This is a genomic window from Niallia sp. (assembly GCF_031978665.1).
Taxonomy (GTDB): Bacteria; Bacillota; Bacilli; order Bacillales; family Cytobacillaceae; genus Niallia.
The window spans coordinates 45,888-95,803 of the sequence record NZ_DALZDK010000021.1 but is presented as its reverse complement, the minus strand read 5'-3'; the positions used below and the strand labels follow the sequence as shown (position 1 = coordinate 95,803).

The window sequence follows — 49,916 nt, the reverse complement described above, 5'->3', positions numbered from 1 at the left end:
AGGATCGAGTAGAATATGTGAAAAATATCGGCGTTGTTTTTGGGCAACGATCCCAGCTATGGTGGGACGTACCGGTAATCGATTCTTTTGCCTTATTGAAGGATATTTATCATGTACCAGACAAGGAGTATAATGAAACACTTTCGTTATTAATCGAAACACTTGAGTTAAAGGACATTCTACATTCACCAGTTAGACAGCTCAGTTTAGGACAGCGGATGCGTTGTGAAATTGCAGCTTCCCTTATACATAATCCACAAATTCTATTCTTAGATGAACCTACGATTGGTCTCGATGCCGTCAGCAAGATTGCTGTAAGAAACTTTATAAAAAAAATCAATAAGCAAAAGAATGTAACGGTAATCCTTACGACACATGATATGTTCGATATTGAGGCTCTCTGCGATCGAGTAATTCTTATAGGGAAAGGGAGCCTATTATATGATGGGAATTTGCAGGAGCTAAGAAGCCGCTTTGGTTCCCATCGCACTATAACACTTGACTATAAATCAAGTAATCGTCCCATTCAAATTCCTGGAACTATTAATCTTTCCTGGACAGAGGAAAGAGCCATTCTAAGCGTGGATACTACGCAAATTTCTGTATCTGAAGTAATCATGAAATTATCTCATTCCCTCGACCTAGTCGATATTTCGGTAACATCTCAGCCAATTGAAGATATTATTGTACAGCTCTATAAGGAGTATGAGATATGAGAACGATGAAACCATATATGGCTGTATTAAGATTACGTTTATTAAATGGGATGCAGTATCGGGCAGCAGCATTGGCGGGAGTGGCTACACAGTTTTTCTGGGGCTTTATTTATATCATGATTTTTCAGGCTTTTTATTCCCAAACAGGTTCGAATCAACCAATTTCTTTAGAAGAATTGGTTACTTATTTATGGCTACAGCAAGCTTTTTTGGCATTCATTATGCTATGGTTTCGTGATAATGAACTATTTGATTTAATAACAACTGGAAATATTGCATATGAGCTATGTCGTCCAATTGGGATATATGAATATTGGTTTAGTAAGTTACTTGCGCAGCGATTGGCTAGCGCGTTATTAAGGTGTTTTCCGATAATATTGCTGGCTTTTTTGTTGCCGAAAGCTTATCGGCTGATGTTGCCTCCAGATGTAAGAACGTTCTTATTATTCTGTCTCTCCCTTTTATTGGGATTGTTGGTTTTAGTAGCTATTTCTATGTTTATTTATATTTCTGTATTTATTACTCTATCTCCAATGGGTTCACTTCTAGTATTTGGAGTAGTAGGGGAGTTTTTTGCTGGGATGGTTGTTCCCATTCCATTAATGCCAGAGTGGCTCCAACAAATTGTTTATCTTCTTCCGTTCCGATTAACAGCTGATTTTCCATTTCGTGTCTATTCTGGAAATATTCCGAATGGAGAAGCAATGGAGGGTATTATCATTCAGCTCGCTTGGTTGGTAGTACTCGTTTTTTTCGGCAAAATGGCGTTACAAAAAGCGTTGAAAAAAGTCATTGTGCAAGGAGGATAAATTTAGATGAAACTTTATTTTCAATACCTTCTCGTATTATTTAAATCACAAATGCAGTATCGAACGTCATTTTGGCTTTTGTCATTAGGGCAATTTCTTGTACCGTTTTCTGCTTTTGCTGGATTATACTTCTTATTTGAACGATTTGGACAAATAAAGGGCTGGGATTTTTATGAGGTTGCCCTTTGTTTTGCAATAATCCACATGGCATTTGCGTTAAGTGAATGCTTTGCAAGGGGATTTGATAATTTCTCCAGTCTAGTTGCAAGCGGTAATTTCGACAGATTACTTGTGCGACCAAGAACAACTTTTGTGCAAGTCCTAGGTTCTAAATTCGAGTTTACTAGAGTTGGCCGCCTATTACAGAGCGTGATTGTGCTAGGATGGGCTTTAAGTAATCTCGCAATCGATTGGAGCTTCATCAAAGGAATAACGTTAATTTTGATGATTATAAGTGGAGTCTTCATTTTCACGGGAATATTTATTTTAGCAGCGACTCTTAGCTTTTGGACGATACAAGGTTTAGAGATTGCGAATATTTTTACCGATGGCGGCAGAGAAATGGCTCAGTATCCATTAAATATTTATCAAAAATGGGTGACACGATTTTTTACTTTTGTCATCCCTTTTGGAAGTGTTAATTATTTGCCTTTATTATATATACTTGGTAAAGGTGAAAAGGCCGACTGGCTATATATGCTTGCTCCTCTAGCAGGAATACTATTTATTCTTCCATGTATTTTTGTCTGGATATTTGGTGTGCGACACTATCGGTCAACTGGTTCCTAAATGGAGGATGTTTCTCGTTCTAGTAAAGGTGGTATAAAACTAGTAGATAAGTTTATATCATCAGAATGGAGGCGTTTATAATTGAGTAAAGAAACAACAACAAGTCCTGCAGGTAAAACACATCAGCCTAATGAGAAGAAACAAAAGGATGAGGCGTCAAAAGGATTGAAAGAAACCCATGAGCAGGCAAATAGTAGTTTAACAGAAGGAACGATTGACAAGAAGAAGGAAAAGGACGATAAGTAACGTTTTGTTTCCTATAAATACGGATGGAGATGGGGAAGAATGATTGGTCATTCTTCTCCATTTTTTCTATTAATAGATGACTAGTTGATTAAAGACTTATATAATTTAATAGGTGAAAATTTGTGGGGCAGAAAGGCTGTTAAGGATGAAAAAAATATGGATTATCGTAATAGGGATACTGCTGCTATTTATTCTTTTATTTAGTACCTATAAACTAATGAACGCACGAACCTTCCAGTTATTTGGAGGATTATCCAATCATGTGGAGACAAAGGAGAAGGTAGTGGCGTTAACATTTGATGATGGGCCAACAAAAAATGTGGATGACATCTTAGCATTGTTAGATACCTATAATGCCAAGGCTACGTTTTTTCTGATTGGAAATGAAATAGAAAAGAATCCTGAATTAGCGGAGAAAATTGCAAAAAACGGGCATCAACTTGGAAATCATACATACTCTCACGAACGAATGATTTTTAAATCACAATCCTTTATAGAGAAAGAAATCGAAGATACAAATAAATTAATCGAACAAGCAGGTTATACAGGCGAAATAGATTTTAGACCGCCAAATGGGAAGAAGCTTTTTGGCCTTCCTTATTATTTAAAACAAGCAGATATGGATACGATTCTCTGGGACATTGAGCCTGATACTTATTATCAAGCAGCAGAGGATAAAGTGAACTATGTGAAAGAATCTGTGAAACCGGGATCAATAATTCTGATGCATCCAATGTATGACCAAACAGGTGAAGAATTGAAGGCAATAGAAGGTGTTTTAAAAACATTAACGGAAGAAGGATATACTTTCATTACTGTTAATGAACTTCAGGAATCAGCGGGAACCAAATGATAATATAAAAAAATAAAGCCTTGCTAGTGACATCAGTATAAAAAGGTGGTTGAATTAAAATAGATACCTTTTTATACTGATTGAAGTGTAAGGGATCATTTGATCATTTTACTAGCTTACCACGTTCGGCTGCAAATGGTGGATGCTCCATCCAACCATTTTCAATCATAATTTTTGCTGCATCTTCTGCAAATCCAGCTATTTGCATGAAACCTCGTGCATACATTATTCCTAAATCATGTCTTCCACTTAAAGCTACAGAGTTTCCAAATGATCTAATTCTCATGGAAAACATATCCATTTTATGGTATAACATTAACTTATCTGAAAAAGGAGAAATGGTCGAGGTTGTTACTAAATGGTCAAGAAACGATGGTGCTGGTAAATCCTCATGATGTAATTTTTCCATATAGTGCTCAATCTGTTTATGTGTAAAATCTTTTCCTCGTACAAATAATTTGCGAATTTCTTCTTGTTTGGTCACTTGGCTAAATGCAATGATTAATGCTTTACTAGTGACACCATTTTCAATATTGTCGTAAAGATGGGCAATATCCAATGCATGTAAAGGTCGTACATGCCCGAAATATCCATTTAAAAAATCTTTCTGAACAAAGTCTGCTTTTTTAGGTATTGGAATAATAGGTGGTTTATTAATAAGTCCTTTAATCATTAATAGTTCTTTGATTTGCTCTAATAAATCCATAGTTGATTCCATAGAATATCTGTAAAATTCTTCTATATCTTTTCTAAATACTATTGGAACTGCGACGTTATAAATACTCATACCTGCTTTGGCAACATATTTAAGATAATGAACATAGTATTCATCTTCAAATATTCGAGGCGCACCGGCATTTAGATCTTCTTCTAGAGAAAAACCCTTTGGGAGTGGGAAAGCATCTTTTCTAAATATTTCTTCTATTGTAGTTAGGAATTCTGTACTTAAACTTAATGCGTTTTCTAATAATTTCTTAATATCCTTATCTTCCACGTGTTGTAGATAATAGTGTAGAAAACATTTAGACATGCTGTTCCCCATAAAAGTTGCCCAAAGTTTCCCCATTTCTGCTGAGGTAAGCTTTTCACTGAGGTCTGTTTTTGTTGAACGTATATTCAGTGGATCGAGCGTGTCCATAATAAAACTCCTTTTATTTGTTTTGCTATAGTATTCTCAACCAATCTGCATTGTATGCTAAGCGTAATTACCTATTATTCACAACCTTATATCAATAGAATCACTTTCACTCTGTGCATCAATCGTTTAGAATAATACAGAAAAATAGAAAATAATAGGAGTAGATAATGAAAATACTACTAGTTGAAGACGACAAAACCATTGCCTCAGGGTTAGAATACAGTTTACAAAGTGAGAAGTATGAAACGATTACATGTTTTAACGCAAAAACTGCTAGAAGCGCTTTAGAAAAGCAGCTCATTGAGATTGATTTATGCTTATTTGACCTGTCTCTACCAGATGGTTCTGGCTATGAGTTATGTGAGTATGTGAAAAAGAAATCAGATAAGCCTGTCATCTTTTTAACGGCTTTAGATGATGAAGTGAATGTCGTAATGGGACTTGATATGGGAGCAGATGATTATATCACGAAACCATTCCGCTTAAGAGAGCTCCTTTCTAGAATTAAATCGGTCTTGCGCCGCTATAACAAGCAGCAACAAAATAATCCATTTATCGAAATAGAGGATATTCGTATTCATACCTTAGAAGGGAAGATATACAAAAGAGATGAGGAAGTGGTAGTAACCGCGCTTGAATATCGTTTATTTCTGATTTTCGCGAATCATTTAGGACAAGTCTTAACAAGAACGCAATTATTGGAGCGAATATGGGACGTAGCAGGAGATTTTGTTAATGATAATACCTTAACCGTATACATTAAAAGACTACGTGAAAAATTAGAAGATAATCCCCAAAAGCCCAAAATCATAAAAACAATTCGAGGGCTTGGCTATAAGGTGGGTGACTAACATGTTTCGCAATCGGGAAGTGAAGGTACTCTCCCTTGTTTTAGCATTCATTAGTATCTTGGCTACTATTTATGCAGTTATTGCCTATTCTATTTCTGCTGCAGTTTATTTGTTCGTAGTTATTCTTGCTATTTCGATTTGTTTTTATCAGTTTACAAGAATTCGATATAAGGAATTAGATAAGCTATCGAGCTATTTGCAAGCGAATTAGTAATGGAGATGAAAGCCTGGATATTCGAGATAATGTGGAAGGCGAATTGAGTATTTTAAAAAATAATATTTATAAGGTTACCTTAATGTTATCTGAGCACAGTGCTCTATTACGTGAGGAAAAATTAAAGTTAACAGATGCAATTTCAGATATCTCTCATCAGTTAAAAACACCACTTACTTCCATGGTTGTCATGACTGATTTGTTGCGTAATCCACAGCTTGAAGAAGAGAGAAGACGTGAATTTACGAATAATATATCGATTCAGCTGGAAAGAATGGAGTGGCTCGTTTCGTCTTTATTGAAGTTATCGAAAATGGATGCTGGTACTATACCTTTTAAAAAAGAGGAAGTAAATGTAAAAAAACTCATTTATAAGGCTGTAGAACCAGTATTAATTCCTATGGATATTAAGGAACAAGCTTATGAGATTGTCGGAGACGAAGATGTTACGTATAGAGGAGATTTTAATTGGACAGCAGAAGCACTTATTAATATGTTGAAAAATTGTGTGGAGCATACAAACGAAGGCGGGGAAATACATATTCATTTCTCTGAAAATGTCTTATTCACAGAAATCGTTATTCAGGATAATGGGAAGGGCATTGCCAAAAAAGATTTACCCTATATATTTAAACGATTTTACAAAGGCGAAAATGCAAGTGAAGATAGCATCGGCATCGGCTTAGCGATGGCATATAGTATTATCAAAAGTCAGCATGGTGATATTGAAGTTAGAAGTAAGGTGGGGGAAGGGACTACTTTTCATATTAAGTTTTATAAACAGGTGATTTAATGGGAGTAGGGAAATTTAGGAGAGCGGAAAGTAGGGGGATTGCAAGAGATTGCAAGAGATTGGTGTTCATAAAGGGAATGAAAGCTAGAATCCGCTAATCTCGAAGGAAAAGTGGCGTTCATAAAGGGAATGAAAGCCGAAATTCGCTAAGGTACAAGGAAAAGTGGTGTTCATAAAGGGGATGAAAGCCAAAATCTGCTAAGTTGGAAGGAAAAGTGGCGTTCATAAAGGGAATGAAAGCCGAAATTCGCTAAGTTGGAAGGAAAAGTGGCGTTCATAAGGGGATGAAAACCAAAATTCGCTAAGTTGGAAGGAAAAGTGGCGTTCATCAAAAGAATGAAAACCCAATTCCCCTCAGAAACAAGGAAATCATAAAGTACAACACAGAAGAACTTACCAACTATTTATCCCAAAGTGACGAAATTGTCACTTTAAAGTCACTGGAGAGTCACTTTAGACAGGTACACTAAGAGCATCAAGTAATTGGAGGACGATAAAATGGAAATTTTAAAAATAGAGAATCTGTCTAAAGTGTATGGTAAAGGGGAAACAGCTGTTAAAGCATTAGATAATGTATCCTTTTCTGTGAATAAGGGTGAGTTTGTTGCCATTATTGGACCATCGGGATCAGGAAAATCTACTTTGCTTCATATGCTAGGGGGAGTAGATCGTCCAACTAGTGGAAAAGTATTTGTCGATAATACAGATATCTATCAGTTAAATGAAACACAATTAGCTATTTTTAGAAGAAGACAAATTGGACTTATCTATCAATTTTATAACTTAATCCCAATTCTTTCAGTAGAAGAAAATATTACACTTCCTCTTCTATTAGATAATCATCAAGTAGATAAAGAGCAATTCAATAGAATTGTTTCCATATTAGGCTTACAACAAAGATTGGAACATCTTCCTAACCAGTTATCAGGGGGGCAGCAGCAGCGTGTTTCCATTGGACGGGCACTTATCAGTAATCCAGCTATTATGCTTGCAGACGAGCCTACAGGAAATTTAGATAGTAAAAATAGTGAAGAGATTATGGAACTATTAAAAATGTTTAATAAAACCTATAATCAAACATTGATTGTTATTACCCATGATGAACGGATTGCACTACAAGCGGATCGTGTTATATCTGTTGAAGATGGAAAAATCGCCAAAAATGAGGTGATTCGTCCATGAACATAATGAATAAACTCACATTAAGAAATTTAAAGGAGAATAAGCGAAGAACACTCGTAACCATCATTGGCGTTATTATTTCTGTTAGCATGCTGACAGCTGTTGCGACACTTGGTGTTTCTTTTATCGATTTATTAAAAAGAGATAGTATTGCAAGAGACGGAGAGTGGCATGCCCAATTCATAGGCGTTAACAGTGAGCAAGCCAAAGAGATAAAAGAGGATAGTAAAATAGAAAAGGTTATCTTATCCAATGATTTAGGCTACGCAGACTGGAAGGGTTCTAAAAGCGAATATAAACCATATTTATTTTTTAAACAATATGATGAACACGGCCATAAGCAGTTTCCCATTACATTAAAAGAAGGCACATATCCAAGAGCCTCTAATGAAATCATTATATCAGATGAAATGATGAAGAATGCGAAAAGTGAATATGCCATCGGTGATGAATTAAAAGTTAGTATTGGAGAAAGACATTTTAAATTAAATGAAGAAGATTCCATATTAACGCAAACAGATCCTTTACAAAGGAATGAAGAAGGGGAAAGTGTCGAGGAAATCCAGCAGGCAAAAACCTACACATTCAAAATTGTCGGAATCATGGAAACTCCATCTTGGGAACCTTCATGGTCACCAGGATATACCGTTGTTAGCTATTTGGACCAAAACGAATTAACAACTAGCAGCAGCGTTAATGCAAGTGTTGTGATGAAAAAGGTAAAGCAGTCTATATATGAGGACTCGGAATCATTGGCAAAGAAATTAGCCATTGCAAAAGTAAATTTTAATAATGAGTTATTGCGTTATTATGGCGTATCATCGAATGATAATTTGCTTCTTACAATGTATTCTTTAATAGGTATTGTCATCCTTGTTATCGTTATTGGTTCTGTGGCACTGATTTATAATGCGTTTGCTATTAGTGTTTCGGAACGGGCAAGACATTTAGGTATGCTTTCGAGTGTAGGAGCGACTAAGAAGCAAAAAAGAAATTCTGTATTCTTTGAGGGTGCAGTAATAGGTGGCATCAGTATACCAATAGGAATAATTGCTGGGCTTGTGGGAATTGGAATTACATTCTCTTTTATCAATAAGTATTTGCAAGATGCCCTAAACTCTACTCAAGAATTAAATGTAGTTGTAACGCCTTATTCAATCCTATTTTCGATTATGATTTCAATTGTAACAATCTTTATATCAACCTATTTGCCAGCTAGAAAAGCATCAAAGATTTCTGCAATAGATGCAATTCGACAAACACAAGATATTAAATTATCAGGAAAAAAAGTGAAAACTTCTAAGCTTGTGCGCAAGCTATTTGGCATAGAAGCGGAAATTGGTTTGAAAAACTTAAAACGGAATAAGCGAAGATATCAAACAACCGTTTTTTCTTTAGTTATTAGTATTTTGCTTTTCTTAGTCGTTTCTTATTTTACAGATAATATGAAAAAGTCGGTAGGACTGTCACAGGAAAATATCGATTATGATATTGCTGTGTCTGCTGATTCAACCATTGTAGAGGAAGAGCTGCAGATTCTAGCAAATGCACCCAGTATTACACAAAGTAATTTAATTAAGAACGCATATGTAAGTACCTATTTAGATAAAGATGTTTTAAGTGAAAATAATAAGAAATCGGTGGAGAAAGGCGATGCGTTCTTAGAGGACGGCAAACTTTCCTTTACTGTAAATTTACTTGTTCTATCTGATTCCACTTTTAAGCGTTATGCTAAAACAGTAGGCTTTAATATCAATGAATATACGGATCCTGCTGTACCAAAAGGGATTGTGATAGAGACAGCATCTTATTTTGATCCATACGGAGAGAAATTTGTTGAGGAAAAAGTACTGGATGCTAAACCTGGGGAATATATCGATCTCTATATGTACAGAGAAGAAAGCGAAAAGGAAGAAATTTTTAATAAGATTCAAATTGGCTTATTTTCGAATGAAACATTAATGGGGATTAATGCTAATAATTATAGAACGATTACAATGATTGTTTCAAATGAAGTGGCAGAGAAATTATTTGAAAATGAAAAAAATATTAATATGAACTACAATCTCTATTTAAACAGTGATAATCCGGAGAAAGCAGAAGAAGAATTAGACGATTTAAAAACAGGCTCTATCTATATTTACAATGTGGAAAAGAATCGTAAGCAATCGGAACAGATGATTATAATCATGTCTGTCTTTATGTATGGTTTTATTTCCCTTATTTCACTTATCAGTATTGCTAATATCTTTAATACCATTTCTACTAGTATATCTTTAAGAAAAAGGGAATTTGCGATGCTGCGTTCTGTTGGAATGACGCCAACTGGTTTTAATAAAATGATTTATTTTGAGAGTATTTTTTATGGGATAAAAGCATTGATGTATGGTATTCCCATTAGTATAGGTGTAATAGCTGCACTATACTGGTCCATAAGCAATACATTTGAATATGGCTTTGAGCTTCCATGGTTGAGTATTCTATTTGTAGTGATTGCAATATTTATCATTGTCGCTTCAGCTATGCTATATTCAGTCAGCAAAATTAAGAAAGAAAATATTATTGATGGATTAAAGCAAGAGAATGTTTAATAAGAACAAAGAAAATTAGATAAGAGTGACAAAAAACTCGTCCATTTTGGCGGGTTTTTTGTCATAAAAAAGCAAGCAGGTAACCGAAAGAATAATGTAGAATCAGTTAGTAAGACGAAGGAGGATAATATGACGATTGAAATTTTAAAACAAAATAAGAAAAGCTGGGGTAAAGTAGCTCATCATTTTAAGGGGATAGACGCATTACCTAGTTACGGCCCTTTTTGCCAAACGGAAGAGGAACTAAAACTGTTTGAAGAAATAACAAATAAAAAAGTCCTTGATATCGGTTGTGGCAGCGGACATTCTTTACTGTATATGGCTGAAAAAGAGGCGAGTGAGTTATGGGGAGTCGACTTATCCGAAACGCAAATTGAAACGGCAAAGGTAACACTAAAAAACATACCTTCCAATTTATACTGTGCCCCGATGGAGGAAGATATTGGTCTTCCTAAATTATACTTCGACACAGTTTATTCTATCTATGCAATTGGATGGACAACGGACTTAGCATCTACATTTAAACTCATTTATTCTTATTTAAAGCCAGGAGGAGATTTTATTTTTAGCTGGGACCATCCGTTATATGCACATATGCAAAGTCAAAATGGTCAAATCTATCTTCATGGTTCCTATCAGGACGAAGGTTTAACAATTAAAGGGGAGGAAGCACCTGTAGATACCAAAAAGAAAAATGAGTACCTATATAAATGAATTAATTAAAGCTGGATTTACGATAGACTCTGTTATAGAAAGTGAGGTTTCAAAAACCTTTAAAACTCATGACGTGTGGGGAGCCACATGTCATTTTTAATGCTGCAAGTTTTTGAAAAGAGATGAGCAAAAACAGATAGAAATCTTCACCCAGCATCAGGGATTTGTAACAAAAAGAAGTACATGGTTATTAATAGACATTCCTTTTAATGGAATCTATAATTTAATTATCTGCTAGTTTGTTAAAAAGTTCACATTGGATTTAAACTAGTAGTCTTTTTTTTATAGGTTTTGCAAGCGTATTCTTAACTGTCTGTTTTAATAACCAGGATAAAAATAAGGGGTAAAATCTATTCAACAAAAGCATTCAATTCCTTTTATTACCTTATTTTTAAATATATTAAAAAGGGGTTTTGAAAATGGTAACTGCTTTAGATGCAACAACAGTATTGGACAAGGAGTATGGCCTGTATATTAATGGCCAATGGGTGAAGGGGTCAGAACGAAAATTGATTAGTAGTTTCAATCCAAGTAATGGAGAAAAACTGGCTGATTTTGTAGATGCTACATATGCAGATGTTGATGCAGCGGTAGCAGCTGCCGCGCAGGCATTAAAAACATGGAAGAAAGTGAGTTTAATAGAAAGAAGTAATTTATTATTGAAAATTGCTGATTTGATCGACGAAAATATGGAAAAGTTAGCATTAGTAGAAACACTGGATAACGGAAAACCGCTGAGAGAAACAAGAAATATCGATGTTCCGTTGAGTTCTGATCATTTTCGCTATTTTGCAGGGGTAATCCGTTCAGAAGAAGGAACAGCACAAGCATTTGATGAAGATACTTTATCAATCTCAATAAAAGAGCCTATTGGTGTAGTTGGACAGATTATTCCTTGGAATTTTCCGTTATTAATGGCTGCATGGAAGATTGCCCCCGCTATTGCAGCCGGTAATACGGTAGTTATTCATCCGTCGTCTACAACTTCTTTAAGCTTATTAGAACTAGCTAAAATCTTTGATCAAGTACTGCCAAATGGAGTAGTCAATGTTATTACGGGTCGTGGGTCTCACTCTGGAGATTATATGTTAAATCATGAAGGCTTCGCAAAAATTGCCTTTACTGGATCAACGGAAATTGGTCAAGAGGTTGCGGTTGCGGCAGCGAAAAGACTTATTCCATCAACACTTGAGCTAGGTGGAAAGTCAGCGAATATCATCTTTAATGATGCACCAATGGAACGAGCACTAGAAGGGGTCCAATTAGGTATTCTTTTTAACCAAGGACAAGTTTGCTGTGCTGGTTCACGAATTTTCATTCAAGAAGGAATTTATGATGAGTTCCTTGCAAAAATGAAACTTGCATTTGAGGATGTAAAGGTTGGCTTGCCTTGGGAAGAAGATGTTGTGATGGGTGCGCAAATAAATGAGCGTCAATTAGAACAAATTCTAGAGTATGTAAAGATTGGTGAAGAAGAGGGAGCGAGAGTGGTAACAGGTGGGTGCAGACTCGAAAATAATGGATTGGAAAATGGAGCATTTATGGCACCGACAATTTTAGCAGATGCAAATAATGATATGCGCATCGCTCAAGAAGAAATTTTTGGTCCAGTTGCAACGGTCATTAAGTTTAAAACAGAAGAAGAGGTTATTGAGCTCGCTAACCAATCAGAATTTGGACTTGGTGGAGCGGTATTCTCACGCGATATTAATACAGCCCTTCGCGTAGCCAGAAGTGTTGAAACTGGTCGTATGTGGGTGAATACGTATAATCAGCTTCCAGCAGGAGCGCCATTTGGAGGCTACAAAAAATCCGGTATCGGCAGGGAAACATACAAGAGCATATTAGATGGCTATACACAGACGAAAAATATATATATTGTGACGAAGGAAGAAACAGAGGGTTTGTATTAGAGTGAAATAGGAAGCTGCTAGGACTTTGTCTTAGGAGCTTTTTTTATGCTTGAAATTTCATGTATAATTTGCTCTTAGATAAAAAGAAATTTATTTTATATATTCGTGAACTTTTTCCAAGGTATAAAGTCTAATGTATAGAAAAAAAGGGGGGTGATTAGTTGGAAGAGTTAGAGATTAGTAAGAAAGCCATTAAAGGAAATGATGATGCCTTTTTGGAAGTAATGCAATTACATAAAGAATCATTGTTAAGAACAGCTTTAGCATTTTTAAAAGATGAACACGCGGCAATAGAAGCATTACAGGAAGTGACATATCGAGCTTATAAAAAGATACATACTGTTAAAGAGGCAGCATATTTAAAAACATGGCTGACAAGGATTATGATTAATTACTGTCAAGATCAATTAAAGAGAAACAATAGAGTTATTTCTGATAACCAATTATATGATGTATTCGTTCACCAAGACCAATCATTGATCGAGCTGAAGGAAGCCCTTGGAATGTTATCCAATGAAGACCAGCAATTAATCTATTTAAAATACTTTCAAAATACGAAAATCAAAGAAATTGCCGTAATGGAAAAAATACCAGAAGGAACCGTAAAGTCTCGATTACATAAAGTATTGAAAACACTTCGACTATATTTTAAGGAGAAAGGAGAGAGTGATCATGTATGAACAAGAGGAAGAACAATTACTAAAATTAAAAGAAGAATTTGAAAAAATCGAATTGCCATTAGAACGAGGCGATGACGCAATTTTAAGCGGATTTATGAAAGCTAAGCGAGAAAAAAGTCTGGTTAAGAAAAAACAAAAAAGATTTGTTGGGTTTGCGATTACTGCAATTATCATCATTTCCTTTGTAACATCCATTCGAATATCTCCAACCTTCGCAAATGCTCTCTCATCAATCCCGGGAATGGAATGGATGATTAGTTTTATTGAAAAGGATAAAGGCTTTTCCGCAATTATAGAAAATGATTATTATCAAAAGGTAGATGTTTCTGAGACAAGAGGAGATTTGACGTTAACGATAGATGGAGTGATTATGGATGAATCAGGAATGAATGTATTTTATACGTTGAAATCGACAAAGCCACTAACTGGTGGAGAGATAAAGTATATTAATCTCCTTAATAAAGAAGAATTTCCTGAGCATTCACGTAGCTATAATGGTTATTTTCCTGATGATATCCAAAACGAATTTCAAGATATGGTGGAGTACCAATTTGTAAACTCTTTTTCTTTTGAGGAATTAAAGTTTAGTTTTGAATTAGTTACCGTAATGGACAACCAAGAAATAAAGTTTCTGATTCCTTTTGAGCTAAAGAAAAATGTAAAGAAGAATATTACTTGTCCAATAAAACAAGTTGTGGAAGTCGAGAAGCAAAAAATCACAATAGAAGAAATTATTGTGTATCCTTTAAGAATTGGAGTGAAGGTAGCATTTGATCCTACAAATACAAAAGAAATTTTGGGGTTTGAAGATATGAGGTTGGAAAATGAAAACGGAGAAGTATGGACTTCTATTGAAAATGGTACTGTAAATAGGACTTTGAGTAAGCATGAGAAAATGTATTATTTACAATCTAATTATTTTGAAAAGCCGAAAGAGCTTTATTTGCGGGTAAATAAATTAATGGCAATTGATAAGGACGATGCGATGGTTATTGTAGATACAGAAACAAATAAATTAATAAAAAGTCCGAAAGACGGTAAGCTTAAATTAGGAGAAACGTCTAAAGCACAAGCAGAATTTTATATGGTATCTAATTCAAAGAATAATTATTCTATCTTCAGTGGTGCATTAGATGCAAAAGGAAAAGAACTTAATATACCATCGACTGAATTTTATAATGATGGAGATAAGAAATTCTGGAAAATGTATTTTGAAACCACTGAATATAATAATCCTTTAAGTCTAGAATTGTTTGCTTATCCTAATTACATTGAAGGAGATGTAAAGATAGAAGTAAAATAAACTGTATGCGTTGTTAATGGGTGCTGATTCCTCATTAACAACGCATGCGTTTTTTTACTATATTTATTGTAAGCGTTACATTTATATGGTAAAGTAAAGATACGTAAACGTTTACGTAAAGGGTGAAACCAATGACGATAACAATAAAAGACATAGCAAAAGTCGCTAATGTGTCCACGGCAACTGTTTCAAGAGTTTTAAACGGAGCAGGTGGCTATAATGAAGAGACAAAGAAAAAAATCCTGAAAATTGCAGAAGAACTAGGCTATCGTAGAAATGAAATGGCGAGAAGCTTAGTAAAAAAATCTAGTAATCTCATTGGCATTATCATGCCAAACGTCTCGACCATTTTTTATGCAGACATAGTTAATGGCATTGAGCAGGTAGCGCAATATCATGGATTTAGCGTTATTCTTTCTCATGCAGGAGAGAAAGGTAATCGGTTAATTGATAATTTAAAAATGGTAGAAGAAAGAAAAGTAGATGGACTTATTATTGTTTCCATCCCACTTAATGAAGAACAAATCCAAGCAATTGAATCATTAAGTGTTCCATATGTGTTATTGTCAACAGATACTCAAAATAAACGAATACCTTTTATAAAAGTAGATGATTACGGTGCATCCTATACTGCTACAAAGTATCTTATTGATCAAGGTCATCGAGAAATTGGTTTGGCAGGAGTGGATTTCACAGATCGAGTAGCTGGAATGCCGCGAATAGAAGGTTATAAAAAGGCTTTAAGAGACCACGGACTAGGCTTTTCTACCAACTATATACAAGCAGGAGATTATAGTTTTTTTTCAGGAAAAGACGCTCTTCATGCTTTTCATTCAGAAAAGGTAGGAATAACAGCTGTATTCTGTGTAAGTGATGAGGTAGCACTTGGTGTAATTTCAGCAGCGTTTGACTTGGGGATAAAAATACCAGAGGAGCTCTCTGTCATAGGCTATGATAATACGAGAGTTGCAGAAATGGCCGTACCTCCCTTAACTACAATAGAGCAACCATTTCAGTTAATGGGTGAGAAGGGCTGTTTAAAAATAATAGAGTCTATTCAGCAAAAGGCTGTAGTTAAAACGGAAATGATGCCATTCCGTATAGTGGAGAGGGCATCTGTAAAAAATAGGATTCAATAAAATTTTTTAAACTTTACGTAAACGTTTACGTTCGGAATGATATTTTAATAGAAAGTAGGAATTATAATGGAAAAGAAATGGTGGCAAACGTCGGTCGTATATCAAATATATCCAAGAAGCTTTCAAGACAGCAATGGGGATGGAATTGGTGATTTAAAAGGAATCATCAATCGTCTAGATTATTTACAGAAGCTAGGAATCGACGTTATTTGGCTAAGCCCTGTATATAAATCCCCGAATGATGATAATGGCTATGACATTAGCGATTATGAAGAAATTATGGATGAATTTGGAACAATGGCAGATATGGATGAATTAATTGCAACTGCGAATGAAAAAGGGATAAAAATTGTCATGGATTTAGTTGTAAACCATACATCAGATGAGCATAAATGGTTTATTGAAGCAAAAAAAGGAAAAGACAATCCATACCGAGATTACTATATTTGGCGTGATCCAGTAAATGGCGAAGTGCCGAATGAGCTAAAATCTACTTTTAGTGGTTCTGCTTGGGAATTTGATGAAGATAGCGGTCAATATTTCTTGCACTTATTTAGTAAAAGACAGCCAGATTTAAACTGGGAAAATGAAAAAGTAAGAGAAGAAGTTTGGCAGATGATGAATTACTGGCTGGAAAAAGGAATAGGCGGCTTCCGGATGGATGTGATTGACTTAGTTGGAAAACTACCAGACCTTGGCATCACAGGAAATGGGCCAAAGCTTCATGATTATCTCAAAGAAATGAACCAAAAAACGTTTGGTAATTATGATGTATTAACTGTAGGAGAAACATGGGGAGCAACACCTCAAATCGCAAAATTATATTCCAATCCATCTAGAAAAGAGCTATCGATGATTTTTCAGTTTGAACATAGTGCTTTAGATGAGCAAGAAGGAAAACAAAAATGGGATCTAAAACCATTAGAAATCAATAAATTGAAAGAAATTCTAGCTAAATGGCAAACTTCTTTAGGACAGGAAGGATGGAATAGTTTATTTTGGAATAACCACGATATGCCGAGAATTGTGTCTCGTTGGGGGAATGATAAGGAGTATCGAGTGCAAAGTGCAAAAATGTTCGCGATCCTTTTGCATTTAATGAAAGGAACTCCTTATATTTATCAAGGAGAAGAAATTGGGATGACCAATTGCCCAATTTCAGATATTAGCGAAGTAAATGATATTGAAAGCATCAATATGTATCATGAACGATTGGCGCTAGGATATACGAAAGAGGAGATTCTCTATTCCATTAATGCGAAAGGAAGAGATAATGCAAGAACGCCTATCCAATGGGATGTTTCGGAAAATGGAGGATTTACAACGGGGACACCTTGGCTACATGTCAATCCGAATTATCCGGAAATAAACGTACAGAATAATTTAGAAGATCCTAATTCGGTCTTTTATTGCTATCAATCTTTAATCCAATTAAGAAAAGATAACCCAATCATAGTATGGGGAGATTTTGAATTAATCGAACATACGGAAGAAGAGATTTTTGCCTATACGCGGAGATTGGAAGGGGAAACTTGGGTAGTGGTGGCAAACTTTAGTGAGCAGGAAAGAATGCTAAATTTACCAATGTTTGGCGAGTGTGAGGATGTTATTATTAGTAACTACCCACGACAAAATGTGGACTTTTCGAACATTCCTTTAAAGCCTTATGAAGCTTTTGCTGTAAGAGTTTGATAGAGTAAATTCAGGAGCTGTCAACAACCAGAAAGGAGTGTTGGCAGCATTTTTATTTTCTTAAATTTAATGTGTCAAATTAAAAAAAGATATTATCAATTATGATAAAATAAAGTAAGATAGAAATAGAATAGTTAATATGTTAAACAAACTACTATGAACTGTTTCTGGGGTTTTTTTGAAAAGTAAAATGAAGGCGATTTCAATTTGTGGTTTAAGTAATTTGTAATAGAACAAACATTATAAGGAGTGGTTAAGATGAATCATAGTCAAAGATCAATGGGCGAACTAAATGGAGCAGAAGTAACGGAATATACCTTTACTAATAACAATGGAATGAGTTTTTCTAGTATGAATTATGGCTGCATTATCACAAAAATAATCGTTCCAGATAAGGAAGGGAATAAGGAAAATGTGGTGCTTGGCTTTGAAACATTAGAGGAGTACAGACAGAATCAAGGTCCATATTTAGGTGCGATTGTTGGGAGAGTAGCAGGAAGAATTAAGGAAGGTCAATTTGCACTTAATGGCAAAGAGTATCGTTTAAATGCAAATACTCCTCCTAATCACCTGCATGGCGGAAATGTTGGATGGAGCGAAGTAGTTTTTGATTCCTCTATAATAGAAGAGGAAGGGGCTATCGGAATTCGTTATACATATCATAGTCCAGATGGAGAAGAAGGATATCCGGGGAATTTTGATATTACAGTAGACTATTTACTAACAGATGAGAATGAAATTGTTCTGACGTACTATGGAAAAACAGATAAAGAAACGCCTGTAACTGTGACTAATCATTCCTATTTTAATCTAAGTGGAAACAATAAAAGAGATATAACAGAACATGAGCTGATTGCTGATGTTGATCGATTCTTAGAGCTTGGGGAAGGATTTATTCCAACAGGAAAAATGGTTGATGTAAAAAATACGCCATTTGATTTTGTGGCAGGGAAATTGTTGAAAGCAGGAATTGACAATAATGTGGAACAAAATATGATGGTAGGTAATGGATATGATCATCCACTTATTTTCTCAGAAGAAGGATCACATTCTGCTATTTTAAAAGATAAAGAGAGTGGCAGAGAAATGTCTTTAGTCACAAATCAGCCTGCACTCATTCTTTATACAGGTAACCAGTTACAAGATAAATATGATTTTAATGGCGTAACGGGAAGAAAATACTTAGGGGTATGCTTAGAAACGCAAGGATTTCCTGACGCAATCAACCATCCTGAATTTCCATCCGTCGTTTTAAAACCAGAAGAAACCTATCATGCTGAAACGAAATTGAAATTTCGGGTAACAGAATAAAAGAATAGACATAAATAGAAAAAAAGGAAAGAACCAACATAATGGTTTTTTCCTTTTTTTTTTTGCGGAAGGAAGCTCTTAATAATGGTGAACATTACTAGTTCCAACCTAATGGCTGCTGTCTAAAAAATCATATCCCTTAACCATATGAAATAAAAAGAAGTAAATATTGTCACTTTATATAGCAAAATAACGTTAATGTAAGTGCTATCATTTTTACTATAATAAAAGAAAATAAGATGATAGAGGTGAAAGGCAATGAGTGCTAGCACAGAAGTCAAGACTTCCGACATAGTAAAACCAGCGACTAAACAGCGACATAAAAAAAATGTGAAAAATGAAAATTGGGTAGGGGTTGGGTTCGTATCACCAATGTTAATCGGTGTTTCGATCCTAGTCTTACTGCCTATTTTTGCAACATTTATTTTAAGCTTTGCCGATTGGAGCTTTATTACAAATATCTCTCAATTAAAATGGGTGGGACTGCAAAACTTTGTAGATTTATTTCAAGACAAGATCTTTTTACGTTCCTTATTGAATAACGCTATTTTTATTTTAACAGTGCCAATTTGTATGATTATATCGTTGTTTCTTGCGATTGCAATCGATCGAAATGTATATTTTAAAAGTTACTTTAAAGTTGCCTTCTTTATGCCTTATATTTCAAGTGTCGTTGCGATTGCAGTAGTATGGCAAGTATTATTTCATCCTTCGTTAGGTCCAATCAATCAATTTCTAATGTCATTAGGTATTGAAAATCCTCCTAAATGGATTGCTGATCCTAATTTCGCATTAGTCTCTATTATGTTTATTCAAATTTGGATTTCTATTGGTTTTAACATGATTATCTATTTAGCTGCATTACAGTCCATTCCTCGTGATTTGTATGAAGCTGCTGACATAGATGGAGCGAGTGCATGGGTGAAATTTAAAAATATTACTTTGCCAATGGTTTCGCCAACTACATTCTTTTTGTTGATTACAGGAATTATTTCAACCTTTAAAGTTTTTGACTTAATATCTGTATTAACTAAGGGTGGACCAATGCATTCCACGAGCATGATTGTATGGAATTTATATGATACAGCTTTTGTTAATTTAGATATCGGACATTCTTCAGCAATGGCGGTTATTTTATTCTTTATCGTATTTGCTATTACGCTCATTCAGTGGATTGGGCAGAAAAAATGGGTGAATTATTAAGGGGGGATTTAGGATGTTTAAATCATTGTCAATAAATAAAGCAATAACAACGATCGTCATGCTAATCATAAGCATTCTGTTTTTACTACCTTTTGTGTGGATGCTTTCGACCTCATTTAAGATTGAAGCAGATGTATTTAAATTTCCAATTCAGTGGATTCCAGAGAGATGGAATGGGTTCAACAATTATAAGGAAGTTTGGTTTGGGGATAATCCGTTCTATATTTATTATTGGAATACGATTAAAGTGACAGTTTGTACCACTGCAATCTCCGTGACGGTGTCTGCCCTAGCAGCCTACGGGTTTTCAAAAGTGAATTTTCGCTTAGGTAATTTCTTGTTTTTCATTGTATTAGCAACCTATATGGTTCCTGCACAAGCAATTTTAGTGCCACAATTTATTATTTATCGCAAAATTGGCCTTTTTGATAGTCATTTAGGATTAATTTTGTTAGGAAGCTTTAGTGTGCTAGGTACCTTTATGCTTAGACAGTTTTTTATGGGTGTTTCCAATGAGCTAGTGGAAGCAGCTAAAATCGATGGAGCAGGACACTGGAAAATTTTCTGGCGGGTTGTTCTCCCAATTGTAAAACCTGCAATAGCCACATATGCAATACTTAGATTCATTTGGACTTGGAATGATTATCAAAATCCATTAATTTTCCTTCGATCCGATCATTTATTAACCATACAGCTTGCTATGCAGAAGTTTACCACAATCAATGGAGAATTTTATTCTTTGATTATGGCCGCAGCTGTTTCAGCTATTTTACCATTAGTTATTGTATTTATTATTGGGCAAAAACAAGTAATTGAAGGAATTGCATTAGGTGGAGTAAAAGGGTAAAACGATGTCTTTTTATTAAAGTGAATTATATAGTCGTACAAAAAAATAGATCCTTTAATAGGTAGACGAATTTCTGAAAAGGTATATAATCATACGTTTATTTCTTTTCTTGAAGGAGAATTCAACTAGGAAACAGAAACTTATAATTGGGCAACGGATTGTGGAGAAAACATTTGGTTGATAGGTAGTATTCTTCCCCTTTCAGCCCAATTTACTGAATGATGCAGGAATTTGCGTGTTTATTGAAATATTTATTTTAGTTGTAAAAAATAGGGAGGAGATCCAATGAAAAGAATAGCATCTATTATGTTTATTAAACCTGGATATGAAAACGAATACAAGAAGAGACATGATGAACTTTGGCAAGAAATGGAGGAGGCACTGAAACAACATGGTGCCTCTAATTATTCTATTTACCTTCATCGAGAATCGCAAGTGTTATTTGCTTATCTAGAAGTAGCGGATGAAGAGACATATGAACTTATTTCCCAAACAGCAATATGCAGAAAATGGTGGAAATATATGGCGCCAATAATGGAGACAAATGAAGATTATAGTCCTGTAACGCATAAGTTGGAAGAAGTTTTTCATTTAGACTAAACAGAAGATTGTTGATGAGGAGGAGCGGTTTATGAGAGCAGAAATTGGGGGATGGTCTGGAGTAATTTACAATGGATGTCAATGGATTACGAGATTAGCATATATAAACTTACTATGGATCATTTTTAGTGCATTGGGGATCTTTATTGGTGGCATTTTCCCTTCTACTGTAGCAATGGTTACCATTATTCGAAAATGGATTCAAAAAGAAACAGATATTCCTGTATGGGATACTTACTGGCAGACATATAAACAAGAATTCGGTAAAGCTAATAAAGTAGGTGCTGTTGTTTTAATTTTTGCTGCCTTTATCTACATGGATTGGAGAATTATCAATTCGATACATGGATCCATGAATGTTGTTCTAATGGGATTATTAATCGGGGTATTGTTTCTTTCCTTATTGACTTTATTATATCTTCTTCCCGTGTATGTTCATTATGACTTAAAGGTTTTTCAATATTTTAAAGTTTCCCTTTTTCTTGCTTGTATTCACCCCCTCCATACATTGACTATGATCATCGGTGTCTTTACGATGATTTTTTTAGGCGTAGTTTTTACAGGTGCTGGTTTGCTTTTCTTAGGTAGTGGGGTAGCAAGTATTATTTTGTATTTTTCTAAGCCAATATTTACAAAGATGGATGAACTAAGGATAATGAAACTGCAGGAAAAAGAGCTTCAAAGTTAATAGAGAGAAGATGTAATCAAGGAGGATATTACTTCTTAATAAAGTATATAAAGTAAAAATTGTTGCTGGATAAGTAAAATTATTTTTATTGGTAACGCTTCATCTTCTGTTAATCTATTCCTGTAAGGGTTTACATGATATAATACCTAGGGGGAATAAACAGATGCAAAGAAAATTTTGGAGTCTATCGATTTTTGTTTTAATTCTTGCTTTAGTCATGACGGCATGTAGTAGTGGAGACTCAGACAAAGCTTCTGGCAGTGAAGATGGGAAAGTAACGATTAAGTTCCACACCCATGGAAACGAAGCATCTTATAATTGGAAAAAAACAATTGCAGCCTTTGAAGAGGCAAATCCAAATATTAATGTGGATTTAGTAATCTTAAGTGAAAAGGGAGACACACAGGAAGCAATTAAAAAGCTAGATTTAGCTGCAGCTTCTGGTGAACAGTTGGATGTGCTGATGTTCAGTGATACAGCAAGTTATGCACAGCGTGTTAGTATGGGTATGGTTGCCCCTATTGACGAATTTATTGAAAAAGATGGGTACAGCGTAGCAGAAGAATATAAAGTAGATACGAAAATTGGTGATAACTATTATGCATTACCTGGAAAATTTAACCCATGGTATGTATTATTAAATAAGGATCATCTAGATCAAGCCGGATTAGAAGTTCCTACAGATTGGACATGGGATGAATTCCAAGCTTATGCTAAAAAATTAACGACAGCCGATCATTATGGAACATTTTTTCATGGTCCGCAAAATGGAAGTTGGTTGGAATTTATGAAACTTACTTTAGCTAGTGAAGCAGAGAACACAGAGTTTATCAAGGAAGATGGTAGTTCCAATATTGAGGATCCACTTTTTAAGAAAACACTTGAATTGCGTTATCAAATGGAGAAAGTAGATAAATCAGCTGTTCCCTATACTGACATTATGTCTCAAAAACTTCATTATCGAAATCAATTTTTTAACCAAGATGCAAGTACGGTTTTAATTGGTAGCTGGATGAATACGGAATTAGGTGGAACGGATCAATTTCCGCTAGAATTTAATGTCGCAGTTGCACCATATCCGAAGAATTCAAGTGATGCAGAAGGTGGCTATACACCAGTTACTACTGATTTTATGGCAGTGGCAAACAATTCTGAACATAAGGAAGAAGCATATAAATTTATTCGTTGGTATACAACAGAAGGACAGATCTTACAAGAGAAGAATATCCCATCTTGGAATAATGTCAGCAATGATCAATTTGGGGAGATAATTGATAATATTTTAGCTGAAACAAAAAATCCAGAAAAAGTAGATAAAGAGTCTTTAATAAATGTTCTATCAAATGCAAAATCTTCTAAGCTTGTGTCACCTGTATCTTATCAAGCAGAAATTTATAAAGTAGTAAATGAAGAATACGAAAAATTAATTTTTGATGAACAAGATATTGATGAAACCATTAAGGTTACAAATGAAAGGGTTCAAGAATTAATCGATAGTAATAAATAAAAAAATACATGATGAGAGGAGGAAACATATTGCTAAATTGGTTGAAAAATATGTGGACTCCTCGTTCTTTTCGTTACAAAGTTATTCTAATTTCCATCATTAGCTTAATTGTTCCAGCAGTTCTCTCTCTCTTTATCTATAATTATATGACAAAAGATACTGTTAAAGAACAGGCCCTCTCTAATGCCAATAGAGAGCTTAATATTACAAGCGAATATGTTGAAAAATTATTTAGCGATATGCTTTATGTTGCTAACTTCATTCAACTGGATCCTAAAATGAATACAGTGCTAAAAGAATTAGCTAAAAGTGATGTGGAGAAAGAGAGTTATGACCATTATCTATTGGAAAACGAAATAAATCGAACGATTGAGAATATCACACTAGTTGGAGAAAAATCCTACGTTACCGTTTTATTGAAAAATGGGAAGTATTTTACAAACTATAATATTGCTGAATTTGATCCAAGAGATTTATTTAGAGAAAAATGGTATAAGCAAATAGAAGAAGCAGTTGGATATGAATCTACTTGGATTGAATCTCAGCCAACAATTTTTGAGCTGGAAAAAAAGTATAACCCTTATCAAATTTCTATTGTTCGCACTTTAAGGGATCAACAAGGGGTACAAATCTATGGATTTGTGGTTGTGACAATAATGGAAAATAAAATAAGTGAAGTATTTAATAAAATGGAAGGTTATGATGAAGTCATGATGATTAGTCCATCTGGGAAAATACTTTCACATATCGAAGATGAGAAGATAGGAACCCCCTTTGCTTATTATTCTGATTTAAGGAATAAAGATGGCTCAGAAGTGATGAAAAGGACAGATAAAGAATATGTCGTCACAGAACATTCCTTGTCCTTTTCAAATTGGAAATTAGTATCATTAGTTCCCTATGAAAAATCGATTAATAAAATAAATGGTATTTTTAATAAAGTATTTCTAATTCAAGTAATATCATTTATTCTTTTCTTCCTGTTACTTACTTATTTAATGAAAACAATTACTAAACCGCTGGAATATTTAGCGAAACTTGCTGATAAAGTTCAGGCTGGCAATTTGATTGTGCGTTCAAAAATTAAAGGGAAAGATGAAATTGGAAGGCTAAGTAAATCGATTAATTTAATGCTTGATCATATTAATACTAAAATCGAAGAAATAACGGAAACAGAAGCTAGAAAAAGAAAAGCAGAATTCGCAATGCTTCAAGCACAAATTAATCCTCATTTCCTGTTTAATGTATTAAATTCAATTCGTATGAAGGTGATGATAAAAGGAGACAAAGATAGTGCTAATATGATTACGTCTCTTACAAAATTACTTCGCATAACAATTGATAAAAATAAAGAAATAATCACTTTTTATGAGGAAATTCAAATTCTTGAGGATTTTGTTCACATTATGAATATGAGACAAAATAGAAAAGTTTCTTTAGAAATGGTAGTTGATCAAGAGGCATATTCATTTGAAATCCCAAGGTTTATCCTACAGCCTATTATCGAAAACTCGATTATTCACGGTTTTAATCAGAGCGCTGGATTAATTACAATTAATGCAAGAATAATAGAAGAGACACTAGTAATTGTTATTGAAGATAATGGTCTTGGAATGAGCAAAGAGGAATTAGAAGAATTGACGAAAAAAACGTTTGTGGGTGTATCGAAGGAGGATTTGGAAAGTAAGCAACATGTGAAAGGTTTCTCGTCACTAGGGTTAGCTAATGTCTATGAACGATTGTCTATAACCTTTGGTCCAGTTTTTAATATGAACATTAAGAGTGAACTAGGAAATGGCACAAAAGTCATTTTGCAAATTCCAATGAAAGGTGGAAAAAAGTGTGTATAAAGTGATGCTTGTAGATGATGACTTTCCAGTGTTAGAGTTATTGACAAAATCAATTGACTGGGGAAGCATTGGCTTTGAGGTGATTAGTGCCCATGAAAATGGAATGAGCGCTTTAGAAATGGCCGAAAAAGAGATGCCGGATGTGCTTATTACAGATATTGGAATGCCAAAAATGAATGGAATGGAATTAACTAGAAAACTAAAGGCGATGAATGAGAATCTTCAAGTGGCTTTGTTATCTTGCCATACAGAATTTAATTATGCACGAGAAGCAGTCAAATTACAGGTTAGTGATTATCTAGTAAAGGATACATTTGAATTAGAAGAATTATATGAATTACTCCAAAAATTTAAAGTTCAGCTAGATAAAATACAAAAAAATAAGCAAAAAGAACAAAAACTACAGCTTATTCTGAATAAAAATAAGGAAAAAGAAAAAGTAACATTTATAAAACAGGTAATAAATGAATCTTTTAAAAACGAAGCGGAATGGGATAAAGAACGAAAAAAATTTGGTTTAATAAATAATAAAGGGTATATATTAACGATGATATCTATCCATCCTAACCATTCCGATGCATTTACAGAAGAGACCTTACATTTTGCTATTTCTAATATTGTGTCAGAATTTTTAGAGAGATTAAATCCTTTAGCTGTGCATTTTTTCTGTCCTGCTAATAAGGTTTTTATCTTTTTCCCTGGAGACTTAGGATATCAAATGAACGCATTATCCAATGCAAAAGAAATGTTGAAAATGATTCAGCTTTCGATTGAAAAAGTATTAAATATATATAGTTCTTCCATTATTGGGGAAAAGTCCGAAAGCTTATTAGACTATCAAAGTACTATAAAAAGGCTATTAAATAATCAACAGCAATTATTTTATATGCTTCCGAGAACAGTGGAATCAATAAAGAAGAGCGCAAAGAATACAGAGGAACTATTCGCTAAATATGATGCAGCAGCGACTGAAATGAGAATGATTGTTCTGAATAAAGATAAGGATCAAATAAGTGAATTTATCAACAAGTGGACGATATATGTCTCGGAAAATCAATTTTCACCGGATGTAGTGAAGGATTGGTTTTGGAAATTATTATTAGATTTAAATGTAAAATTACAAGCACTACAATATTTTTCAGGAGAGTATTCCTTCGAATCTAAGCATCAAGAGATTTTTTTAATGGAGTATATGTATCAATTAAAGGATTGGCTTAAAAATTATTTTGAGAAGATGATTCATTATCATCAGACAAACGATCAGACGAAAAGGAAAGAGATTATCGAGGCATTCCAATATGTGGCCATGAATCTAGAGCGTAAAATTACATTAGATGAAATTTCTAGTTACTTATTCTTAAACCCTAGTTACTTTAGTAGACTGTTTAAAAAGGAAGTGGGGGAAACATTCGTAGAATATGTTACTCGGATGAAGATTAATAGGGCGAAGGAACTATTAGAACAAACCGATGAATCCGTAGGGAAAATTTGTGAAAGATTAGGATACGATAATCAGAGCTACTTTATTAAACTATTTAAAACATATGCTGGTACAACTCCAATTGAATATAGAAGTGGAAAAGTTGGTTAAAAGAACTTGGTGTTATCCAAAATGAAAGGATGAACGATTTATAAAAGAATAGCAACAAGAGTAAAATTATTTCGAGAAGTAGTAAAAATAATACATTGTTGATAGGTGTTGAACCTCCTATAATTAGAGTAATCATAACCAATTGAGAAAGAGAGGCTATAGGTGCAGTCTTTTTTTAGAAACGATTGAAAGCCTTTTCTTTTTTGAGAGTATAGCTGATAATAAAAGGAGCTGGGTGTTTAACATGAGTACAAACGAAAAATGGCTCGAAGAAGCTTGGGAGTTTGTAGTAGAGAAGACAACTCGAAATAATGAGACGATTGGTGCGAATTTTCCACATGCAAGTGTTGATAAGAAATATGTATTGGAAAGTCCAGAATGGTGGACTGCTGGTTTCTGGCCAGGGCTTTTATGGCAGGTGTATCAAGAAAATAAGGATGAAGCCCTCAGGAAAACGGCAGAACAGTGTGAAGTGAAATTGGATTATTTATTTTCTGATTCAGAAAAATTAGACCATGATATGGGGTTTATGTGGACGCTGACGAGTCTAGCAAATTATAAACTTACTGGAAATAAGGAATCTAGAAGAAGAGGTTTATTAGCAGCCAACTTTTTATTGGGTAGATTTAATGCACAAGGCAATTATATCCGCGCATGGAATGCTTGGTCAAAGAAGGATGATAATCGAGGCGTTGCTATCATTGATTGTATGATGAATCTTCCATTGCTATATTGGGCTTCAAAAGAAACTGAAGACCCACGTTTCAAAATAGCTGCCGAAAAGCATGCAGAAACTGTAATAAAGCATTTTATACGGCCAGATGGTTCTGTGCATCATATTGTTGTCTTTGATCCAGAAACAGGCGAAGTAGTGGATAAGCTGGGAGGTCAAGGTTATGCACCAGATAGTGCCTGGTCAAGAGGGACTGCTTGGGCATTATATGGCATGACTCTTTCCTACTTGCATACAAACAATACTGCGTTTTTACATGCGGCAAAATCAGTTTCTCATTTCTTTCTTTCTAATCTTCGTCCCGATGAATGTCCAGCTTGGGATTTTCGTATCCCTGAAGATGGAGAAAAACGATATTCATACCCTGATTCATCGGCAGGTTCGATTGCAGCTTGTGGGTTACTCATGCTCGGGAAACTTGTAACTGATTTTGAAAAGCCAATTTATCAGGAGGCCGGAGCAAATTTATTAAAAACTCTCTATACCACTTGTGGTACACAAGCAGACAAAGAAGAAGAAGGTTTATTAAACAACGGAACAAGTCATTTTCCAGAGCAAAAGAATGTGGATGTTCCTTTAGTTTATGGAGACTATTATTTTGTGGAGGGTCTTAATTTATTACGACAAAAAGGTATTTTATTTTGGCAATAATTAGATTGGTAGGAAGAGGTAAGTAAAAGTAAATGTAAATTTTGTCATCAGTGGGTAGTTAAAATTCCCGCTGATTTTTTTATGTATTAATCTTCTTTTAGTAAGTAATGCAATAAAAACTAGCTAGTTTATTGTTACCTTTTTTCAAAAGTCCTCCTATAGTTCTGCCATCTTTTAAATCCCAATTTAATAGCTGGCTTTTTTCACTTTTGGAAAAGGGAAAGTAGTTTGCTATAATTTTTCTAACAATATAGGTTTATGACGATTCTATCTGGGTATATAATACTATATAATTGATTAACTTCATATTATGGAGAAAGATTTAAAGGTAGAAAGCTTTGATTAATCAGCTTATTTGGGCGCTTTGCTGATTATGAGCTACTAGCGCAACCGGCTAACCAAACTATCCTTGTTTTGTTAGTCTTTTTTTATGAAAACAAACAGAGTAATTATATTTATAACGAATGTTCAGCTCCTACATCAAAGGGCCGGTAAACAACAGGTCTTCACTTTCATGAAATGTACACCAATGCAGATATTCTATTATGGTGAATCATTTATTTCAGTTGATGTTCTTAGACAATATTTTGTCGATAATAAGGGGTTTGTGCTTTTCTAAAAATGGGGGTCAACATATGAGTGAATTTATTACCTATCAAACGATAGTAATGCGCGATCATACAGAAAAGGAATGGAAAGAAAAACTAAATAAGGATTTTAGGGATTTGTTGAATGAGGATTTTTTGCTAAGTGTTGGAATAGGTGAAGCGGTTAATAATGCCATAGAGCATGGGAATTACCCAGTTATTGTAGAACTTCAATATAGTAAGAATACGGTAGATATGCGAATTAAAGATCATGGTAACGGATTTGATGTAGAGAAGAAATTTCATGATATTGAAAAGTATGGTACAGAAAGGCTTTTAAGTGATATTGTGCTAGAGGAACGGGGAAGAGGGATTTTAATGATGATGCAAATCTTTCAAAAAGTGCAATATAATGATAGGGGCAATGAAGTGGTTTTATGGAGAGAAACAAGGGAAGAAGCAGAAGCAATCTAAAATTTTCGATAAAAGGATTTATTGTTAGGATTGTTCTTTAGGAGCAATCCTATTTATATTTTCTTTCCTTTTTTTATGACATTATTTTCTAATAATTTACTGCTTTATGTAATCGAATCGTTTATTATTAAGACAAAGGATATAAAAGTTTGGGGAGAGGGTAGGCGAGACATCATGGAGAAAGTGACCTATCGTAACATTCATAAGGAAGGAAAAAGAATAAAGGAATCTAGTAATTGGATACATGTTCATAATGCAGAAATGCTACTTCAGTATGACAGTAACTATATTCAATTTAAAACAATGCCTACAATAAAGGAATTTGAACAGGCAGAGGAATATCTAAAAGCGTTTCATCAAAAGACTGGCCAGAAGCATCTTAAATTTATTTTTCCAGAAAATAAAAAATTTACGAAAGAGCTATTGGACCATATTGTCCATAAACTTCATTATGATGTTGGCTTGACAGAGCTTTATGCTATTGATCCTAGTGAATTTCCTGTTTTATCGTCTATAGAGGATATTTTGATAGAGAAAGTAACGGAGGCTAATTTCGAGGACTATTTACAATTAGAATATAATCAAGATTTAGAGTATGGTCTAGATTATGCAAAAGGAAAAACGGAAATCTATCGCAAGAATTTTAAAGATTCTCATTTCTTGCAGATAATTGCTTATTATAAAGGAAAAGCGGCAGGTGCTTTAGAAGCAATTATAGAAGAGAAAACAGTCGAAATAGACGGGATTTTTGTTATTGAAGAATTTCAACGCAATGGGATTGCTGCTCGTATGCAAAAAATGGTAATGGATTTATTTCCAGAAAAAACGATTATTTTGCTGGCAGATGGTGAAGACACACCAAGGGAAATGTATAAGAAGCAAAACTATCAAAAGCAGGGTTTTCAATATGAAGCTTTGAAAGAAAAATACGAAGGACTCATTTCTAAGTTAATGGAAATTTTATGAAGAGAAATAGTATAAAAGGAGTAGGTTGAATTGAATAATAAGCCTATACTAGTTTATCGTGGACAATATGTTGAAAGTACGCATAATATTCATATTGCTGTAGTAAATAAAGAAGGTAGATTGCTATTTTCCTATGGCAATCCGAATAGGATGACGTTTCCTAGATCGTCGATGAAGCCATTTCAAGCTATTCCACTGTTAGAGACTGGAGCTGCGGATACGTATTCCTATAGCAATGCTGAAATTGCCATTGCATGTGCCTCCCACGCAGGAGAAGTATTTCATCGAGAAACGATTCTTCAACTGCTAGAAAGATTAGGGATTCAAGAAAATCATCTGCAATGTGGAACCCATACTCCGTGGAACTTAACAAGCTATAAAGAGCTGTTGCAAAAAGGGGAAGATGTGACACCTGTATTTAGTAATTGCTCTGGCAAGCATACTGGTATGCTTGCAACGGCTATCCATATGAAAGAGGACATTGCCACTTATCGTGAAGTAGAACATCCTCATCAACAGCGAATATTAGAGGCAATTGAAGAAATATGTGATTTTCCAAAAGAGAATATAAAGCTTAGTGTGGATGGGTGTGGTGTGCCAGTCCATCAATTACCTCTTTATCATGTAGCACTTGGCTATGCAAGACTAGCAAGCCCAGATTCTCTCAAATCAGTGGAGCAAATAAAAATAGTGAAACGGATAAGGGACAGCATGTTGGAGTTTCCTGAAATGGTTGGAGGTACAAGTAGGTTTGATACAGACTTAATGAACGCTTATCAAGGTCGGATTGTTTCGAAAGCAGGTGCAGAAGCAGTGCAGTGTTTGGGGCTTGTCGAAGAAGGAATTGGTATTGCGATTAAGGTAGAAGACGGAGGAGCAAGAGCAGTAAATGTTGCGGCAATGGAGGTACTAAGTCAGCTAGGCTATAAAGAGGAGAAAATTTTTGCTGATTTAGATAATTATGTGCATGCACCGGTGCTCAATGCAAGAAAAGAAAAAATTGGAGAAATAAGAGCCAATTTCGATTTGGAAAAGGGAGCGACTTCTGAAAAATAAACGTATAAAGGAGAAAATGGATTGAAACACTACTTAAACGTAAAAGAAGGAAAAAATAGCTGGCCGCGCTATTTAGCTTCTATTTTATTAGCAGTTGTTTTTATGATTGCTGGTTCGATTGTCTATTTCATTATGGAGTTACTGCGTGTGGAGCTAGATGGGAACAATGCTACATTTATTGATATGGATACAGGCATGGTCGTTGGCGGAAATGGTACAGTTAGTTTGTTAATGACACATATTATTTATATCGTTGCTCTAATTGGACTATGGATTGGGGTGCGATTTATCCACAAAAGAAAATTTCGAACATTGATTACTGGCGAAGAAAGCATCAATTGGAAAAAAATAATCTGGGGCTTTACTGTCTTTGCTGGTCTTTTCCTAGTTACATCAGGTGCTGATTTCTTGTTTAATGCTGATGATTATATATGGAATAACGTGTCTCTTTCCCAGTATGTGTTTCTATTTATTGTCGTTCTCCTTTTTGTGCCTATTCAAACGACGGTAGAAGAGCTTTTATTCAGAGGCTTACTATTACAATTTATAGGAAAAAAACTTAAAAATCCTATTCTATTAGCTAGTATTGTTGGACTTATTTTCGGATCTTTACATTTTACTAATCCAGAAATGAATGATTCGGCCATATTGGTAGGATTAGATTATTTGCTTGCAGGGTTTGCTTTAACCTTTATTGCTGTAAAAACTGGTAGTTTAGAGCTATCAATTGGTGCACATGCTGCAAATAATATGATGATTTTCTTATTATTTACGTATGATGATTCTGTTGCGGGAGATATCCCGAGTTTATTTAGAATCATCGATACAAGCCCGCTTTATTCGTTGATTTGGTCCATTATCATTTTTACTGTTTTTTATTTGTTGTGTAGGAAAAAATATGGGAGTAAGACCATTATGTAACAAAGCAGAAAGAAAAATAGTCTACACGTGTAGGCTATTTTTTTCGCTAGAAAAGCCCTATTAAAATCACAAAAAGAGAACAAATGTTCTAAATGAGTCTTAAGTCTCTTACATGTACAATTCAGAATTGTTAAAATTATCATTGTGTTATTCATTCTATTATTAGGAGGCTGTTATATGAAAAAAGAATGTAGAGTAATTCCTTATCAAGTGAAAGAAGTAATGGACCTATCAACCGAAATACCAAAAGGAATTGAGCTAATTCAGGCACCTGATTTATGGAATAAAACAAAAGGAAAAGGAGTTACCATTGCTATCTTGGATACTGGGTGTGATATAAATCATCCAGATTTACAAGAGCAAATTATTGGCGGCAAAAACTTTACCGATGATGATAATGGAAATTCAGAGATTTATATGGATTATAATGGCCATGGGACACATGTTGCAGGAACAATTGGAGCATCAGGAAGTGCCAATGGATTAACAGGAGTAGCACCAGAGGTTTCTCTCTTAATCGTAAAAGTTTTAAATGGAGAAGGTTCTGGCCAATATGATTGGATTATTAACGGAATTCATTATGCAATTGAACAGGGTGCGGATATTATCTCCATGAGTCTTGGAGGTCCTGAAGATGTGGAAGAATTACATGCAGCAGTGAAAAAGGCAGTCGAAGCGCAAATTTTAGTCGTTTGTGCAGCAGGAAATGAAGGCGATGGCTTAGAGTCAACCGAGGAATTGGGATATCCAGCTGCATATAATGAGGTAATCAGTGTTGGCGCAGTCGATTTAGAGAGAAATTCCTCTCGTTTTTCTAATTCGAATCGAGAAGTTGATTTAGTAGCCCCTGGGGAAGAAATTCTTTCTACTTTTTTAGATGGAAAATACGCAAGTTTAACTGGAACTTCGATGGCTGCACCTCATGTGAGTGGTGCTTTAGCGCTAATTAAAATAATCAGCAATGAAGCTTTTGAGAGAAATTTAACAGAGCCAGAAATTTATGCCCAATTAATTAAAAGAACCATCCCACTAGGAAATAAACCATGTATAGAAGGAAATGGGATACTTTACTTAACGGCTCCCGATGAATTGATGGAAGAACTCCAATCTGCCGTTCAATTACTTGTTGAAAATAGTTTATAGAAGGAAAAATCATCAGAATGACTGAATAATTTTTTTAAAGTGGACAAACTCTCCTTGAAAAGGTTAGCTTGTCCATTTTTTTAGTAGAAGAAGAAGCTGGGAAGGTGGTTTAACTTGTTATATGGTGCAAATATCAAGGATATGATCCAAAAAAAGAATATATGATCCAAACGAACAAGGATATGATCCAAAAAAAGAATATATGATCCAAACAACAACCTCTTCCTAATTTTACAATGCTCACATAATAGAAATGTTTCAAAAAAAGTAGTAAAGTGAAAGGAGGAATTTATGCGTAATTTGTATTATCAAAAGAAGGAGATTAGATTGTTGAATATTGTTATTACCCGGAAAATGGTCTTGGAGATGTGTGGACCTGTTTCTTTAAAAAGGGGCGAGGCATTTTCGAAGAATCATAAAGTGGTGTTTAAAGAATATAAAGAAGACTACTGTGAAGCTTTCATTCAAGCATCTGAAAATTTTGCTGTAATGGTAACTATAGAGGCTGGAGAATTAAAAGCAACTTGTTCTTGTCCAAAGCTCGCTTCCTTTCAAAAGGAATGTCAGCATATTGCAGCTGTGTTGTGTGAAATAAAGAAATTTCAAATGAGTGGGAAGGAGCCATCTGTTATTCAAGATTTGAATACAAATGTATCAGATGATTTTTTTGCCTTGTTTAATCAGACTAGTTCTCCTTCTCCAAAGAAACAACGACATTTTGAAAAAAGAGAAGTAGTGCCCGTGGAATTTATGATAAAAGTGATTCAGATTGGATCGGATGCTAATATGTTTGGCATTGAAATACATCTTTTATCCAATAAAATAAAAGACATCCGCAAATTTTTAAAGCGAATAAAGGAAGGCAAAGCGTATCAATATGCCCCAGGGCAGAAATTTGATCCAATGCTTCACTGTGTAAAGGAAGAAAGAGAGACAATTATTCAAGAATTATGGAAAGTGGTAAGTGATGAAACGATTTTTTTGAATCATAACAAGGAACTAAGCATTATAGGGGGAGAGGATACTTTGTTAATACCTCCTTCCTCTTGGCTTTCCCTTCGCTCACACTGGAAGGAGTTAAATTATTTAGAAGAATTTAGCGGGACTAGGATTCCCTTGCAGGTTTCTACAGAGCCACTTCCGATAACGTTTCATTTATATCAGCATGAAACAGGAAGCTATCAATTGAATGTTCATGGAATGGAGTCTATTCTGTTTTTGCATCAATATTATGCAGTGTTGATAGACGGAAAAGTTCTTCAAATGGAATCGGAAGATTTTAATAGGCTTGTGGAAATAAAGAGAATGATGGAGAAAGTTGGCAAGAATTATATTCCCATTGCAAACAATCAATTAGACTTCTTTTTAGAAAAGATTGCTCCAGGCTTAAAAAGATTAGGAGAAGTTCAATTAGAGAAAGAACTTTCAAAAAAAATTGGCAAAGCTCCTCTACAAGCAGAGCTCTATTTAGATAGGGTAAATAATCGATTATTGGCTAGTTTAGAATTCCGCTATGAAAATATCGTTATTAATCCAGTTCACGAACGAGATAAAGACATAGATGCAGTGCTTATCAGAGATTGGAAAAAAGAAGAAGTAATTTTGGAGCTGATGGATGGAAGTTCATTTGCGAAAACAGATAGTGGATATATGCTTTTTAATGAAGAATTGGAGTTTGATTTTTTATATTACGTATTACCGAAGCTGCAAAAGCTTGTAAAGGTATATGCGACTACTGCGATTAGAAATCGAATTTTTAAAGAAAAAACTTGGCCGCGATTTTCGGTGAAATTAAAGAAGGACCGGATAAACTGGCTAGAGTTTAAATTTGAGATGGAAGGATTTCCGGAACGTGAAATAAAGGGGCTGTTAGCAGCATTAGAAGAAAAGCGCAAATATTATCGATTACAGGATGGATCCCTTTTTGCATTACAAACGAGGGAGATGGAGGAAATTCAAAGCTATCTTCACTCCCCACAAATAAAAGATAAGGATTTCGTCAGTGGATTTGAATTGACGCTGCTAGAAAGTCTATCCTTTATAGAGGAAGACAGAAAAATTTTTAAACTAGACGATTCTTATTTTGAACTAATTAATTCTCTCCTACATCCAGAAACGTTGACGATTAAGGTTCCCTCTTATTTAGAGGATGTGTTGAAGTCCTATCAGAAGGATGGATACAAGTGGATGAAAACATTAGCGCAATTCCACTTCGGCGGAATTTTGGCAGACGATATGGGATTAGGAAAAACGCTTCAAAGTATTGCCTTCATCGTATCTGAATTGCCAGTGATTCGAAAAGAAAAGCAAAAAATGCTTGTCGTTTGTCCTTCTTCCTTACTTTATAACTGGCAAAGAGAAATCATGAAATTCGCTCCAACTATTCAATGCCTTGTCCTCGATGGAAACAAAAAGGAGAGAGCGCAGCTACAAAAGGATTTAGAGAATATGGACGTTATCATTACGTCGTATCCATTAATTAGACAAGATATTTCATGGTATGAACAGCAAGCTTTCCACACTGTTTTCTTTGATGAAGCACAGTATTTCAAAAACCCACTTTCTCAAACGGCTAAGGCTGTGAAGAAAGTAAGGGCCGTTAATCGCTTTGCCCTAACAGGTACGCCGCTTGAGAATTCCATAGAAGAGCTTTGGTCTATTTTCCATATTGTCTTTCCTGAATTATTCAAGGGATTAAAGGAATACGTGAATCTAACCAATAAGCAGATAGCAAAAAGAATAAGACCCTTTATGCTACGCCGCTTAAAAGAGGATGTATTAGCAGAACTTCCTGAAAAAAGGGAATGGAGCGAAATGGTGGAATTGTTACCAGAGCAAAAAAGATTGTACGCAGCCTATTTGTCAAAATTAAGACATGATGCACTAAAGCACTTAAACAAAGATACATTGCGAAAAAATAAAATTAGAATTCTTGCTGGGTTAACGAGGTTGCGTCAAATCTGCTGTCATCCTGCCCTATTTGTGGACAATTACGAAGGTGGTTCTGCTAAGCTCGCGCATTTAATGGAATTAATGGAAGAATCACGGCACTCCAATCGAAGAGTACTAATTTTCTCTCAATTTACAAGTATGCTTGACATAATTGGACAGGAATTAGCGAAAAAGGGATTGGCGTTTTTCTATTTGGATGGACACACACCCTCGAATGAAAGAGTGGAATTATGTCATCGCTATAATTTAGGGGAGCGAGATTATTTTTTGATAAGCTTAAAAGCAGGAGGAACAGGGCTGAATTTAATGACTGCCGATACGGTTATCCTATATGACACATGGTGGAATCCAGCAGTCGAAGAGCAGGCCGCAGATCGTGCGCACCGGATGGGTCAAGAAAATATTGTAGATGTCATCAAACTATTCTCCAAAGGAACGATAGAAGAGAAAATATATGAACTACAGGAAAAGAAAAAGAGCTTAGTGGATGAAATTATTGATTCAGATGAAAAAATGATATCTTCCATAACAGAAGAGGATTTAATGGAATTATTAAGCTAAGCTAATCGAGAAATGCAAAAAAAGAGGGAGGCCGGTGCTTTTCATAAAAGCTCTGGCCTCCTTTTTAGATGAAACGAATCATCTGTTAAGTCAATCCTCTTTTTGCTTTGGAAATCGCTTGGCTTTTTTGGCAGATTCACGAAGCAAATACTCAATATGACTGTTAATACTGCGGAAATCATCTGCAGCCCATTTTTGGAGTACTTCGTATAGCTCCGGATCAATGCGTAATGGAAAGCTTTTTTTCTTCGTCATTTATACCACTCATTAATATAAAGTACCTGTATTAATTACAGGAGTTGTAGGATTTTCGGAAACAATCGCTACTAGTAAATTATTTACTAATTGTACCTTTCTTTCATCATCTAATTCAATGATTTTATCTTTTTCTAATTGGTTAATGGCCATTTGCGCCATTCCCACAGCTCCTTCGACAATTTTATGGCGAGCAGATATGATAGCAGAGGCTTGTTGGCGCTGCAACATTGCTTGAGCGATTTCGGTAGAATAAGCTAAATGAGTTAATCTTGCTTCGATCACTTCGACGCCAGCAAGATCTAGTCGAGCCTGTAATTCCGTTGTAAGCTCATTGGAAACTTCCTCTGCATTGCCTCGTAATGTTAATTCCACGTTTTCAAATGTATCATATGGGTATTTCGTTGCAACATGGCGGATTGCTGTTTCGCTTTGTATTTCTACAAATTCCTCGTAATTGTCCACATCAAAAATAGCTTTTGCGGTATCAATCACTTTAAAAACAATAACTGCTGCTATCTCGATTGGATTCCCATCGACATCATTTACTTTTAATCGCTTACTGTTAAAATTGCGAACACGTAAGGAAATTGTTTTTCTTAAGGTTAAGGGAACTGTTAAAAATAATCCACTACTGCGAATAGAACCTAAATATTTTCCAAAAAAGGTTACGACTACAGCCTGATTCGGTTGAATAATCGTTATCCCACTGCATAGAAGAACAGCTAATAGTAAAAATGGAATCGCTGCACCAGGAATTTCTTGTACGAGTAAATAAACGCCAAGAAAAAGGGAGATAGCAATAAGAAGAACACCGATAAATCCATTAAAATGAAATGCGCTCTTTTCTTTCAAATGAATCACTCCTATAATTTCAATTTGATATAATTATGATATCACTTTTGTATAATATTGTAAATAGGTAGCCGGTGGTTATGTGCATACAAAAAGGAGATAGCTAGCTATCTCCAATCTTTTTCACTGTTATTCTGTTGTAAGTAATTCTAATAAGGTTTCTCCGATAATGCTGCCAGCTGCCCTTGGTGCAACCTTTGCAGGTAAACCTAATGCCCATAATGTTTGGATATTGTGTTCCTTTGCAGCCACGAAATCTGTTCCACCTGGTTTACTTGCTAAGTCAATGATCAAAGCTTGGCTGGACATTTTTTTTATAAGGGTAGAAGTTAGAATTAGTGCAGGAACAGTATTAATAACAATATGCTGGTATGGGATTGTGGATTCCAATGCCGTTTCGAAAATCGGGGCAAATCCCATTTCGATCACTCTTGCTTCATCCTCCTTTTTGTTAACTAGGACTGTAACTTTTGCGCCAACCGCAGAAAAAAGGCGGGCAACTGTTTTACCGACTCTTCCGAAACCAAGAACAAGCACTTCTGCGTTATGTATCGTAATATCCGTATGTTTTATAGCGAGCATTAATGCACCTTCTGCTGTTGGGATGGAATTAAGAATTGCTACATCATTTCTGGCAAAAAGTGCTACCAAATTTCGATTTGTTTCTGCAGCTAGTTGTTTTAAGAAGGGAGTAATAATTCCAGAATACAAGGTAGAGTTTGGTTTTGTTTTATTTATTATTTCTTTTGTTAGAATCAGTTCTTTAGTGGAAAATGCAGATTCAGCGATTCCGTTATCCTGAATCCCTGGAATTGGTAAGAGAATACTGTCCACTTCATGAAACGGGGTAGTTTGCCAATTTACTTTCACCACATTTTCAAAAGGGATGGAAGCATCTTCAAAACCAATTAAGTAAATTTTACTTAGCTTGGGTGCTAAAAGACGAATCACTTCAAGCTGTCTAAAGTCACCACCAATGATTAATAACACTTGATTCTGATTCAATCGTTTCACTTCCTTTCCTCTACGTAGATAGAATACCTCCATATAGTAAACTATATGGAGGTATAGAATTATTCAGACTATTTCCCTTTAGATTTATTTTGAGCATAACATGTTTATTTTGTTGCGATTAAAACTTATATTTTTTTATTAACTGGATCAATTCATCTGTCATGGAAGCAAGTGTATTGGCAGATGAAGATATTTCTTCCATTGCAGCAAGTTGTTCTTCTGTTGAAGCTGCAACTTCTTCAGAAGAAGCAGCATTGTTTTTGGCTAAATCTGATATAATTTCTGCTGTTTTTTCTGTGTTTTGCACAAAAGTTAATATATCATTTAGAGTCGAAGTTACTTGCGACATTTGTGGTGATATTAGATTCATATTATCATATATTTCCATAAATTTATTGATGGCTTCTTCTGAAATTTCAAGTCCTTTCTGCACATTTTTTTCTACAGTGGACATTGTATGAACTGTTTCTTTTGAATCTTGTTGAATCGCCTTAATGATTTCCGTAATTTGACTAGCAGAAATTTGAGATTGTTCAGCTAATTTTCTTACTTCATCTGCTACGACAGTAAAACCCTTTCCTGATTCTCCAGCTCTTGCTGCTTCAATTGCAGCGTTTAGGGCAAGTAAATTAGTCTGATTAGAAATATCGGTGATAACATCTACGATAGCACCAATTTCTTTTGTACGATCGTTTAAAGAAGCTATTACTTTATTTGAATCAGATACGGAATGATGAATTTCACTCATTTGATTAACGGTTTGCTGGACAATCGCTTTTCCTACTTCTGCATTTTGAGTAGTAGTTTGTGTACGCTCTAACACTTCATTAGCATTTAGCAAAACCGTATTTGTACCATTTACTATTTGATTTAAGGAAAGTATATTTGCTTCTACGCCTTCTGTTTGTTTTTCGGCACTAATAGCCACATGTTGGATGGCTGTTGCGACTTGCTCATTAGCTTCACTTGTTTGACCAGCACTAGCGTTTAACTCTTCAGCAGTTGTGGCAACCGTTAAAGAATGGTGCTCAAGAGTTCTTAAAAGTGTTTTTAAACTGGTTTGCATGGTAGTAAAAGACTGGGCAAGTTGTCCAATTTCATCATTTGACTGAATACGTATCTCTTCTGTAAGATCTCCATCGCTTATTTTTTTTGCTTTATTCTGAATGTCTTTTAATCTATTAACAAGCGAACGAATAATTAAAATAATAATAGCTCCACCAAGAATAATAGAAATGGCCACAACTAAAAGACTTTTTTGTAAGATAGGTTTTGCTGCAGCGTCTGTTTCAGCGTCCAGCATCGAGCCAACAATCTTCCATCCTGTATTCTCATTTGTTAAATAGTATAGTGTTCTATCTTCATCATTCCTTTTATAATGATGCTCTCCAGAATTTTGGTTATATAGATTAGGAAAATCTTTGTCAACCTTTGTGCCGGTTTCATTTACTGGGCTGACAAGAAAGGTTTGTTCTGCATCTAAAAGAATGATATAGCTTTCTTTACCAAGTTCCACTTCTTGGGTAGTTTTTTCTAATGCGGATAAATTAAGGTCAATTCCAATTACTCCGGCACCATCTGTTGTTTTTTTTGTAATGGTTACTACCATTTCTCCAGAACTAGCATCTATATAAGGACTTGTTACGATTGCTTTATCTTCTGAATTGTTCATTGCTTGTGTGAACCATGTTCTTTCTCTTGGATCATAATCATCTGGGAGATCTAGAGCTGGAGAAGTGTACATTTTTCCGTCTAGAGTTCCTAAATAAACGGCGTCAGCTTCAGGGTGAAGTCCTTTATATTGGTCTAGCTTTGTCATAAGAGCAACAGGATTATCTTCTTTTTTTTCAAATAGGTCGCCTGTTATTATATCTGCCAAATAATTTGCATCATAAAGCTTGGGAGAAATCGTATTGTCGATACTACTGTTTAATAATTTAACATTCTCTTTTGTGCTCTCCGTTATTTTTTCGCTAAGTTCATGTTTTGCACTTTGCAGAGATAGGTACGCTACCGTTAAAGTAGGGACGATTAGAATAAGGGCAAAAGCAATGTAGAGTTTTGTGCTTAATTTTAAATTTTGATTGAATGATGTCAATTTTCTCATCAATCTTAGCTCCTTTCCATAGATTTTTGTGTCATCCATGAATTAATTGTTTCTTAGACATTTGTTGCTGTATAACTAAGGACTATATGACATATTCAAATATGCTTTATAATCAAAAGTTAATTATTATTTCGACAAGTTTTGACAAATATGAAGGACTTTTATTAAATTTCTGAACTTTTTTTGTGAAAAATCTGAAAAAATTTACAAAAGTGTCACAAAAATAAAAACAGCTGTGTTTGTCAGCTGTTTTGAATTAGTTATAAAGGGTTAGCTTTTTAGCATTTTATTTTTAAATGCTTTCGGTGAACATTGATTTTCCCGTTTGAAAAGTTTATAAAACTGAGCCATATTTGTTATCCCAGCCTCATAGCTTATTTCTAAAATACTTTTATCTGTCGTTAAAAGTAATAATTCAGCTTTTTTAATTCGCTTTAGATTTATATAATCAACAAAAGACATTCCCATAACTTTTTTAAAGTATTTAATAAAATGATGATAGCTAAAATTCAATAGTACACAAACATCCTCTACGAGAATTCGTTCTTCTAAATGACTATCAATATAATCTAAAACAGGTTTAAGTCTAGTAAGGTCTTGTTCTTCCGAATAATGGAGCAAATTTTTTGTATCGTTTCTGACTAATAGAAGAAGCAGCCTTTTGATCAAATAATTGATCGCAATTTCATATCCTTTTTCTTTCGTTTGACTTTCTCTATGTATTTCATTAATTAAAAAATGTACCTCTTGTTTTATTTGCTGATTTTCTTCAAAAATATAATTTATCCTTTCTAATGGATGCGTTAATTCTGAAAAACAATAGAAGTAAGGGAGAATACTCTGATCAAAATGTTTTTGCAAATCAATTTGCAAGACGATATAGCGTAATTTTTCTTTCCTAACTTTACTTGTTCTATGAGGTTGTGAAGCCCCCATAATAAGTACATCCCCTGAAGAAAGCGTTTGATCATTTTCTTTTGTTTGCACCGCCAAACTCCCATCAAGAATCGCAAGTAATTCCACTTCTTTATGATAGTGCCAAGGGTGATATTCAACTGGGGTCATTGCTTGCTCTCTCACATCATTTATCTCCCAAACTTTTAGGGACAATAGAGGGTTTTGGTAAATTACTTTTTCGTTAACAGGCTGATTATCGGTTAGTTTTATCCCCATTTCCACTTCATATTCTCCTCCTATTTGACGAGATTTTAAATATAACTTGCTTCTCTCTATTGTAGCAAAAAGAAGGGGAGTAAATGACACAATTGCATAAAAAAATGACAGGATTAAGCATTTTTTTATACGCTTTCATTTTTTATAATGAAGCCATACATAAATGAAAAAGGAGTTGCAAAACAATGATTACAGTCTGGAATGAAAATCGTCATGAAAAGAAAAATCCACTCGTAGCAGAGATTTATCCAAATGGAATTCATGGTACAATCGCTGCATTTCTGGAAAAGGAAGGCTACGAAACACATACTGCAACTTTAGATGAGCCAGACCACGGATTAACAGAGGAAGTATTGAATAATACAGAAGTATTAGTGTGGTGGGGCCATTTAGCTCATCATGAGGTACAGGATGAAATTGTACAAAAAGTGAAACAACGAGTATTAGATGGAATGGGGTTAATTGTACTTCATTCTGGTCATTTTTCGAAAATTTTCAAATCCTTAATGGGTACTAGCTGTGACCTTAAATGGAGGGAAGCAGATGATCGTGAAAGATTATGGGTCGTAGCTCCTAATCATCCAATCGTCGAAGGAATTAATGAATACATTGAATTGGAAAAAGAAGAAATGTATGGAGAACATTTTGATATTCCTGCCCCAGATGAGCTTATTTTCACAAGCTGGTTTGAAGGTGGAGAGGTGTTCCGCAGCGGCTGTACATATGCTAGAGGAAACGGAAAGGTATTTTATTTTAGACCAGGGCATGAGACGTACCCAACGTATCATCATAAAGATATCCAACAAGTGATTAGTAATGCAGTTAAATGGGCAACACCAGTTAAACGGAAGAAACCGGTTTACGGAAATGCAAAGCCTATCGAAACAATATCTGTTAAGTAAATATTCGAGGAGGAAATGATAATGGCAAAATTAAAAGTTGGTGTAATAGGATGTGGAAGTATTGCACAGCATCGTCATATTCCGGAGTATATGTGGAATAATCAAGTGGAACTGGTTGCGGTATGTGACATACATGAAGAAAGAGTTGCAGAAGTTGCTGACAAATATCAGGTTCAAGCATTTACCGATTATAAAGAATTATTAAAAATCGCAGAAATAGATGCGGTAAGTGTGTGTACACCTAACTATCTTCATGCTCCTATTTCAATTGATGCCTTGCATGCTGGAAAACATGTTCTTTGTGAAAAGCCAATGGCAACATCAGAGGAAGAAGCAGACCAAATGATACAAGCTGCTAAACAGAGCGGAAAAAAATTGATGATTGGGCATAATCAACGTTTTGTCTCCTCTCATCAAAAAGCACATCAGTTGATTAAAAGTGGAGAAGTTGGAAAAATCTACAGTTTCCGTACTACATTCGGTCATGGTGGTCCAGAAGGCTGGAGCGTAGATGGGAAAGACAGCTGGTTCTTTAAAAAGGAAGAAGCGTTTATTGGCGCTATGGGAGATTTAGGAGTACATAAAGCAGATTTATTACGGTATGTATTAGGAGAAGAATTCACGGAAGTAGGAGCATTTGTAGAAACAAATGCAAAAGATTTTTCAAGTGTGGATGACAATGCAGTTTGTATATTACGAACAGAAAGCGGTATTATTGGAACTCTTACTGCGAGCTGGGCTTATAGAGGGAAAGAAGATAATTCTACGGTTATCTATGCAGAAAAAGCAGTTATTCGCTTAGAAGATGATCCAAACTATTCGTTAATTATTCAATATACAAATGGAGAAAAAGTGAATTATGAGTTAGGTAGAATTCAGTCAAATGATAATGGCGGACAGAATAAAACGGGTGTTATTGACCATTTTGTAGAAAGTATTTTAGAAGATAAAGAGCCTCTTATATCTGGAGAAGAAGGAAAAAAATCTTTAGCTATCATTCTAGCTGCATTAGAGTCACAAGAAAAGAAGACCATTGCGAAAATAGAGATAAATAATCAAGCCGTAATCAACAATTAAGAATGATCGAAAGGAGAACTTCTCATGAAATTAGGTGTATTTACTGTTTTATTTGCTGATAAACCATTTGAAGAAATGCTTGATGCGGTGAAGTCAGCAGGAATTCAAGCAGTAGAAATAGGTACAGGTGGTTATCCTGGAAACAACCATTGTAATGTAGATGAATTATTGGAATCAGAAGAAAAGCGAAAAGAATATCTAGAAAAGGTGGCAGAGCGTGACCTTATCATTAGTGCATTCAGCTGCCATGGAAATCCAATTTCACCAGAAGAAGAATTCGCAAAGGAATCCCATGAAACATTAATTAAAACAATTAAACTAGCATCCTTAATGAACGTTCCTGTTGTAAACTGCTTTTCCGGAACTGCTGGGGATCATGAGGGCGCAAAATATCCTAACTGGCCAGTTACACCATGGCCGAATGAATACGCGGATGTAAAGAAATGGCAATGGGAACAAAAGCTAATCCCTTATTGGAAGGAAATAGGGAATGTAGCACAGGAGCATGGAGTGAAAATTGGCTTAGAGCTACATGGCGGGTTCCTTGTGCATACACCATATACATTACTTAAATTACGAGAGGAAACATGCGAGGCGATTGGCGCAAACTTGGATCCAAGTCATCTATGGTGGCAGGGTATTGATCCAGTTGCTGCAATAAAAATTTTAGCTAAAGAAAATGCCATCCATCATTTTCATGCGAAAGATACGTATATTGATCAGGAAAATGTCAATATGTACGGATTAACGGATATGCAGCCATATGGAGAAGTGCAAACAAGAGCATGGACATTTCGCTCTGTCGGATGTGGACATAGTGTCAGTGAATGGTCTGATATGATGAGTGCCTTACGAACTTATGGATATGATTACGTTGTTAGCATTGAACATGAAGATCCAATTATGTCGATTCGCGAAGGACTAACAAGAGCAGTTACGAATCTGAAATCTGTTCTAATTGAAGAATCACCTTCCCAAATGTGGTGGGTGTAAGTTTCACGGTAAAAAAATGTTAGACAAATAGAAATGGGGGAGAAACATGTCCAAATTAAAGGTAGGTATTATTGGTTGTGGGAATATTTTTCCTATGCATGCTCAGTCGATTGTATCAAGAAAAGATGCAGAGTTAGTGGCAGTTTGTGATGTAAAGCAAGAACGAGCAGAAGAAAAAGCAAAAATCTATCAATGTGCCAGTTATACCGACTATAAAGAAATGTTTGAAAAAGAAAGCATAGATGTTTTACATATCTGTTTACCACATCATTTGCATGCACCGGTAACAATAGAAGCGGCAAAAAGAAAGATTCATATTTTGACAGAGAAACCGATGTCTATTCACTATGATGATGCGAAAGCAATGGTTGAGACAGCAAAAGAAAACAATGTTACCCTCGGTGTTATTTTCCAAAATCGTTATAATCCTGGGTCACAGCTGATTAAGAGAATGCTTGAAAATGGGGAGCTTGGTGCGATAAAATCAGGAAAGCTTTCGGTTACATGGGACCGTTCCGATGAATATTATCAAAAAAGTGATTGGAAAGGAACATGGGAAAAAGAAGGCGGCGGTGTAATAATCGATCAAGCGATTCATACGATGGATTTAATGAGATGGTTTATTAATGAAGAGATTAAGTATGTAGATGCATCGATAAGTAATCGAGCACATGAAATTATTGAAGTGGAGGATGCGGCAGAAGGAGTTATTGCTTATAAAAATGGCATCGTTACAGCTTTTCATGCCATTAATTATTATACGTATGATGCTCCAGTCGAAATAGAGCTGCATTGTGAAAAGGGAATTGCCAAAATGGTTGCAGACCGGGCAACTGTCCGTTTACTGGATGGAAGAGAATTTATTGCAGACAATAATCCACAAGAAACCTTCCATTATGAAAATGGGGTAAAAGGATATTGGGGAGTAAGCCATGTGAAGCAAATTAATAATTTTTATGATTCTTTAGTTACAGGTGTTCCTTTAGATGTCACAGGGGAAGAAGCTTTGAAAACACAAAAAATGATCTGTGCGGTTTATGAATCAGGGAAGAAAAAAGAACGCGTGTATTTTAAATCGACAGTAGAGACATTATAATACTATTTTATAATAAATAGTTAATTAGAAAAGCTATACTTATTCCGCGGATCACGGATGGTATAGTTTTTTTCTTTAAAAAGCTACGGTGTAAGAAGCGTTCTTTTTTTACTAGAGAATGTAAAAAACTCCATTTAAAAAATAAAAAACACTTTACAAATCGTAATCATTACGGTTAATATAATATAGTCGATGAAATAAATTTTTAACTCAATGTTATAAATCGTAATTGTTTCGATTTAATTCTTTCTGAGCCTGTAAAGTAATTCCTGAATGAGTACTGTAGATGAAAGAAATGGAAATAATTTTGCCACACTTATTATGTAAGGGAGGTTTTGCTAGAACAACAGGAGAATTCGTAAAAATGTAAAATGATTGTTTTGGTTGTAGACTACCTAAGGCGATAAAAGTAGATTTTCTACAAATTTTCAAAGGTTTTTGATAGATGGTAGCGTACATAACTGTAACTTAGCATAAACCCTTGAATTGGGATTATAATCTAGTATTACACTTGCATACTAAGGGTATGAATAAAGAGAGGTTTGGTCATTATGAGAGTAAATATAACACTAGTTTGCACATAAACAGGAGATCGTGACTATATAACAACAAAAAATAAGCGCAATAATCCAGATCGGTTAGAGCTGATGAAATACAGTCCACGATTAAAAAGAAAAACATTGCATAAAGAAAGTAAATAAAAAGGCTGGGTGAAAAAAATGGGGAAAAAATTTAAATTAGTTAGTATCATGTTACTTGCAGTGTTGATAATTGCTGCATGTGGTAAAGGAGAAAATGATGCTTCTAGTGGAGCAAACAAAGAGAAGATACAGGTTATGACTACCTTTTATCCAATGTATGAATTTACAAAAAACATAGCTGGTGATAAGGCAGACGTAAAATTACTTATTCCTTCTAATCAGGAGCCGCATGGTTGGGAGCCAACACCAAAGGATATAGCTAATGTACAAGCGTCAGATTTATTTATATTTAATAGCGTTTATATGGAAAGTTTCGTAGATACAATTAAATCTGCAGTTGATAATAAGGAAACAGTATTTGTCGAAGCTAGTAAAGGAATTACATTAAAAGAAGGAACTGAAGATGAACATGATCATGAGAGTGAAGAAGAAAATCACGATCATGAGAGTGAAGAGGCAGATCATGATCACGAAAGTGAAGAAGAAGATCATGATCATGAAAGCGAAGAAGCTGAACATGAACATAGTCATGAGAAAGATCCCCATGTTTGGTTAAGTCCTGCTTTAGCAATTAAAGAAGTAGAAACAATTACAGCTAGTTTAATCGAGGCAGATCCAGATAATAAGGAAACTTATCAACAAAATAGTGAAGAATATATTGCTAAATTATCTACCCTTGATCAAAAATATCAAGACGCTTTAAGTAAAGTGGAGAAAAAAGAAATGATTACACAGCACGCGGCATTTGGATACTTGGCTAGTGAATATGGATTAACGCAAGTACCGATTGCTGGATTATCACCAGAGCAAGAACCAGATGCACAAAGATTAGCTGAATTAAAAGACTTTGCGAAAGAGCATGATATTAGTGTTATTTATTTTGAAGAAACAGCATCTCAAAAGGTTGCAGATACACTTGCATCAGAAATCGGTGCAAAAACAGAAGTACTTAGCACTTTAGAAGTGTTAAGCACAGAAGATGAAGAGAATGGATTGGATTATATTAAGGTAATGGAAAGAAATTTAGATAAAATTGTGCAAGCTCAACAATAATCAGATAACTTATCTAAGCCTCAATTGGAGTTTTTCTTCTAATTCCAATTGAGGCTTTTATTAATATGAATGCTGCGATTTAATTAGCAACAAACTTTACGAAAATAGCCTGATACAACTGTTTGATTTTTAAGAAACTTTATCAGTGGAATCTTGACTTGCTTGTTGATTTGCTGGTGTTGGAAGTGCTATTGTATAATTGAAAACGTTTTTAATGGAGGAGAAATGGATGGCTGCTAATCAACGAATTGTGTTTATTGGAGATAGTATTACACAGGCAGGAAGATTTGAAGATAGCGAGCAAATTGGCTATGGATATGTGCGTTATATTAAAGATTATTTTGCCATAAATCAGCCAGAAGAATTGCCTTTCATTGTAAATAAGGGCATCAATGGCAATAGAATCCCAGATTTAGAGAAACGATGGGAAGTGGATGTGCTATCCTTACAACCAGATTTAGTATCTATATCGATTGGAATTAACGATGTATGGAGACAATTAGATCGTCTTGAATTAGAACAGGTTACTCCAGCGATATTTAAGGGAATTTATGATCGCTTATTAGCTCAAGTTAAAATGCACACAGAAGCTAGCATCTTTTTGATGGAGCCGACGATAATTGAGGAATCGATAGAAGCAAAAGGCAATATTTTATTAAAAGATTATGTAGCAGTAATCCATGAATTAGCAGAAAAGTATGGAGCAACAATTGTTCCTACTCATCAAGTGTTTACAGAATATTTACAAAAAGAAAATCATCAAGTACTAACAACAGATGGTGTACATATGAATACTGCTGGGAATATGCTGATGGCTCAAACATGGTTGAAAACATATAAAAAATGTAAAGTAGGAAAATAGAAAACATCGAAAAGCCAGTTTTTAGTTATAGCTATTATCATGAATGGTCGTTTTCTAAAAGATTAATGTGTCCAACAGGAAAAAATAAATTATTCAGACTGCCGGTAATAGCAATAGACGTTTACAATACAACTTTATGAAAAGAGGCGTTGTTGCTAGAGAACAAGCCTCTTTCTTTTCGCAGAAAACGGAATGACCTTCTCCGCCCTATACGGCCTTAAATGGGTGCTCTCTGCTTTTCTATTTGTCTAGATTCGAGCCCTTCCGCTTTTCTTTTTGTCTAGTTCCGGACACCCAGGTGCTGATGGGGTTCTCGCCCCTAAACGGGTACCCGCCGCTTTTTTTAAACAAGAAAGTCTTTCCTAATCCGAAATATCAAGGTATGATAGGGGAAGCAAATAGAAAGAGAGTGAACAACAATCATGGCGATGCGACTTAGAGATTGGGATCGAAATTTAAAGATTCGTCTTGCTGGTGAATCAACCGTTAATGTTACCTTTTGGATGTTTTTTCCGTTTTTAGCAATATATTTTACAGAATCCTTTGGAAAATCAATTGCGGGGT

Annotated in this window: 41 protein-coding genes, 3 pseudogenes and 1 riboswitch; of the genes and pseudogenes, 38 read left to right on the top strand and 6 right to left on the bottom strand. The window is 34.9% G+C overall.

What is annotated here, in order from left to right; all coding sequences use genetic code 11:
* The 5 genes from RTL21_RS13085 to RTL21_RS13065 all read left to right on the top strand — a co-directional run.
* On the top strand, positions 1-716 hold a 716-nt coding region (locus tag RTL21_RS13085), incomplete at its 5' end, for an ABC transporter ATP-binding protein (RefSeq protein WP_312096324.1).
* A gap of 5 nt (positions 717-721) precedes the next feature.
* Positions 722-1,525, top strand: a complete 804-nt coding sequence (locus RTL21_RS13080) for an ABC transporter permease (RefSeq protein WP_312096329.1) — start codon at positions 722-724, stop codon at positions 1,523-1,525.
* 6 nt (positions 1,526-1,531) lie between these two features.
* Positions 1,532-2,314 (top strand): ABC transporter permease, encoded by a 783-nt coding sequence (locus RTL21_RS13075; protein WP_312096323.1) that lies wholly within the window; start codon positions 1,532-1,534, stop codon positions 2,312-2,314.
* 81 nt (positions 2,315-2,395) lie between these two features.
* Positions 2,396-2,560 (top strand): DUF4025 domain-containing protein, encoded by a 165-nt coding sequence (locus RTL21_RS13070; RefSeq protein WP_312096322.1) that lies wholly within the window; start codon positions 2,396-2,398, stop codon positions 2,558-2,560.
* Positions 2,561-2,705: 145 nt separating this feature from the next.
* The gene (locus RTL21_RS13065; protein WP_312096321.1) at positions 2,706-3,413 is read left to right on the top strand and encodes a polysaccharide deacetylase family protein; all 708 of its coding nucleotides are present in this window, start codon (positions 2,706-2,708) and stop codon (positions 3,411-3,413) included.
* 103 nt (positions 3,414-3,516) lie between these two features.
* Here RTL21_RS13065 and RTL21_RS13060 read toward each other — a convergent pair whose 3' ends face one another.
* The gene (locus tag RTL21_RS13060) at positions 3,517-4,551 is read right to left on the bottom strand and encodes a DUF3231 family protein (RefSeq protein WP_312096320.1); all 1,035 of its coding nucleotides are present in this window, start codon (positions 4,549-4,551) and stop codon (positions 3,517-3,519) included.
* Positions 4,552-4,718: 167 nt separating this feature from the next.
* On the opposite strand from RTL21_RS13060, the gene RTL21_RS13055 reads away from it, so the two are divergent.
* From RTL21_RS13055 to RTL21_RS12935, 25 genes and pseudogenes are all read left to right on the top strand, one after another.
* Positions 4,719-5,402, top strand: coding sequence for a response regulator transcription factor (locus RTL21_RS13055; RefSeq protein WP_312096319.1), 684 nt, complete (start codon positions 4,719-4,721; stop codon positions 5,400-5,402).
* A gap of 1 nt (position 5,403) precedes the next feature.
* A pseudogene (locus RTL21_RS13050) lies at positions 5,404-6,409 on the top strand (sensor histidine kinase).
* A gap of 498 nt (positions 6,410-6,907) precedes the next feature.
* The gene (locus tag RTL21_RS13045) at positions 6,908-7,591 is read left to right on the top strand and encodes an ABC transporter ATP-binding protein (protein ID WP_312096318.1); all 684 of its coding nucleotides are present in this window, start codon (positions 6,908-6,910) and stop codon (positions 7,589-7,591) included.
* On the top strand, positions 7,588-10,182 hold the full coding sequence (locus tag RTL21_RS13040) for an ABC transporter permease (protein WP_312096317.1): 2,595 nt from the start codon (positions 7,588-7,590) through the stop codon (positions 10,180-10,182). Before RTL21_RS13045 ends, RTL21_RS13040 begins: the two co-directional genes overlap by 4 nt.
* Before the next feature lie 129 nt (positions 10,183-10,311).
* The gene (locus tag RTL21_RS13035) at positions 10,312-10,896 is read left to right on the top strand and encodes a class I SAM-dependent methyltransferase (RefSeq protein ID WP_312096316.1); all 585 of its coding nucleotides are present in this window, start codon (positions 10,312-10,314) and stop codon (positions 10,894-10,896) included.
* Between the two features lie 419 nt (positions 10,897-11,315).
* Entirely contained in the window at positions 11,316-12,809 is a 1,494-nt protein-coding gene (locus RTL21_RS13030; RefSeq protein WP_312096315.1) for an aldehyde dehydrogenase family protein, read from the top strand.
* Between the two features lie 161 nt (positions 12,810-12,970).
* The gene (locus RTL21_RS13025; RefSeq protein ID WP_312096314.1) at positions 12,971-13,489 is read left to right on the top strand and encodes a sigma-70 family RNA polymerase sigma factor; all 519 of its coding nucleotides are present in this window, start codon (positions 12,971-12,973) and stop codon (positions 13,487-13,489) included.
* Positions 13,482-14,792, top strand: coding sequence for a DUF4179 domain-containing protein (locus tag RTL21_RS13020; RefSeq protein ID WP_312096313.1), 1,311 nt, complete (start codon positions 13,482-13,484; stop codon positions 14,790-14,792). Before RTL21_RS13025 ends, RTL21_RS13020 begins: the two co-directional genes overlap by 8 nt.
* A gap of 131 nt (positions 14,793-14,923) precedes the next feature.
* On the top strand, positions 14,924-15,931 hold the full coding sequence (locus RTL21_RS13015) for a LacI family DNA-binding transcriptional regulator (RefSeq protein ID WP_312096312.1): 1,008 nt from the start codon (positions 14,924-14,926) through the stop codon (positions 15,929-15,931).
* 66 nt (positions 15,932-15,997) lie between these two features.
* The gene (locus tag RTL21_RS13010) at positions 15,998-17,623 is read left to right on the top strand and encodes a glycoside hydrolase family 13 protein (protein WP_312096311.1); all 1,626 of its coding nucleotides are present in this window, start codon (positions 15,998-16,000) and stop codon (positions 17,621-17,623) included.
* 258 nt (positions 17,624-17,881) lie between these two features.
* Positions 17,882-18,934 (top strand): aldose epimerase family protein, encoded by a 1,053-nt coding sequence (locus tag RTL21_RS13005; protein ID WP_312096310.1) that lies wholly within the window; start codon positions 17,882-17,884, stop codon positions 18,932-18,934.
* Between the two features lie 258 nt (positions 18,935-19,192).
* Positions 19,193-20,137: a carbohydrate ABC transporter permease gene (locus RTL21_RS13000; protein ID WP_312096309.1), complete on the top strand. Its 945-nt coding sequence runs from the start codon at positions 19,193-19,195 to the stop codon at positions 20,135-20,137.
* 13 nt (positions 20,138-20,150) lie between these two features.
* On the top strand, positions 20,151-20,984 hold the full coding sequence (locus RTL21_RS12995; RefSeq protein WP_312096308.1) for a carbohydrate ABC transporter permease: 834 nt from the start codon (positions 20,151-20,153) through the stop codon (positions 20,982-20,984).
* A 285-nt stretch (positions 20,985-21,269) separates the two neighbouring features.
* The gene (gene rhaM, locus RTL21_RS12990) at positions 21,270-21,584 is read left to right on the top strand and encodes an L-rhamnose mutarotase (protein ID WP_312096307.1); all 315 of its coding nucleotides are present in this window, start codon (positions 21,270-21,272) and stop codon (positions 21,582-21,584) included.
* A 31-nt stretch (positions 21,585-21,615) separates the two neighbouring features.
* The gene (locus RTL21_RS12985; protein WP_312096306.1) at positions 21,616-22,272 is read left to right on the top strand and encodes a YesL family protein; all 657 of its coding nucleotides are present in this window, start codon (positions 21,616-21,618) and stop codon (positions 22,270-22,272) included.
* A gap of 163 nt (positions 22,273-22,435) precedes the next feature.
* Entirely contained in the window at positions 22,436-23,779 is a 1,344-nt protein-coding gene (locus tag RTL21_RS12980; RefSeq protein ID WP_396954444.1) for an ABC transporter substrate-binding protein, read from the top strand.
* Positions 23,780-23,829: 50 nt separating this feature from the next.
* A complete protein-coding gene (locus RTL21_RS12975) occupies positions 23,830-25,629 on the top strand; it encodes a cache domain-containing sensor histidine kinase (protein WP_312096327.1) in 1,800 nt (599 codons plus the stop codon).
* Positions 25,622-27,220: a response regulator transcription factor gene (locus tag RTL21_RS12970; RefSeq protein WP_312096305.1), complete on the top strand. Its 1,599-nt coding sequence runs from the start codon at positions 25,622-25,624 to the stop codon at positions 27,218-27,220. The genes RTL21_RS12975 and RTL21_RS12970 overlap by 8 nt, the downstream gene beginning before the upstream one ends.
* 244 nt (positions 27,221-27,464) lie before the next feature.
* The gene (locus RTL21_RS12965; protein ID WP_312096304.1) at positions 27,465-28,604 is read left to right on the top strand and encodes a glycoside hydrolase family 88 protein; all 1,140 of its coding nucleotides are present in this window, start codon (positions 27,465-27,467) and stop codon (positions 28,602-28,604) included.
* 322 nt (positions 28,605-28,926) lie between these two features.
* A riboswitch (cyclic di-GMP riboswitch) is annotated at positions 28,927-29,009 on the top strand.
* Positions 29,010-29,239: 230 nt separating this feature from the next.
* Positions 29,240-29,665, top strand: a complete 426-nt coding sequence (locus RTL21_RS12960) for an ATP-binding protein (protein ID WP_312096303.1) — start codon at positions 29,240-29,242, stop codon at positions 29,663-29,665.
* 75 nt (positions 29,666-29,740) lie between these two features.
* The gene (locus tag RTL21_RS12955; RefSeq protein ID WP_312096302.1) at positions 29,741-30,631 is read left to right on the top strand and encodes a GNAT family N-acetyltransferase; all 891 of its coding nucleotides are present in this window, start codon (positions 29,741-29,743) and stop codon (positions 30,629-30,631) included.
* A gap of 30 nt (positions 30,632-30,661) precedes the next feature.
* On the top strand, positions 30,662-31,687 hold the full coding sequence (locus RTL21_RS12950) for an asparaginase (RefSeq protein ID WP_312096301.1): 1,026 nt from the start codon (positions 30,662-30,664) through the stop codon (positions 31,685-31,687).
* Between the two features lie 21 nt (positions 31,688-31,708).
* Positions 31,709-32,608 (top strand): CPBP family intramembrane glutamic endopeptidase, encoded by a 900-nt coding sequence (locus tag RTL21_RS12945; RefSeq protein ID WP_312096300.1) that lies wholly within the window; start codon positions 31,709-31,711, stop codon positions 32,606-32,608.
* A 177-nt stretch (positions 32,609-32,785) separates the two neighbouring features.
* The gene (locus RTL21_RS12940; protein ID WP_312096299.1) at positions 32,786-33,751 is read left to right on the top strand and encodes a S8 family peptidase; all 966 of its coding nucleotides are present in this window, start codon (positions 32,786-32,788) and stop codon (positions 33,749-33,751) included.
* Positions 33,752-34,042: 291 nt separating this feature from the next.
* Positions 34,043-37,264 (top strand): DEAD/DEAH box helicase, encoded by a 3,222-nt coding sequence (locus tag RTL21_RS12935; RefSeq protein ID WP_312096298.1) that lies wholly within the window; start codon positions 34,043-34,045, stop codon positions 37,262-37,264.
* Between the two features lie 90 nt (positions 37,265-37,354).
* On the opposite strand, the gene RTL21_RS12930 is transcribed toward RTL21_RS12935, so the two are convergent.
* The 5 genes from RTL21_RS12930 to RTL21_RS12910 form a co-directional block, all read right to left on the bottom strand.
* On the bottom strand, positions 37,355-37,519 hold the full coding sequence (locus tag RTL21_RS12930; RefSeq protein WP_312096297.1) for a type II toxin-antitoxin system antitoxin: 165 nt from the start codon (positions 37,517-37,519) through the stop codon (positions 37,355-37,357).
* Between the two features lie 12 nt (positions 37,520-37,531).
* On the bottom strand, positions 37,532-38,374 hold the full coding sequence (locus tag RTL21_RS12925) for an SPFH domain-containing protein (protein WP_312096296.1): 843 nt from the start codon (positions 38,372-38,374) through the stop codon (positions 37,532-37,534).
* A 129-nt stretch (positions 38,375-38,503) separates the two neighbouring features.
* Positions 38,504-39,388, bottom strand: a complete 885-nt coding sequence (gene dpsA / locus RTL21_RS12920; RefSeq protein WP_312096295.1) for a dipicolinate synthase subunit DpsA — start codon at positions 39,386-39,388, stop codon at positions 38,504-38,506.
* Positions 39,389-39,506: 118 nt separating this feature from the next.
* A complete protein-coding gene (locus tag RTL21_RS12915) occupies positions 39,507-41,495 on the bottom strand; it encodes a methyl-accepting chemotaxis protein (RefSeq protein ID WP_312096294.1) in 1,989 nt (662 codons plus the stop codon).
* A 270-nt stretch (positions 41,496-41,765) separates the two neighbouring features.
* Positions 41,766-42,668, bottom strand: coding sequence for a helix-turn-helix domain-containing protein (locus tag RTL21_RS12910; RefSeq protein ID WP_312096326.1), 903 nt, complete (start codon positions 42,666-42,668; stop codon positions 41,766-41,768).
* A gap of 185 nt (positions 42,669-42,853) precedes the next feature.
* On the opposite strand from RTL21_RS12910, the gene RTL21_RS12905 reads away from it, so the two are divergent.
* The 8 genes and pseudogenes from RTL21_RS12905 to RTL21_RS12870 form a co-directional block, all read left to right on the top strand.
* Positions 42,854-43,570, top strand: coding sequence for a ThuA domain-containing protein (locus RTL21_RS12905; protein ID WP_312096293.1), 717 nt, complete (start codon positions 42,854-42,856; stop codon positions 43,568-43,570).
* A gap of 21 nt (positions 43,571-43,591) precedes the next feature.
* On the top strand, positions 43,592-44,647 hold the full coding sequence (locus RTL21_RS12900; protein WP_312096292.1) for a Gfo/Idh/MocA family protein: 1,056 nt from the start codon (positions 43,592-43,594) through the stop codon (positions 44,645-44,647).
* A gap of 24 nt (positions 44,648-44,671) precedes the next feature.
* On the top strand, positions 44,672-45,640 hold the full coding sequence (locus RTL21_RS12895; RefSeq protein WP_312096291.1) for a sugar phosphate isomerase/epimerase family protein: 969 nt from the start codon (positions 44,672-44,674) through the stop codon (positions 45,638-45,640).
* A 46-nt stretch (positions 45,641-45,686) separates the two neighbouring features.
* Positions 45,687-46,736, top strand: coding sequence for a Gfo/Idh/MocA family protein (locus RTL21_RS12890; RefSeq protein ID WP_312096290.1), 1,050 nt, complete (start codon positions 45,687-45,689; stop codon positions 46,734-46,736).
* Positions 46,737-47,287: 551 nt separating this feature from the next.
* Positions 47,288-47,437: pseudogene (gene rpmG / locus RTL21_RS12885) on the top strand (50S ribosomal protein L33).
* An 18-nt stretch (positions 47,438-47,455) separates the two neighbouring features.
* Positions 47,456-48,490: a metal ABC transporter substrate-binding protein gene (locus tag RTL21_RS12880; protein ID WP_312096289.1), complete on the top strand. Its 1,035-nt coding sequence runs from the start codon at positions 47,456-47,458 to the stop codon at positions 48,488-48,490.
* Between the two features lie 229 nt (positions 48,491-48,719).
* Entirely contained in the window at positions 48,720-49,352 is a 633-nt protein-coding gene (locus RTL21_RS12875) for an SGNH/GDSL hydrolase family protein (RefSeq protein ID WP_312096288.1), read from the top strand.
* A 428-nt stretch (positions 49,353-49,780) separates the two neighbouring features.
* Positions 49,781-49,916 (top strand): annotated as a pseudogene (locus RTL21_RS12870) (MDR family MFS transporter); the annotation flags it as partial.

Bases quoted from the DNA above. Each gene is read 5' to 3' on its own strand.
- RTL21_RS12905 (WP_312096293.1), top strand. From the start codon at position 42,854: ATGATTACAGTCTGGAATGAAAATCGTCATGAAAAGAAAAATCCACTC.
- RTL21_RS13075 (WP_312096323.1), top strand. From the start codon at position 1,532: ATGAAACTTTATTTTCAATACCTTCTCGTATTATTTAAATCACAAATG.
- RTL21_RS13055 (WP_312096319.1), top strand. From the start codon at position 4,719: ATGAAAATACTACTAGTTGAAGACGACAAAACCATTGCCTCAGGGTTA.
- rhaM (WP_312096307.1), top strand. From the start codon at position 21,270: ATGAAAAGAATAGCATCTATTATGTTTATTAAACCTGGATATGAAAAC.
- RTL21_RS12890 (WP_312096290.1), top strand. From the start codon at position 45,687: ATGTCCAAATTAAAGGTAGGTATTATTGGTTGTGGGAATATTTTTCCT.
- RTL21_RS13010 (WP_312096311.1), top strand. From the start codon at position 15,998: ATGGAAAAGAAATGGTGGCAAACGTCGGTCGTATATCAAATATATCCA.
- RTL21_RS12930 (WP_312096297.1), bottom strand. From the start codon at position 37,519: ATGACGAAGAAAAAAAGCTTTCCATTACGCATTGATCCGGAGCTATAC.
- RTL21_RS12965 (WP_312096304.1), top strand. From the start codon at position 27,465: ATGAGTACAAACGAAAAATGGCTCGAAGAAGCTTGGGAGTTTGTAGTA.
- RTL21_RS13000 (WP_312096309.1), top strand. From the start codon at position 19,193: ATGAGTGCTAGCACAGAAGTCAAGACTTCCGACATAGTAAAACCAGCG.
- RTL21_RS12960 (WP_312096303.1), top strand. From the start codon at position 29,240: ATGAGTGAATTTATTACCTATCAAACGATAGTAATGCGCGATCATACA.
- RTL21_RS13020 (WP_312096313.1), top strand. From the start codon at position 13,482: ATGTATGAACAAGAGGAAGAACAATTACTAAAATTAAAAGAAGAATTT.
- RTL21_RS12940 (WP_312096299.1), top strand. From the start codon at position 32,786: ATGAAAAAAGAATGTAGAGTAATTCCTTATCAAGTGAAAGAAGTAATG.
- RTL21_RS13015 (WP_312096312.1), top strand. From the start codon at position 14,924: ATGACGATAACAATAAAAGACATAGCAAAAGTCGCTAATGTGTCCACG.
- RTL21_RS12900 (WP_312096292.1), top strand. From the start codon at position 43,592: ATGGCAAAATTAAAAGTTGGTGTAATAGGATGTGGAAGTATTGCACAG.
- RTL21_RS12895 (WP_312096291.1), top strand. From the start codon at position 44,672: ATGAAATTAGGTGTATTTACTGTTTTATTTGCTGATAAACCATTTGAA.
- RTL21_RS13065 (WP_312096321.1), top strand. From the start codon at position 2,706: ATGAAAAAAATATGGATTATCGTAATAGGGATACTGCTGCTATTTATT.
- RTL21_RS12995 (WP_312096308.1), top strand. From the start codon at position 20,151: ATGTTTAAATCATTGTCAATAAATAAAGCAATAACAACGATCGTCATG.
- RTL21_RS12915 (WP_312096294.1), bottom strand. From the start codon at position 41,495: ATGAGAAAATTGACATCATTCAATCAAAATTTAAAATTAAGCACAAAA.
- RTL21_RS12935 (WP_312096298.1), top strand. From the start codon at position 34,043: ATGCGTAATTTGTATTATCAAAAGAAGGAGATTAGATTGTTGAATATT.
- RTL21_RS12985 (WP_312096306.1), top strand. From the start codon at position 21,616: ATGAGAGCAGAAATTGGGGGATGGTCTGGAGTAATTTACAATGGATGT.
- RTL21_RS12910 (WP_312096326.1), bottom strand. From the start codon at position 42,668: ATGGGGATAAAACTAACCGATAATCAGCCTGTTAACGAAAAAGTAATT.
- RTL21_RS13045 (WP_312096318.1), top strand. From the start codon at position 6,908: ATGGAAATTTTAAAAATAGAGAATCTGTCTAAAGTGTATGGTAAAGGG.
- RTL21_RS13060 (WP_312096320.1), bottom strand. From the start codon at position 4,551: ATGGACACGCTCGATCCACTGAATATACGTTCAACAAAAACAGACCTC.
- RTL21_RS12880 (WP_312096289.1), top strand. From the start codon at position 47,456: ATGGGGAAAAAATTTAAATTAGTTAGTATCATGTTACTTGCAGTGTTG.
- RTL21_RS13040 (WP_312096317.1), top strand. From the start codon at position 7,588: ATGAACATAATGAATAAACTCACATTAAGAAATTTAAAGGAGAATAAG.
- RTL21_RS13030 (WP_312096315.1), top strand. From the start codon at position 11,316: ATGGTAACTGCTTTAGATGCAACAACAGTATTGGACAAGGAGTATGGC.
- RTL21_RS12975 (WP_312096327.1), top strand. From the start codon at position 23,830: ATGTGGACTCCTCGTTCTTTTCGTTACAAAGTTATTCTAATTTCCATC.
- RTL21_RS12955 (WP_312096302.1), top strand. From the start codon at position 29,741: ATGACATTATTTTCTAATAATTTACTGCTTTATGTAATCGAATCGTTT.
- RTL21_RS13080 (WP_312096329.1), top strand. From the start codon at position 722: ATGAAACCATATATGGCTGTATTAAGATTACGTTTATTAAATGGGATG.
- RTL21_RS12980 (WP_396954444.1), top strand. From the start codon at position 22,436: ATGCAAAGAAAATTTTGGAGTCTATCGATTTTTGTTTTAATTCTTGCT.
- RTL21_RS12875 (WP_312096288.1), top strand. From the start codon at position 48,720: ATGGCTGCTAATCAACGAATTGTGTTTATTGGAGATAGTATTACACAG.
- RTL21_RS13035 (WP_312096316.1), top strand. From the start codon at position 10,312: ATGACGATTGAAATTTTAAAACAAAATAAGAAAAGCTGGGGTAAAGTA.
- RTL21_RS13005 (WP_312096310.1), top strand. From the start codon at position 17,882: ATGAATCATAGTCAAAGATCAATGGGCGAACTAAATGGAGCAGAAGTA.